General features: G+C 36.5%; 65 protein-coding genes (2 of these 65 only partly in view). 35 read left to right on the top strand and 30 right to left on the bottom strand.

Going from position 1 to position 56,049, the window contains the following annotated elements; translation table 11 throughout:
• Both AC57AW_RS17075 and AC57AW_RS17070 read left to right on the top strand, forming a co-directional pair.
• Positions 1–822: the 3' portion of an aldo/keto reductase gene (locus AC57AW_RS17075; protein ID WP_496352832.1), read on the top strand. The gene continues 180 nt to the left of window position 1, outside the view; only the last 822 of its 1,002 coding nucleotides appear in the window; its start codon lies beyond the left edge, outside the window; the stop codon is at positions 820–822.
• 95 nt (positions 823–917) lie between these two features.
• Positions 918–1,910 (top strand): MBL fold metallo-hydrolase, encoded by a 993-nt coding sequence (locus AC57AW_RS17070; RefSeq protein WP_496352831.1) that lies wholly within the window; start codon positions 918–920, stop codon positions 1,908–1,910.
• Between the two features lie 275 nt (positions 1,911–2,185).
• Here the strand turns inward: AC57AW_RS17070 and AC57AW_RS17065 are convergent, their stop codons facing one another.
• The 7 genes from AC57AW_RS17065 to AC57AW_RS17035 form a co-directional block, all read right to left on the bottom strand.
• Entirely contained in the window at positions 2,186–2,578 is a 393-nt protein-coding gene (locus AC57AW_RS17065; RefSeq protein WP_496352830.1) for a DoxX family protein, read from the bottom strand.
• Between the two features lie 31 nt (positions 2,579–2,609).
• The gene (locus AC57AW_RS17060; RefSeq protein ID WP_496352829.1) at positions 2,610–3,383 is read right to left on the bottom strand and encodes a DUF1223 domain-containing protein; all 774 of its coding nucleotides are present in this window, start codon (positions 3,381–3,383) and stop codon (positions 2,610–2,612) included.
• Between the two features lie 275 nt (positions 3,384–3,658).
• Positions 3,659–4,423: a LytR/AlgR family response regulator transcription factor gene (locus tag AC57AW_RS17055; protein WP_496352828.1), complete on the bottom strand. Its 765-nt coding sequence runs from the start codon at positions 4,421–4,423 to the stop codon at positions 3,659–3,661.
• Entirely contained in the window at positions 4,404–5,417 is a 1,014-nt protein-coding gene (locus AC57AW_RS17050; RefSeq protein ID WP_496352827.1) for a sensor histidine kinase, read from the bottom strand. The genes AC57AW_RS17055 and AC57AW_RS17050 overlap by 20 nt, the downstream gene beginning before the upstream one ends.
• Before the next feature lie 145 nt (positions 5,418–5,562).
• Entirely contained in the window at positions 5,563–6,006 is a 444-nt protein-coding gene (locus tag AC57AW_RS17045) for a hypothetical protein (protein ID WP_496352826.1), read from the bottom strand.
• Positions 6,003–6,983, bottom strand: a complete 981-nt coding sequence (locus tag AC57AW_RS17040) for a heme-binding domain-containing protein (protein WP_496352825.1) — start codon at positions 6,981–6,983, stop codon at positions 6,003–6,005. Before AC57AW_RS17040 ends, AC57AW_RS17045 begins: the two co-directional genes overlap by 4 nt.
• 173 nt (positions 6,984–7,156) lie before the next feature.
• Positions 7,157–7,903: an SDR family oxidoreductase gene (locus tag AC57AW_RS17035; protein ID WP_496352824.1), complete on the bottom strand. Its 747-nt coding sequence runs from the start codon at positions 7,901–7,903 to the stop codon at positions 7,157–7,159.
• A 100-nt stretch (positions 7,904–8,003) separates the two neighbouring features.
• Between AC57AW_RS17035 and AC57AW_RS17030 the strand changes: the two genes are divergently transcribed.
• Positions 8,004–8,339, top strand: coding sequence for a winged helix-turn-helix transcriptional regulator (locus AC57AW_RS17030; RefSeq protein ID WP_496352823.1), 336 nt, complete (start codon positions 8,004–8,006; stop codon positions 8,337–8,339).
• A 175-nt stretch (positions 8,340–8,514) separates the two neighbouring features.
• On the opposite strand, the gene AC57AW_RS17025 is transcribed toward AC57AW_RS17030, so the two are convergent.
• On the bottom strand, positions 8,515–9,801 hold the full coding sequence (locus AC57AW_RS17025; protein WP_496352822.1) for a hypothetical protein: 1,287 nt from the start codon (positions 9,799–9,801) through the stop codon (positions 8,515–8,517).
• 4 nt (positions 9,802–9,805) lie between these two features.
• On the bottom strand, positions 9,806–12,025 hold the full coding sequence (locus AC57AW_RS17020) for an NADP-dependent isocitrate dehydrogenase (protein WP_496352821.1): 2,220 nt from the start codon (positions 12,023–12,025) through the stop codon (positions 9,806–9,808).
• 168 nt (positions 12,026–12,193) lie between these two features.
• Between AC57AW_RS17020 and tpx the strand changes: the two genes are divergently transcribed.
• From tpx to AC57AW_RS16890, 26 genes are all read left to right on the top strand, one after another.
• A complete protein-coding gene (gene tpx, locus AC57AW_RS17015) occupies positions 12,194–12,694 on the top strand; it encodes a thiol peroxidase (RefSeq protein WP_318845274.1) in 501 nt (166 codons plus the stop codon).
• Between the two features lie 85 nt (positions 12,695–12,779).
• Positions 12,780–13,352, top strand: coding sequence for a Crp/Fnr family transcriptional regulator (locus AC57AW_RS17010; protein WP_496352820.1), 573 nt, complete (start codon positions 12,780–12,782; stop codon positions 13,350–13,352).
• Between the two features lie 67 nt (positions 13,353–13,419).
• Complete coding sequence (locus AC57AW_RS17005) at positions 13,420–14,109, top strand: alpha/beta hydrolase (protein WP_318845276.1); 690 nt, start codon at positions 13,420–13,422, stop codon at positions 14,107–14,109.
• Between the two features lie 85 nt (positions 14,110–14,194).
• The gene (locus AC57AW_RS17000; protein WP_318845277.1) at positions 14,195–14,542 is read left to right on the top strand and encodes a VOC family protein; all 348 of its coding nucleotides are present in this window, start codon (positions 14,195–14,197) and stop codon (positions 14,540–14,542) included.
• A gap of 11 nt (positions 14,543–14,553) precedes the next feature.
• Positions 14,554–14,958, top strand: a complete 405-nt coding sequence (locus tag AC57AW_RS16995; RefSeq protein WP_496352819.1) for a glyoxalase superfamily protein — start codon at positions 14,554–14,556, stop codon at positions 14,956–14,958.
• 35 nt (positions 14,959–14,993) lie between these two features.
• Entirely contained in the window at positions 14,994–15,827 is an 834-nt protein-coding gene (locus AC57AW_RS16990; RefSeq protein WP_496352818.1) for a helix-turn-helix domain-containing protein, read from the top strand.
• Between the two features lie 50 nt (positions 15,828–15,877).
• Positions 15,878–17,008 (top strand): FAD-dependent oxidoreductase, encoded by a 1,131-nt coding sequence (locus tag AC57AW_RS16985; RefSeq protein ID WP_496352817.1) that lies wholly within the window; start codon positions 15,878–15,880, stop codon positions 17,006–17,008.
• A gap of 78 nt (positions 17,009–17,086) precedes the next feature.
• Entirely contained in the window at positions 17,087–18,298 is a 1,212-nt protein-coding gene (locus AC57AW_RS16980) for a DUF763 domain-containing protein (protein WP_496352816.1), read from the top strand.
• A 254-nt stretch (positions 18,299–18,552) separates the two neighbouring features.
• On the top strand, positions 18,553–19,143 hold the full coding sequence (locus AC57AW_RS16975) for a Crp/Fnr family transcriptional regulator (protein ID WP_496352815.1): 591 nt from the start codon (positions 18,553–18,555) through the stop codon (positions 19,141–19,143).
• A gap of 76 nt (positions 19,144–19,219) precedes the next feature.
• A complete protein-coding gene (locus AC57AW_RS16970; protein WP_318845283.1) occupies positions 19,220–19,627 on the top strand; it encodes a VOC family protein in 408 nt (135 codons plus the stop codon).
• 97 nt (positions 19,628–19,724) lie between these two features.
• Positions 19,725–20,135, top strand: a complete 411-nt coding sequence (locus AC57AW_RS16965) for a VOC family protein (protein WP_496352814.1) — start codon at positions 19,725–19,727, stop codon at positions 20,133–20,135.
• 19 nt (positions 20,136–20,154) lie between these two features.
• Positions 20,155–20,616 carry a DinB family protein gene (locus AC57AW_RS16960; RefSeq protein WP_496352813.1) on the top strand — a complete coding sequence of 154 codons (462 nt, stop codon included), beginning with the start codon at positions 20,155–20,157 and terminating at the stop codon, positions 20,614–20,616.
• A 196-nt stretch (positions 20,617–20,812) separates the two neighbouring features.
• Complete coding sequence (locus tag AC57AW_RS16955; RefSeq protein ID WP_496352812.1) at positions 20,813–21,313, top strand: DinB family protein; 501 nt, start codon at positions 20,813–20,815, stop codon at positions 21,311–21,313.
• 2 nt (positions 21,314–21,315) lie between these two features.
• A complete protein-coding gene (locus AC57AW_RS16950; protein ID WP_496352811.1) occupies positions 21,316–22,092 on the top strand; it encodes an alpha/beta fold hydrolase in 777 nt (258 codons plus the stop codon).
• 155 nt (positions 22,093–22,247) lie between these two features.
• Positions 22,248–22,679, top strand: coding sequence for a VOC family protein (locus AC57AW_RS16945; RefSeq protein WP_318845288.1), 432 nt, complete (start codon positions 22,248–22,250; stop codon positions 22,677–22,679).
• 79 nt (positions 22,680–22,758) lie between these two features.
• A complete protein-coding gene (locus tag AC57AW_RS16940) occupies positions 22,759–23,172 on the top strand; it encodes an SRPBCC family protein (RefSeq protein ID WP_047385479.1) in 414 nt (137 codons plus the stop codon).
• A 35-nt stretch (positions 23,173–23,207) separates the two neighbouring features.
• Complete coding sequence (locus AC57AW_RS16935) at positions 23,208–23,447, top strand: helix-hairpin-helix domain-containing protein (RefSeq protein WP_318845290.1); 240 nt, start codon at positions 23,208–23,210, stop codon at positions 23,445–23,447.
• Positions 23,448–23,614: 167 nt separating this feature from the next.
• Entirely contained in the window at positions 23,615–24,481 is an 867-nt protein-coding gene (locus tag AC57AW_RS16930; RefSeq protein WP_496352810.1) for a VOC family protein, read from the top strand.
• A 47-nt stretch (positions 24,482–24,528) separates the two neighbouring features.
• Positions 24,529–25,362, top strand: coding sequence for an SDR family oxidoreductase (locus AC57AW_RS16925; protein WP_496352809.1), 834 nt, complete (start codon positions 24,529–24,531; stop codon positions 25,360–25,362).
• Positions 25,363–25,458: 96 nt separating this feature from the next.
• Positions 25,459–25,887, top strand: coding sequence for an SRPBCC domain-containing protein (locus AC57AW_RS16920; protein WP_318845293.1), 429 nt, complete (start codon positions 25,459–25,461; stop codon positions 25,885–25,887).
• A 69-nt stretch (positions 25,888–25,956) separates the two neighbouring features.
• Positions 25,957–26,415 carry an SRPBCC family protein gene (locus AC57AW_RS16915; RefSeq protein ID WP_496352808.1) on the top strand — a complete coding sequence of 153 codons (459 nt, stop codon included), beginning with the start codon at positions 25,957–25,959 and terminating at the stop codon, positions 26,413–26,415.
• Positions 26,416–26,499: 84 nt separating this feature from the next.
• Positions 26,500–26,958 carry a DoxX family protein gene (locus tag AC57AW_RS16910; protein ID WP_496352807.1) on the top strand — a complete coding sequence of 153 codons (459 nt, stop codon included), beginning with the start codon at positions 26,500–26,502 and terminating at the stop codon, positions 26,956–26,958.
• A gap of 175 nt (positions 26,959–27,133) precedes the next feature.
• Positions 27,134–29,137, top strand: coding sequence for a S9 family peptidase (locus AC57AW_RS16905; protein ID WP_496352806.1), 2,004 nt, complete (start codon positions 27,134–27,136; stop codon positions 29,135–29,137).
• Positions 29,138–29,623: 486 nt separating this feature from the next.
• Entirely contained in the window at positions 29,624–30,178 is a 555-nt protein-coding gene (locus AC57AW_RS16900) for an RNA polymerase sigma factor (RefSeq protein ID WP_228451546.1), read from the top strand.
• Positions 30,179–30,189: 11 nt separating this feature from the next.
• Positions 30,190–30,522 carry a hypothetical protein gene (locus AC57AW_RS16895; RefSeq protein ID WP_496352805.1) on the top strand — a complete coding sequence of 111 codons (333 nt, stop codon included), beginning with the start codon at positions 30,190–30,192 and terminating at the stop codon, positions 30,520–30,522.
• Between the two features lie 91 nt (positions 30,523–30,613).
• Positions 30,614–30,871, top strand: a complete 258-nt coding sequence (locus tag AC57AW_RS16890) for a hypothetical protein (protein ID WP_047385468.1) — start codon at positions 30,614–30,616, stop codon at positions 30,869–30,871.
• Positions 30,872–31,036: 165 nt separating this feature from the next.
• Here AC57AW_RS16890 and AC57AW_RS16885 read toward each other — a convergent pair whose 3' ends face one another.
• From AC57AW_RS16885 to AC57AW_RS16870, 4 genes are all read right to left on the bottom strand, one after another.
• The gene (locus AC57AW_RS16885; protein WP_496352804.1) at positions 31,037–31,918 is read right to left on the bottom strand and encodes an MBL fold metallo-hydrolase; all 882 of its coding nucleotides are present in this window, start codon (positions 31,916–31,918) and stop codon (positions 31,037–31,039) included.
• 84 nt (positions 31,919–32,002) lie between these two features.
• Positions 32,003–32,890 carry a helix-turn-helix domain-containing protein gene (locus tag AC57AW_RS16880; protein ID WP_496352803.1) on the bottom strand — a complete coding sequence of 296 codons (888 nt, stop codon included), beginning with the start codon at positions 32,888–32,890 and terminating at the stop codon, positions 32,003–32,005.
• Positions 32,891–32,920: 30 nt separating this feature from the next.
• Positions 32,921–34,000 carry an alpha/beta hydrolase gene (locus AC57AW_RS16875; RefSeq protein ID WP_496352802.1) on the bottom strand — a complete coding sequence of 360 codons (1,080 nt, stop codon included), beginning with the start codon at positions 33,998–34,000 and terminating at the stop codon, positions 32,921–32,923.
• Between the two features lie 36 nt (positions 34,001–34,036).
• A complete protein-coding gene (locus tag AC57AW_RS16870) occupies positions 34,037–35,011 on the bottom strand; it encodes a D-2-hydroxyacid dehydrogenase family protein (protein ID WP_496352801.1) in 975 nt (324 codons plus the stop codon).
• A gap of 358 nt (positions 35,012–35,369) precedes the next feature.
• Here AC57AW_RS16870 and AC57AW_RS16865 point away from each other — a divergent pair, with 358 nt between their 5' ends.
• Together AC57AW_RS16865 and gcvP are read left to right on the top strand one after the other, a co-directional pair.
• Entirely contained in the window at positions 35,370–36,017 is a 648-nt protein-coding gene (locus AC57AW_RS16865; RefSeq protein WP_318845301.1) for a J domain-containing protein, read from the top strand.
• A gap of 638 nt (positions 36,018–36,655) precedes the next feature.
• Positions 36,656–39,514 (top strand): aminomethyl-transferring glycine dehydrogenase, encoded by a 2,859-nt coding sequence (gene gcvP, locus AC57AW_RS16860; protein ID WP_496352800.1) that lies wholly within the window; start codon positions 36,656–36,658, stop codon positions 39,512–39,514.
• A gap of 143 nt (positions 39,515–39,657) precedes the next feature.
• Here the strand turns inward: gcvP and AC57AW_RS16855 are convergent, their stop codons facing one another.
• The 6 genes from AC57AW_RS16855 to AC57AW_RS16830 all read right to left on the bottom strand — a co-directional run bounded on the left by AC57AW_RS16855 (position 39,658) and on the right by AC57AW_RS16830 (position 43,496).
• Positions 39,658–40,170: a hypothetical protein gene (locus tag AC57AW_RS16855; RefSeq protein ID WP_318845303.1), complete on the bottom strand. Its 513-nt coding sequence runs from the start codon at positions 40,168–40,170 to the stop codon at positions 39,658–39,660.
• 160 nt (positions 40,171–40,330) lie between these two features.
• Positions 40,331–40,543: a hypothetical protein gene (locus AC57AW_RS16850; RefSeq protein ID WP_496352799.1), complete on the bottom strand. Its 213-nt coding sequence runs from the start codon at positions 40,541–40,543 to the stop codon at positions 40,331–40,333.
• On the bottom strand, positions 40,530–41,141 hold the full coding sequence (locus AC57AW_RS16845; RefSeq protein ID WP_496352798.1) for an REP-associated tyrosine transposase: 612 nt from the start codon (positions 41,139–41,141) through the stop codon (positions 40,530–40,532). The genes AC57AW_RS16850 and AC57AW_RS16845 overlap by 14 nt, the downstream gene beginning before the upstream one ends.
• Positions 41,142–41,604: 463 nt before the next feature.
• Entirely contained in the window at positions 41,605–42,027 is a 423-nt protein-coding gene (locus tag AC57AW_RS16840; RefSeq protein ID WP_496352797.1) for a hypothetical protein, read from the bottom strand.
• Between the two features lie 12 nt (positions 42,028–42,039).
• Positions 42,040–42,780, bottom strand: a complete 741-nt coding sequence (locus tag AC57AW_RS16835) for a YggS family pyridoxal phosphate-dependent enzyme (protein WP_496352796.1) — start codon at positions 42,778–42,780, stop codon at positions 42,040–42,042.
• The gene (locus AC57AW_RS16830) at positions 42,777–43,496 is read right to left on the bottom strand and encodes an AAA family ATPase (protein WP_496352795.1); all 720 of its coding nucleotides are present in this window, start codon (positions 43,494–43,496) and stop codon (positions 42,777–42,779) included. Before AC57AW_RS16830 ends, AC57AW_RS16835 begins: the two co-directional genes overlap by 4 nt.
• Positions 43,497–44,658: 1,162 nt before the next feature.
• Between AC57AW_RS16830 and AC57AW_RS16825 the strand changes: the two genes are divergently transcribed.
• On the top strand, positions 44,659–44,994 hold the full coding sequence (locus AC57AW_RS16825) for a DMT family transporter (protein ID WP_047385461.1): 336 nt from the start codon (positions 44,659–44,661) through the stop codon (positions 44,992–44,994).
• Here AC57AW_RS16825 and AC57AW_RS16820 read toward each other — a convergent pair.
• The 3 genes from AC57AW_RS16820 to AC57AW_RS16810 form a co-directional block, all read right to left on the bottom strand.
• Positions 44,991–45,647, bottom strand: coding sequence for a glycosyltransferase family 32 protein (locus tag AC57AW_RS16820; RefSeq protein WP_318845308.1), 657 nt, complete (start codon positions 45,645–45,647; stop codon positions 44,991–44,993). The genes AC57AW_RS16825 and AC57AW_RS16820 overlap by 4 nt on opposite strands.
• A 274-nt stretch (positions 45,648–45,921) precedes the next feature.
• Entirely contained in the window at positions 45,922–46,893 is a 972-nt protein-coding gene (locus AC57AW_RS16815) for a DUF6268 family outer membrane beta-barrel protein (protein WP_496352794.1), read from the bottom strand.
• 5 nt (positions 46,894–46,898) lie between these two features.
• Positions 46,899–47,327, bottom strand: coding sequence for a hypothetical protein (locus AC57AW_RS16810; RefSeq protein WP_318845310.1), 429 nt, complete (start codon positions 47,325–47,327; stop codon positions 46,899–46,901).
• Positions 47,328–47,518: 191 nt separating this feature from the next.
• Here AC57AW_RS16810 and AC57AW_RS16805 point away from each other — a divergent pair, with 191 nt between their 5' ends.
• Both AC57AW_RS16805 and AC57AW_RS16800 read left to right on the top strand, forming a co-directional pair.
• A complete protein-coding gene (locus AC57AW_RS16805) occupies positions 47,519–48,595 on the top strand; it encodes a sensor histidine kinase (protein WP_496352793.1) in 1,077 nt (358 codons plus the stop codon).
• Positions 48,595–49,317 carry a LytR/AlgR family response regulator transcription factor gene (locus AC57AW_RS16800; protein ID WP_496352792.1) on the top strand — a complete coding sequence of 241 codons (723 nt, stop codon included), beginning with the start codon at positions 48,595–48,597 and terminating at the stop codon, positions 49,315–49,317. The genes AC57AW_RS16805 and AC57AW_RS16800 overlap by 1 nt, the downstream gene beginning before the upstream one ends.
• Positions 49,318–49,582: 265 nt before the next feature.
• Here the strand turns inward: AC57AW_RS16800 and AC57AW_RS16795 are convergent, their stop codons facing one another.
• Positions 49,583–50,317 carry a DNA-formamidopyrimidine glycosylase family protein gene (locus AC57AW_RS16795; RefSeq protein ID WP_496352791.1) on the bottom strand — a complete coding sequence of 245 codons (735 nt, stop codon included), beginning with the start codon at positions 50,315–50,317 and terminating at the stop codon, positions 49,583–49,585.
• Between the two features lie 91 nt (positions 50,318–50,408).
• Positions 50,409–51,038, bottom strand: a complete 630-nt coding sequence (locus tag AC57AW_RS16790; RefSeq protein ID WP_496352790.1) for a class I SAM-dependent methyltransferase — start codon at positions 51,036–51,038, stop codon at positions 50,409–50,411.
• Between the two features lie 202 nt (positions 51,039–51,240).
• On the opposite strand from AC57AW_RS16790, the gene AC57AW_RS16785 reads away from it, so the two are divergent.
• On the top strand, positions 51,241–52,596 hold the full coding sequence (locus AC57AW_RS16785) for a deoxyguanosinetriphosphate triphosphohydrolase (RefSeq protein ID WP_318846245.1): 1,356 nt from the start codon (positions 51,241–51,243) through the stop codon (positions 52,594–52,596).
• Between the two features lie 3 nt (positions 52,597–52,599).
• On the opposite strand, the gene AC57AW_RS16780 is transcribed toward AC57AW_RS16785, so the two are convergent.
• From AC57AW_RS16780 to AC57AW_RS16755, 6 genes are all read right to left on the bottom strand, one after another.
• Positions 52,600–53,676 carry an NAD(P)H-dependent flavin oxidoreductase gene (locus AC57AW_RS16780; protein ID WP_496352789.1) on the bottom strand — a complete coding sequence of 359 codons (1,077 nt, stop codon included), beginning with the start codon at positions 53,674–53,676 and terminating at the stop codon, positions 52,600–52,602.
• A 30-nt stretch (positions 53,677–53,706) separates the two neighbouring features.
• Positions 53,707–54,159: a nuclear transport factor 2 family protein gene (locus AC57AW_RS16775; RefSeq protein WP_496352788.1), complete on the bottom strand. Its 453-nt coding sequence runs from the start codon at positions 54,157–54,159 to the stop codon at positions 53,707–53,709.
• Positions 54,156–54,890, bottom strand: a complete 735-nt coding sequence (locus tag AC57AW_RS16770; protein WP_496352787.1) for an SDR family NAD(P)-dependent oxidoreductase — start codon at positions 54,888–54,890, stop codon at positions 54,156–54,158. The genes AC57AW_RS16775 and AC57AW_RS16770 overlap by 4 nt, the downstream gene beginning before the upstream one ends.
• A 7-nt stretch (positions 54,891–54,897) precedes the next feature.
• Positions 54,898–55,116: a tautomerase family protein gene (locus tag AC57AW_RS16765; RefSeq protein ID WP_291896516.1), complete on the bottom strand. Its 219-nt coding sequence runs from the start codon at positions 55,114–55,116 to the stop codon at positions 54,898–54,900.
• A 39-nt stretch (positions 55,117–55,155) separates the two neighbouring features.
• On the bottom strand, positions 55,156–55,689 hold the full coding sequence (locus AC57AW_RS16760) for a YceI family protein (RefSeq protein WP_496352786.1): 534 nt from the start codon (positions 55,687–55,689) through the stop codon (positions 55,156–55,158).
• Between the two features lie 106 nt (positions 55,690–55,795).
• Positions 55,796–56,049, bottom strand: the 3' portion of a protein-coding gene (locus tag AC57AW_RS16755) for a Crp/Fnr family transcriptional regulator (protein WP_318845320.1). The gene runs 319 nt beyond the window's last position; the window shows 254 of its 573 coding nt (coding positions 320–573); its start codon lies off the right edge, out of view; the stop codon is at positions 55,796–55,798.

Genomic DNA, 56,049 nt, shown 5'->3' with positions numbered 1-56,049 from the left:
AACGAAAAACTAATCTCTAAGGTTTTAGTTCCGAACAGGGACAAGATTTTTATCGCAACCAAATTCGGATTCAGGTTTAAAGACGATAAGGCAAGCCACAGCGGAGCTCCGGGAACTTATTTTGACGGTTCTCCTGAATGGATCAGAAAGGCAGTAGATCTAAGTCTTCAAAGATTAAAAATAGATACTATTGATCTGTATTATGCTCACAGAGTGGATCCTAATATTCCGGTAGAGGAAACAGTAGGAGCAATGGCAGAGTTGGTAAAAGCAGGAAAAGTGAAATATATCGGATTATCTGAAGCTTCAACTGAGTCTATCAGAAAAGCTAATAAAATTCACCCAATCGCAGCTTTACAGTCAGAATATTCTATCCTTACGAAAGATATTGAAAAAGAAATTTTACCAACCATCAGAGAACTGGGGATTTCTTTAGTACCATATTCACCGTTGGCAAGAGGTCTTTTTACCAATATTTATGATGTACAGAACCTTGGTGATGATGACTTCAGAAAATCACTGCCGCGTTATCAGCAGGAATACCTTGAAAATAATACCAAGCTGGCCAACGAGATTAATGAATTTGCAGCTTCCAAAGGCGTAAAAGGAACCCAGCTTGCTCTGGCCTGGGTATTGAATCAGGGAGATGACATCATCCCGATTCCGGGTACCAAACGAATTAAATATCTGGAAGAAAATATTGCAGCTGTCAATATAGATCTATCCCAATCAGATCTAGATACCATTGATGCCATTCTGAAAAAATACCCGAATGTAGGGGAAAGATACACCGAAGGCTCAATGAAACTGGTGAACAACTAAAGACTATTATAAAAACTGAGTTCCTGCTATGATGGGAGCTCAGTTTTTTGTTATTATTCTCACCAAGGAATAGATAATATGAAAAAAACTAAATTATGAACAGAAGAGAACTATTAAAGAATGGTTTATTGGCAGGAACATTAAGCATGATTCCTTTTTCCAATGTACTGGCAGAGAGTCCAAAAATCACTGAACAACCAGGTGATGATCTTTCCGGTTTTAAAAAGCTGAAGCTTGGAGAACTGGAACTTTTTGTTCTTACAGACGGCTATATTCATGAAGAAAATCTCAATGCATTTGCTCCCAGAGGAACTGTTTCTGAGCTGAAATCAATTCTTAAGAATAATTTCAGACCGGAGAATTATATTGATATGGCCATGAATATTCTATTGGTGAAAACAAAGAATAAACTCATCCTGTTAGATACCGGAATGGGCATTTTTGCTGATGAAAGAACCGGATTCTTATTAAAAAGTCTCCAAAAAGCAGGCTTTTCACCAAAAGATATTACGGATGTTTTTATCTCTCATGCACATCCTGATCATATTGGCGGTGTTGTTGATAAAAAACAGAATCTGGTTTTTCCGAACGCCAATATTTTCATTTCAGAAACTGAACATGACTTTTGGATGAATGCTACTATTAAAGATTTTAATAACAGTGGTTTGAAAAAGCAGCCTGAATTACTCAATCAGATTATTCCTGCTGTTCAAAATATTCTAAAAACCATTCAGTCGAAACTTAAGTTTTATGATCTTAATAATCCACTCTATGACAATTTCGGTTTTCAGCTGGCTCCCGGTCATACTCCCGGTTTAACGGTGACAACTATTTCTTCAGGAAATGAAAAGCTGATCTACATTGCAGATTTGATTCATTCCGATGTAATTCTTTTCCAACATCCTGAATGGGGTTACTTCGGTGATACCGATCTGGATATTGCAACCGATTCAAGAAAAAAACTTCTTCAACAGCTGGCTGATACCAAAGCCAGAGCATTTGCTTATCATTTGCCATGGCCTGGCCTTGGCTTTACAAAAACAAAATCCGGAGCATTTGAATGGTTCCCGGAAAGTTTTATGAATTAGGTGGCAGGTAATAGGTAATAGGTAATAGGTGCAGGGATTAGGGGTGACAAATAGAAATTGAAAACAATAACCAATAGTAATAAGGTGCTTAGCATTCCCCTCCTTCGGAGGGGTGGCAAAAATTCAAAGAATTTTTGCCGGGTGGTTTTTCAAGATCAGAATCTATTATCCTGATTTAGCCAAAACTTATTAATCATCAATGTATGCAACAAATCCTCCCGGGCAACGAGAGGATCTGTTTTTTATACATAAGAAAAAATTAGAGTTTATAATCATTAAGCTTCTTCAAATATCAGTTCGGTAGAATACAGCTTTCTGAATATCAGATAAGTTATCGTAAGTACAGAGAAAGCAACTATTGCGTCTGTTGTAGATGAAAAACCCAATACCGCGATTTTTGAAAAGAAAGCAAAAAGGATATCGAAAAACATTCCTGCAAATACCCATTCTTTCAACCTCAGTAACCTGTTGGGAAGGAGAAGAACGAGAGCTCCTGAAATTTTAAAAACACCCAGTATGTAAATGAAATGAGGTGGATAGCCAAGCTGCTGTGTAATGTCCCATACAAGCGGGTTTTTTGTGAGTTCAAAGAAACCGCTGGCCCCGAACCATAATGACATAAAAATTGCTCCTGTCCAATAGATGATTTTTGTTGTTTTTGTTTTCATTGTAGTATTATTTTTAGTTATTATTTAAAAGTTATTTGAAAGCTGTTTTTGATGATCCAGATATTTCTCCTGTTTTTGCGTTTTGAATAAAAGCTATGACTTCCCAGTTTTCAGGAGAAAAATCATCCGGAAGTTTAAATGTTGTTGTTCCTTCCTGTTGCTTATTCAGTGAGATCTGATTTTGTTTGTGAACAATCTGCCAGTGATGCAGATGACGGCCTTCATTTTCACCTTTTCCTACCTGAGTGGAAGAATGTCTTTCAACCAGATTAATGAGAAGCATATTCTTAGGATCAGTGGTAGAAGTTTTATATTGTACATTGATCTCCTTCTGAGAAACATTTGCAGAGAGTTCTACATTTGTTTTTTTAGAATTAAACAAGGTTTCCTGGATTGCATTTTTGATAGAATGTTCATCAGACCCTACAAATTCCGTTTTTCCATTGACAACCAATTGAGGGGTATAAACCTGTGAATTCAAAATACGGCTGTATTGCTGTTGGCGCTGTGAGTTCTCAGCAGTACTGAACCGGTCTTTCCACCCAAGGCGATTCCAGTAATCAACGTGGTAGGAGAGTAGATAAACCGGTTCGTCCTTATATTCTTTCCCGATTTTGCCCATTAATTCATCTGCCGGAGGACAGCTGGAGCAGCCTTCTGAAGTGAAAAGTTCCAAAACGGCAAAACCGTTTTCCGTGGTTGTATTTTGTGCCGTCTTTTGTACTTTATCTTGATGAATAAATGCTGAAGTAGCAAATAATAATGCGGTGAAAGCGCTTACTGTGATTAAGTTTTTTAGTATCATGTCTTTTAATTTGATTCAAAAGTAGATACTCTGGAAAGGTGAAAGAATACAAAAATGGTTCAACCGGACAAATCAAAAGGTGAATCTGGAAATTGACCGGGGTAATGTTTTTAAGAAGTGAAGAAATAAGCTGGAGCCCGGAAGATCTCAAGGTTTTGGAGAATAATGATGTGCTCAGGCAAAATCAAATAAAGAACCCTGATCATCACAATCAGGGTTTTTTATTTAAAAAGTTCTAGATATTAGAATGGCTTCAGGTACTTCAAGCTTTCTTCCTATCTATCTTCCAGCCATGTAAAAAAGCTATGGGTCTTCTCTTTGTTAATAAGAAGTTTTTCCGGAGTTTCTACAGTAAGTTTCACCAATATTTTGCGCTGAAAATAATGTTCCATCTCCTTAATGGCTTTGAAGTTCACCAGATATTGCCTGTTAACCCTGAAGAATTGCTTATCAGAGACCTGTTCAGCAACCTGTCCCAAAGGCTGAGTAAGAGGAAATTGCTCTTTTCCAAATGTTACAAGATGGGTTATTTCATTATGGATATAAAAATAAGCAATGTCTTCCGTAAGAACTGTAGTGTATTTTTGATTTTTAAAAACCAGAAAACTACTCTTGCCAGTAGGAGCAGGCTGATTGATTTTTTGTATCAGCAACTCCAGATCAGGAAGATCATTCTTCTGAAAGAATTTTTTCAGTTCATCAACCTTTCTCAGAGCTTCAGCAATATCTTCTTTGGAAAACGGTTTTAAAACATAATCAACGCCTTTGCTCTTAAAAGCATCCAGCATATACTGATCAAAGGCCGTACAGAAAACAACAGGACAGGTAATGTCCACCGATTTAAAAATCTCAAATGAAAGCCCGTCCGAAAGCTGGATATCCATAAAAATAAGATCTGGTTTCACATCCTTCAAGCCTTCAATACTTGTTTCAATACTGTCATAAACACCCAGTATCTTTGAGTCTGGTTTTAAATCTGAAATTAAATTCTGAAGGGATTTTGCAGCCCTGAATTCGTCTTCAATAATGATGATATTCATGGATTAATGGTAGTTTTATTTGAAAGTTTTTTTCGTCTGAATTAATAGTAATTTCCTTTTCCAGCAAGTGTTTGTAACGCATTTTGATATTGTCAAGTCCAACTCCCAAGGAATCTTCAGTGTTCATCTTTCGCTGTATTGCATTTTCAATCACAATTTGAGCATCAGTGGTGTATATTTTAATGTGTAAAGGCTTACTTTGCGAAACAATATTGTGCTTGATGCAGTTCTCTACCAAAAGTTGAAGGGTAAAAGGAGGAATAAGGGTTTGGCCTGTTTCTTTTCCAAGCTCGTTGGTGAATTTAATTCCTTCACCAAAACGTGCTTTCTGAAGAAAAAGATAAGCGTCTACTATTTTCATTTCTTCCTGAACACTGATCAGATCCAGTTTTCTGCTTTCGAGTGTAAACCGATAAAAATCAGAAAGTTTCACAATGAAATCAACCGTTTCTTCGTCATGCGTTTCCGCCATTAATTTTAACGTATTCAGACTGTTAAAAAGAAAATGTGGGTTGATCTGTTGTTTCAATAATTCATACTGCGCTCCTAAATTGTCACTTTTTACCTTCTCCAGTTCAAGTTGTATCTGCTGGCCTGTATAATTATTCTGAAGCAAATTCAGGAACATATAGCACACCAGATTGATTAAGATTCCTCGTACTTCAATCATTAGCATAACCGGTCCGAAATTGATATGGGATAAAATAAGCTGTTGAATCCAGGCGAGTCCAAACATAATCACCATCCCGAAAGCCAGTACCACCATCAACCGTGAGTAGGAGATATGCTGTCTTCGTTTTGCGGTACGGTTCAGAATATAAATGTTGACATACCACATGATGACAGAAAATGCAGCTGTAATGGCTGAGTTGACTATCGCTTCTTTCCAGTTGAATTCATGAGAAGCAAGCTGAGGTACGGAAGATAAAATACCCAGAAAAATGGAGCTTATCCAGATAATGGCTTGTGAAATTTTTATTTTTTGCTGTTGCATGAAATCTGCTGATTTGAAAAAGTTAAATTAATGCTTTTTATTGAAAATATTATGATAAATAGTGAAACGGGAGTTTTATTTTCATTCCGTATTTATTGGTTTTTTGAGATTGAATAGTTACAAAAAGGAATCCTGAGTTTGCCTTTTACGGTCTGCTGACAGGGCGGTAACTCATAAAATATTGTATTCTTTCTTCTTTGTTGGGAGAAATGGTCTTTCCAAGGTCATTTTTAACATCATAAGAAATATTTCCCAGCTGATCGGCCTGAACTGTTTCTATACTTACCAATTCTCCGGTGATTGTTCCACCTATATATTGAGGATTGTCATGGTATTTCCAGGTAACCAGTTTCATCATTGAACCAGCTTCCGGTGTTTGGTTTTCCTTTGATAAAGATTCTAAAGCTTTTTCATTTCCGTATAAAGCGGACATTGTTTCTTTCTTAGGATTCAAAGAATTGGAGATGAATTTTAAAGGTCCCGGGTCAAAAACAACCCTTGAAAGTCCATTATCTTTCTCATTATTTTCTTTGCTGCAGGCGGTAAGAGCAACAAGGCTTACCAGTAAGATCAGTATTGTATTTTTCATTTTTTCTGTAGATTTTGAATTAATCTTTGGGTATTTACTTTCATGGGAACATCAAAAAGATAGCCTGTTTTCTCTGCTAATTGTCTATGGCAGGCAATGCATGATTCTTTGGCAAATGATGCCGTTTTTCCGGTAGGGTGAAGGTCATCTCCGGAGAATTTTGCAAATCCCCAGCCTTCAGTATCTTGATATTGCTTGGAATCTTTTACCATAAACTGAGCATTGATAAATTTTCCGGGTCTGATCTCTCCGTCAGGTAATTCCTGTTGTTTCCATACAGATTTCACCACAATACTTCCGTCTGGCCATGGATGAAAGTTTTCTGTTTCCACCGCTTTTACCGCAATATCATTTCCATAAATAACACGGATGGAATTGTCAAAAAGAGTACTCATACTGATGACTTTCCAGTTTTTAAAATCTGGAGTATACTGAACTCCATTGGGCGAAACCGGAAAATTTGCTGGAGTTGCAACAGATGTACTGGAAGCCGGATGAGGTTCATTTTTATGTTGTGCTGCGGGATTTACTGAAGATAATGAAAGGGTATATTTTTTAATGGTTTCAATATCCTTTTCTGTAATCTTGGCAGACGGATGAAGAAGCGTATATTCATGAAGAGGCATTTTCCCGCTCTGCATCATATTGAGAATAGCATACATTTTTCCCTGATGGTCAGCTGGAGAATATTTTTCCCACTCTGAGAAATTCAGGACTTCTCGGGCTCTCTTAATGTCTTTATTCACAGCCCAGGAAACAGGAGCAATTTTATCATACCAGCTTAGATTTTGCTGGTTGGAATGACAGTTGAAACATGAGTTTTCAAGAATACTGATGACTTCCCTTGGTGCTTCAATCTTTCCTGTAACCGGTTTTCCTTCCAATGGTCTGCTGAATAGCTGCAATCCTCCGAAGATTCCTAATATAGCCAGAAATACTATAGCAATGGAGTTTCTTTTTTTCTTTACGGTATCCATAATGAGTATTGTTTTATTTTCTGGATCAAAAGTAGACGGATAGCCTGTGCTGTGAAACGGAAAACAGGCCGAGCCGGACAAATCAAAAGGTGAATCCGGAATTTTGAGCCCCGAAAACAGACATAAAAAATCACGATAATTTCTGTTACCGGGATTTGCTGAAATCTTTTAATTTATAAAGTAATACCGCCATCTATCACAATTTCAGTGCCTGTGATGAAACCTGAAAGTTGCTCATCTGATAAATAAGTAATCAGTTTGGCGACTTCTTCAGCTTCTCCCATTTTTTTCAGCGGAATCTGATCTACAAGTTGATGGGTAATATTTTTCAAAGTTTCTTCATCAAGGCCGGCTTTGCTCATAATTTCAGTTTTTATAGGGCCAGGGCTTATCATATTCACTCTGATTTTTCTTGGTGCTAGTTCTGCAGCAGCCGTTTTCGCAATAGAGTTCAATGCAGCTTTGCTCGCCTGATAAACTGAACTGTTGGGTTTATAAGTAGAAGCCACTATTGAAGATAAAAAGATAACAGAAGCTCCATCGTTCAATAGAGGAGTGAATTTACTTAGCGTAAAATAAGCTCCCCTGAAATTAATATTCATCACCTGATCAAAATTTTCTACATCCATATTTTCAATAGAAGTCAGGCTTCCTGTAATTCCTGCATTGATAAACAGGATATCCACTTTTCCGAATTGTTTTTCTACTTTTTCTTTTAAAAGATCAATATCACTAAGATTTGCCTGGTCTGCGATGAATGGGATAGCACCAAGCTCCTGAGCCGCTTTTTCTACAGCTTCTTTTCGTCTGCCAGTGATAATGACCGTTGCACCTTCTGAAATAAGTTCTTTTGCTGCAGCGAATCCGATTCCGCTGTTTCCTCCTGTCACGATAGCCAGTTTGTTACTGAATTTTTTCATTGTAAAATTTTTGACAAAGTTATTTCAAAATGGTATACTTTTGTTACCAGTATTACAGAGTATACCAGTATCATTCATGATATCACTTAACTTTGCAATTATGGAAAGAGATCAAAACGAAGAACTTAGAGCCTTACAGGATACCCTTTATTTTATCGGAGGAAAATGGAGAATTCCTGTGATCAATTCGCTTTGTAATGGGAACAAACGCTTCAGGGAAATTGAACGGAGTATTCCCGGAATTACAACCAGAATGCTTTCAAAAGAACTGAAAGATATGGAACTGAACAAACTGTTAAAACGGAACGTTTATCCGGAGACTCCTGTTTTAATAGAATATGAACCCACAGAATACTGCCGGACTTTTGGAAACATCATTATGGAAATGATTAACTGGGGCAGGGAGCACAGGAGAGTGATTGTGGAGGATAGATAGGTAAGAGGGGCAGGTGATAGGTTGCAGGGATTAGGAATTAGGGATGCGTTAACCTTGACTAATGAATATGTGCTCAATTCCCCTCCTTTGGAGGGGGCTCAAAAATTCTTTGAATTTTTGACGGGGTGTTGGATCTGTATTAAAAAAGCCTTTCATATAAAGAAAGGCTTTTTATTTATTTGTTGATTATTTCAATTATTACATTGGCGGGTGGGTCCGTATAGTAATCGTTAATAATAAAAGAATTTGTTGAACTCAGAGAAACAATCTTGTTTCCATAATTAAATACTTTAAATGGATATCTTTGAGTATTGATTGAATTTACTTTTGCATAACTGCTCAGATTGTAAAGTTCAATACTTTTTTTATCAGTTCCAGCAATGATATTGCTGGCATCAAAATCGAAACTTGTCAATACTGAGTTTCCTCTCGGTAGGTTTCCTGTAAAAACTAAATTACTGTTATACATAGCACCTTCCATGGAGGTTAAGAATCCATTTCCTCCGGGTAAAGCCTCAAATATTTTAGCATTTAAAGGGTGGTCACCATGATAATTATCTTCAAATCTATTTATAAATGTACCATCTAAATTATAGTTGAAGCGAAGCAGATTAGTCGGGCTTACATTTGTTGTAATAAAAAAGAAACTTGAATTAGTATTCGGCACCTTCTTTATTCTTCCAAACTGATAGCTTCCATTTGTTGATATTAATTGTTTAGTAGCTCTGTCTATACATTTCAAAGAAATATTTGAAATATCTCCTGTTGTTCCATACAATTTATTATCAGCTAATACCACACTTGTAACATTACTTCCAAAGTTAATTTGGTCCTTAAGTGTTAAGTCACTTGTGTTGTAAATGTATACCCAACCGTCATTTCTAGGTACATATAGCTCCTTTTGTCCTGAAAAAGTACCAAGAAAAGGATATCCTAAAGTTGCTCCTGTAGAAATTTCCTTTATAATAGAACCAGAGATCACGTCATATTTCATAATGTTTCCATTGGCTCCAAATATGAACATACTTCCATTGTCCGAATCAAATAAGGCATCCGTCGGTCGGATATTAAGCAATTTAATATCCGGCCTTTTATATGTAACAACATTACTCTTTAGATTTTGCCCATTATTGGAATATCCAATAATTTGATAATCCAGATAAGGAGTATATGGGATATTGTTATCAACTTTTACAAATGTACTTCCACTCTCCTGATTCAAAGATTCGGGAGTTCCATTTTCAGAAGTTCTTCTTGAAAATTGAAAACTTTGATATTGATTCTTACCCGTTGTCGTCCATTCGAGTTTTAATGTGTTTTCATCAACCACTACAACTTCTTTCAGAACTATTTTTTCTTCTGGTGTTGTTGGTGGAGGCGTGATGATTTCATCAGAATCGCTTGAACATGAAATAATAAGGGTTACCAATAAAGATAAAAATCCAAAATTTTTGATATTCATATTCTTAAATTCCGTCAATGATTTCATTTAAAACAGTACTAGGTCTCATGGCTGCATACGTTTTATAAGTATCAGCTTTGTAGTATCCTTCAATATTTTGAGGTCTACCCTGAGCACCAATTAATTCTGCATTGATTACTTCTTCATTTTCCTGCATTGCCTGTGCAACTGGAGCAAATTGTTTAGCCAATTCAGCATCAGCAGTCTGGTTAGCTAATGCTTCAGCCCAGTACATTGCTAAATAGAAGTGAGAACCTCTGTTGTCAATCTGACCTATTTTTCTTGCAGGAGATTTATCTGTAGCTAAGAATTTAGCGTTAGCTTCATCCAATGCATCAGCTAACACCTGAGATTTTGTATTTCCCTGAGTCTGTGCCAAGTGCTCTAAAGAAGCCTGAAGTGCTAAGAATTCACCTAGAGAATCCCATCTTAAGTATCCTTCTTCTAAGAACTGCTCAATATGTTTAGGAGCAGAACCTCCGGCACCAGTTTCAAATAAACCGCCACCATTCATCAATGGAACAATAGAAAGCATTTTTGCAGAAGTTCCAAGTTCAAGAATTGGGAAAAGATCCGTTAAGTAATCTCTCAATACGTTTCCTGAAACAGAGATCGTATCTTTACCTTCTCTTGCTCTCTTAAGCGTTTCAGTCATCGCATCTTTTACATCAAGAATTCTGATGTCAAGACCTGTTGTATCGTGGTCAGCAAGATATTTTTCTACTTTTTTGATGATTTCTCTGTCATGAGCTCTTCCTTTGTCTAGCCAGAAAATAGCCGGAGTATCAGATAATCTTGATCTGTTTACTGCTAATTTTACCCAGTCCTGAATAGGAGCATCTTTAGTCTGACACATTCTGAAGATATCATCTTTTTCTACTTTCTGAGAAAGAAGAACGTTTCCAGCTTCATCCTGTACTTCTACAGTTCCTTCAGCAGACAATTGGAACGTTTTATCATGAGAACCATATTCTTCAGCTTTCTGAGCCATTAAACCTACGTTTGGAACAGATCCCATTGTGGTAGGGTCTAATTTCCCGTGCGCTTTCATATCATCAATTACAGACTGATAGAAACCAGCGTAAGAACGGTCTGGAATGATACAAACGGTATCTTCTTCGTTTCCTTCTTTGTTCCACATTTTACCTCCGCCTCTTACAAGAGCAGCCATAGATGCATCAACGATGATATCAGAAGGTACGTGGAAGTTAGTAATTCCTTTGTCAGAATTTACCATGGCTACTCTTGGTCCTTCAGCAAGAGCTTTTTCAATATCAGCTTTAATGTCAGCTTCCTGAGCATTTCCTTTGATTTTTTCGAAAAGATCAGCAAGACCGTTATTTGGATTGATGTCTAAAGATTTGAAAGTCTCAGCATATTTTGTAAATACTTCTTTGAAGAAAGTCTCAACGATTGCTCCAAAAATGATTGGATCAGAGATTTTCATCATGGTAGCTTTAAGGTGGGCAGAAAGAAGTATGTTTCTTTTCTTAGCCTCCTCAATTGCCTCCTGAACAAATACTTTTAATGCATTTAAATTCATTACAGAAGAATCAATAACTTCACCTGCCTGAAGACCTGCGAAATCTTTTAATACAGATTCTGAACCATCATTTCCTTTGAATACAATTCTGTATTTTGCAGCATTTTCTAAGGTAGTAGAATTTTCTGTACCGTAGAAATCACCATTATTCATATGAGCTACGTCAGTTTTGCTGTCAGATGCCCAGTTACCCATTCTGTGAGGGTTTGCTTTTGCATAGTTTTTAACAGCTTTTGGAGCACGTCTGTCAGAGTTTCCTTCTCTTAACACAGGGTTTACAGCGCTTCCTAATACTTTAGCATATTTAGCCTTGATTGCTTTTTCTTCGTCATTTTTAGGTTCTGCAGGATAGTTTGGAACAGCGAAACCTTTACCTTGTAGCTCTGCAATAGCTGCATCCAATTGCGGTACAGAAGCAGAAATATTAGGTAACTTAATGATATTAGCGTCAGGTTGAGTAGCCAATTGGCCTAGTTCTGATAAAGCATCACCAATTTTTTGGTCATCTTTTAAAAACTCAGGGAAGTTTGCTAAAATTCTTCCTGCCAAAGAAATATCCGGTACTGCGATTTCGATATTTGCTGATTTTGTGAAAGCCTTTACAATAGGTAAAAACGAGTGAGTAGCCAGCATTGGAGCTTCATCAGTAAGAGTGTAATAGATTTTTGATTTTTCTGACATTATACTGTTATTTTTTATTTGAAATTTTAAGTCCCACAAATTTAGTTAAAATTTAAATTTTGGGATGAATCCTTTATCGAGTTTTTTTACTTTAAGATTAATTTAACCTTAATAAGACCGTAGAAATTTTCTTTTTTGATTAAATTTGAAAAACTAAAAAATAAAATTATGTCCACGACAATCACTTTAAAAGGAAACGAAGTACACACAATAGGAGCTTTACCATCTGTAGGAACTACTGTAAAAGATTTTGCATTGGTAGATTCAGGATTAAATGTGAAAACACTTGAAACTTTTGAAGGAAAGAGAAAAGTGTTCAATATTTTCCCAAGTATTGATACTCCTACTTGCGCCGCTTCTTCCAGAAAATTCAATGAAGAGGCTTCAAAACTTGACAATACAGTAATCATCAATGTTTCAAAAGACCTTCCGTTTGCTTTAGGAAGATTCTGTGCAGCTGAAGGATTGAACAATGTAGAAACACTTTCAGATTTCAGAAGCAGTTTTGGAGATGATTATGAAGTGACAATCGCAGATTCACCTTTGAAAGGACTATTGAGCCGCGCAGTAATCGTTACAGACGAAAATAATCAAGTAGTATATACTGAGCAGGTTTCAGAAATTGCTGACGAACCTAATTACAATGCCGCTCTTGCAGCATTGAAATAATAAAAATAATTTTTGTAGAAAAGCCTTGTGAATGTAATTTTTGCAAGGCTTTTTTTGAATGTAAAACCTAATCAAACACCAAATGATGTCAGACAATTACAAGAAATATGGAGAACTTTTTCAGGTAGACTCGGAACATTTTGAAGAATTTTATGCACTCCTTCATGATACAGTACTTTTAAAATCTGATTTTTTTCTAAAACAGGGAGACAAATGCAAATACCTTGGCTTTATTAAAAAAGGAACAATCAGATGTTTTTATATCAATGATCAGGGTCGTGAAATCAATTTTGGGTTCTATTTTGAAAATGAATTTTTTACCGATTACGAAAGCATACTTTGCGATACCGTGTCCAATATGAACATCCAGGCTCTGGAAAACTGTGAGATTCTACTGCTGAGTAAAGACCATCTGCGGGCTTTATACAAAAAAGAAGCTTACTGGCAGCAATTCGGGCGTGTGATGAGTGAAAAGATTTATCTGGATGCTAAAAAAAGAATTGATGATCTGTTGTGCTATTCTCCGGAAAACAGATACCTTAATCTTGTAAAAAAACAACCTGCACTTTTCCAGAAAGTAGCCCAGAAACACATTGCCAGTTACCTTGGTGTAACAGAGCAGTCACTCAGCCGGATTAGAAGCCGGATTGTTAATTAACTTAAGTTAACGTCCACTGATATTTTAAACTTTAGCTTTACCATCATCAAATTTTAACACAATCATTATGGAACAAAAAGAATTAACCATTATTTTGGTACACGGAGCATGGGGAGACGGATCGCACTGGCAATACGTTATTCCTTCACTTACAAAAGCAGGGTATAAAGTAAGAAGCGTTCAGAATCCACTTACTTCATTGCAGGACGATATTAATAAGACTAAAGATCTTATTGATGCTCAAGACGGGAAAGTGCTTTTAGTAGGGCATTCTTATGGAGGTGCCGTTATTTCAGGAGCGGGACACCATGACAAAGTAGCAGGACTGGTTTATATTGCCGCCTTCGCACCGGATGCAGGAGACAGTCTGGGCTCTCTGTTGGGAAGACGTGAATCACCAGGTGGAGCTAGTATTTATCCGGATAATAAAGGTTTTTTATGGATCAAATACGATGAATTTAAATCTGCTTTCTGTCAGGATTTAGATGATGAAAAAGCATTGGTGATGTCGTTATCACAAAAACCTATTCATGGGCAATGTTTCGGGGATGTAGCGGGAGAACCTGCATGGAAAATTCGCCCAAGTTGGTATCAGATCTCGTTACAGGACCGTATGATCCCTGCAGAAACGGAAAAAGAAATGGCAGAGCGTCTTGAACCTAAAAAAATAATTTCTCTGGATGCAGGACACGCTTCATTGGCATCACATCCGGAAGAAGTTACTCAGTTGATCTTAGAAGCAGCAGCGGCTGTTTAAAAACAACATACAATACAATAATTGATTAGCCTTGTGAAATTTTATGTAATTTCACAAGGCTTTTTTAATGAAAAACTAGTACAAAATGGTAAAAAGAATCGTAGCCAATATTAAAACGGATGATCTTTCGCAGGCAGACCTTTTCTATCAGGAAATTCTGGAACTGAATGTTTTGATGGATCATGGCTGGATAAAGACTCTGGGAAATAATGAAGAGGCAAAAGTTCAGATTAGTTTTGCTGAACAGGGAGGAAATGATACTGAAGTTCCCGATCTTTCCATTGAAGTAGATAATGTAGATGAAATTTATGATAAAATGAAAAATGCAGGCTTTGAAATCACTTACGAGCTGACCAATGAAGAATGGGGAGTTCGCAGATTTTTTGTTAAAGATCCATTTCAAAAACTGATCAATATACTGTCTCACCAATAAACTATCTTATAATGAAAGCAGAACGGATAATTCCTATTTTAAGAATCTTCGATTATCAGAAAACAAAAGAATTCTATGTAGACTGGCTGGGGTTTGAGATCGTATGGGAACATTATTTTGATGAAAATACTCCCGTTTATATGGAAGTGAAAAGAGAAAATATTATTTTCCACTTAAGTGAACATCATGGTGACGGTACGCCCGGGACCAGAGTAGCTGTCTGGGGGGAAGGTGTTCCTGAATATCATAAAGAACTGATTGATAAAAAATACAAATACAACCGTCCGGGACTTGAAAAAACATTTTATGGCGCTGTATCTTTTACCGTAATTGATCCTTTCGGAAACAAAATTACATTTGAAGAAGAATATAATGAAGAGAAACACAAAGACCTTGAATTTTATTCACATGATTAATACTTTTCAAGTACTTTAACTATTATTAATGGATCATGCTTTCAAATATACACCAGGAATTTGAACCCTCTGAAGAACTTCAGGATGCCATAAAATGTTTTTGGTATAACAGAAGAGATTATGGAGAAACACCGTCCGGATTTACTGTGCTTCCAGATGGATATGCTGAAATTATTTTTCATTTCGGCAGCGGATGCAGTATTACCCAGGATGAGAATGTACAGTCTTTACCTTCTCCATTTATCATGGGTCTGCTCAATCAGCCCGCTCTTTTTTATGCTCAAAATCAATTGGAAATCATCAGTGTAAGATGTTTTCCATGGGCAGTTTTTGACTTATTGGGGCTTTCATCAGAAAAAACTGAAAACGGAGCTCATACATTTGAACATCCGGTTGCCCAGCTTCAATGTGTATTAAATGATCTCGTTACTGCAGGTAAAATAGAAGAAGCTATATCTCAGGTAGAACAATACTTTCTGAAATTACGGTCACAGATTACCCTTGATAGTCTGCTCTTCAAAGCAGGAGCTGCTATGAGAAAAGCGAATGGGACTATTCCTGTCAATCAGGTGGCTGATGCTGCTCATATGACGGTTCGCACATTAGAAAGAAAATTTAAACAATATTCCGGTCATACCGTTAAAGATGTATCCGGGGTGATGCGTTTTGAACAGATAAGAAACCGGTTATGGCTTTCTCCTGAAACTTCTCTTGCCGCTCTGGCTCAGGAGTTTGGTTATAGTGACCAGCCTCATTTAAGCAGAGACTTTAAAAAATATACTGGAATAACACCTGCCGCTTTTGCCCGCGAAATTAGAAAAAGAAAACAGATGGTAAACAATGATTTTGTCGCATTTGTACAAGCCTGATACCATAACATTCCTGAATTTTGTGACATAATAAAATACATCACAAAATTATGCTACTCAATCATAAAAAAATAGCCATTATTGGCGCAGGTCCGGTTGGTTTAACCATGGCAGTCTTATTACAGCAGAAAGGTATTGAAGTAAATGTTTATGAAAGAGATAAGAACGCACAGACAAGAGTTTGGGGCGGAACTTTAGATCTTCACCAGGAATCAGGACAGAAAGCAATGAAAAAGGCTGGATTGTTGGATAAATATTACGAAATAGCCTTACCTATGGGAATCAAAATCGCTGATGAACAAGGCAATATACTTTTTACGAAAGAAATTACTTCTGAAAATCAATATGATAATCCGGAAATCAACAGAAATCATTTAAGAGAAATGTTGCTGGCTAGCCTTTCAGATAATACGGTAATTTGGGATATGAACTTTACCGGAATGGAAGAAAATAACGGGAAATGGCAGCTTCATTTTAAGGATAAACCTGATGTTACTGCGGATTTGGTCATAGGCGCTAATGGCGGAATGTCTAAAGTAAGAAAATATGTAACAGACGCCGAAGTAGAAGATACAGGAACTTTTATCATTCAGGGAGATATTCCTCAACCTGAGAAAGCATGTCCCGAATTCTTTGAATGGTGCGACGGGAAAAGACCAATGACCGTTTTTGAAGGCAATTTATTGGTAGCCAATCCCTATAATAACGGAGCAATGACGTATGGAGTTATATTCAAAAAGCCTGAAGAATGGAAAGATGGCTGTACCTTGGACTTTAAGGATACAGAACAGGTTTGTCAGTTTCTTTCTGAAAGATTCTCTGCATGGAATGAGCTTTATCAACAGCTATTTAATTCAACTTCCTTTTTTGTAGGGCTGCCAACAAGAAAAATTCCATTAGACAAATCCTGGAAAAACAACCGTTCTTTGCCTGTAACACTTATTGGAGATGCCGCACATCTGATGCCGCCTTTTGCAGGGCAGGGAGTGAATAGCGGACTAATGGATGCTTTAATTTTATCAGAAAACCTGACAGAAGGAAAATATCAAAGCATAAATGAAGCTATTGACGCTTACGAACAAAAAATGTTTGTCTATGCCAAAGATGCACAGCAGGAATCCAGTAAAAATGAACTGGAAATGCGTGATCCCGTTTTCTCTTTTACAAGTCTTATCCAATAACTATGATAATAGAATTAATGATCCGGATCATTAAATAGTAAGGGGAATAAAACTTAACTTTACATTTTTAAAAATATAATGAAACGTTCAGGAACAGCAGATTTACCCCTTCACTACGGCAAAGTACCGCCATGGCTGTATGAGCGTATGTCTGTTCTGGGACTTTCTATTATCGAAGTCATTCTCATGGATTATGGGAAAGATGAGGTATTGCGCCGATTGGCAGATCCGTTCTGGTTTCAGAGTTTTGGAGCGGTGATGGGAATGGACTGGCATTCTTCAGGAATTACCACTTCCGTGATGGGAGCATTGAAACGTTCCATTAATCCGAATTCACAATCTCTGGGACTTTATATCTGCGGGGGGAAAGGAAAGTTTTCCCGGGAAACTCCGTCAGAGCTGATCAGAATTGCTGATAAAACGGGACTCAATGGAACAGACCTGGTAAGAGCCAGCAAGCTTTCTGCAAAAGTAGATAATACGGCAATTCAGGACGGCTATCAACTGTATCTGCACAATTTCATCCTTTCCGATACTGGAAACTGGAGCGTTATTCAGCAGGGAATGCATGAGTCGGATGGAACAGCAAGGCGGTATCACTGGCATTCTGAAAACATTACATCATTTGTAGAACAGCCTCATACAGGGATCAACGGAATTTCAAGAGGAAAGATTCTTAACCTTACAGATACTGAAGCTTCTGAGAACAGAAAAGGAATTTTAGATATTTCCCATACCGATTCTGCGGAAGTGATGAAGGATTTCGCAAGATTGATTCTTCCTGCCCATCATGACGTTCAGGCTTCTGATGTAGATCTGAAGCGTCTGGGAGCACTTTTATATGTTACTCAGGAACAGCAGCCACAAAATTTTGAAGATTTACTGTTGCTGGAAGGAGTAGGGCCAAGAACCATGCAGTCATTGGCTTTGGTAAGTGAAGTCATTCACGGAGCTCCCTCAAGATTTGCCGATCCGGCAAGGTTTTCCTTCGCGCATGGAGGAAAAGACGGACATCCTTTTCCTGTTCCTGTCAATACCTATGATGAAAGTATCAGCATCCTGAAAAAAGGAATAGAAAAGTCCAAATTAGGAAATTCTGATAAATTAAATTCCCTGAATAAACTTCATCAGATCGTAGTCAATGCCGAAAAAGATTTCACTCCGGATTTTGATATTCAGCAGGTGATTGAAGAAGAAAGACAAAACTCGTGGCGTTTTGGCGGAAAAACGGTATTCGGAGATGCCCAGAAACCCAACACTCCAAAATCGATACAGCTTTCCCTGTTTTAAAATATTTCTTTTAAAAACTTTACAATCACTATCATCGGCAAATACTCATTCCCATCCTCTGGAGGGGTGGCGAAAATTCAAAGAATTTTTGACGGGGTGGTTAAATGAGTGTTTAAAAGTTGTTAGTCCTAAAATACCTTTAATTTCAATGTGGTATATGCTTTTTTATAAAAGTATTATATTCTTTGTTTAATGTTTTTTGCTCTTAATTCAATTAAAAATTTTATTTTTAAAGTCTGAAAAAATAGACACCAATGACCAATAAAGCCTTAGAAATCTGCTACGACTTTCCCTTTTTTTTCCGTGAGGAACTGGATGAGATATTTCAGGCTCATGAGAAAACATCTTTCCAAAAAGGAGATTTCATTCTTGAGGAAGGAAAAACAGCCAATGAATATTATATTCTTGAAAGCGGATTGGCGCGTTCCTATGTTAATGATTTCAACGGAAATGAAGTAACCACTCACTTTTTCGTAGAAAATGAAGTCATTATTGAGGTTTTGTCAATGTTTCAGCGGGTTTCCTCTCAGGAAAATATCGTTTGTATTACAGATTGTGAATGCTGGAGGATGGATTATGATACCTTTCAGGAATTATTCCATAAAATTCCAAACCTTAGAGAATGGGGAAGATCATGGATGTCTCAGGAACTTTTTGCTTACAAACAGCGCTCCGTAGAAATGTTCACGCTTTCAGCAACCAAAAGATACCTTAATCTGCTGGAGCAGAAATCTAAAGTCATACAATTTGCACCATTGAAGCAGATAGCTTCCTATCTTGGAGTTACAGACACTTCTTTGAGCCGTATTCGCAAAGAAATAGTTTCCCATCCTAAGAAAAATTAAATCTTGCCCTATGACAAGTTGATTTTCATTGCACCTTGGTAATTTTGGATAACAGATTAACACTAAAATTACAAAAATGAAAGTCAATCAAATTTATGTGAACCTTCCGGTAAAAGATGTACAGAAAACAAAAGAATTCTGGACTAAGGTTGGTTTTTCGATTAATGAACAATTCTCTGATGATAAAGCAGCCTGTGTTGCTTTGAACGATACCATCTATGTTATGTTTCTGCAGGAAGATTATTTTATGACCTTCACTAATAAGCCTGTTGCCAAAGAAAATACCAGTCAGGTTCTTGTAGCCGTAGGTTTGGACAGCCGTGAAGATGTAGATAAAATAGTGAATACCGCTGTAGAAAACGGAGCGTGGCAGCATGAAGAACCTCAGGATTACGGATGGATGTATCAGAACTCTTTCTGGGATCTTGACGGACATGGCTGGAACATGACGTTTGCTGATATGTCGCAAATGCCGGCAGAATAGCTTACATCCCGATAAAAATTAAATCTTGTCTTATGGCAAGCATATTCTTACCATACCTTGGTAACTTTGAATACAATACACCACCAAAAATTACAAAATGAACATTAACGATATATACGTCAATTTACCCGTAAAAGACGTACAAAAAACCAGAGAATTCTGGACAGATCTTGGCTTTTCTATCAATGAACAGTTTTCAAATGATAAGGCAATATGCGTGGTAATGAAAGAAAATCATATTTATACCATGCTTCTCAAAGAAGATTTCTTTCAGACCTTTACGAACAGACCTTTTGCTAAAGGAGATACTACACAGGTACTTCTTGCCATTGGGGTAAACAGCCGCGAAGAAGTAGATCAGATGGTAAAAACAGCCATCGGAAACGGAGGTTCAAAATATGGTGAGCCCGTAGATTATGGATGGATGTATCAAAGCAGCTTTGCTGATATCAACGGCCATCAGTGGGAAGTGATGCATGGAGACGTATCTCAGATGCCTGCGGAATAACTTATTAAATACATACCCTATGGAAACACAATCAAACGATATAGAAATCATAAAAAATCAGGTAGCCAGTACTTATTATGTGATCACTTCAAATATCGATGGCATTTCCCATGAAGAATCTATGATTTTCCCCAATGGTGAAGCCAATTGTATGAACTGGATTCTTGGACATTTGATCTACATCAGAAATCCCTTACTGAATATTCTTGGAGAAGAATCCGTTTGGGACGGCGAAAAATTTTCATTTTACAATAGAGGTGAAATTGCTTTAGATCACAAAGATGAATTAATCAACTTCGAAGATTTAAAATCCTATCTGAAACAAACTCAGGACAGGCTGGAAGCAAAACTAGAGACACTTGACAGCTTTAAACCGGAAATGGTTAAAGATATTTCAACCCTAAGCCTTCATGAAATTTACCACAGCGGTCAGCTGGGCTATCTCCGTAGAATCTTAGGAAAACCGGGCGCCATAAAATAGATTCCTTGCTTGCTCGGAATGACAAATGAACTGTCGCAGTTTTCCATACTATTTTTAGAAGAGTACAATTTTATCGAAGATAAATCCTTGCGCCTTAAAAATGCACAGTTTGTAAAATACTTTGCGCCTTTGCGTTTCTCTTAACTCCTCAACCTTCTAATATAAAATTAAAATGGACACACCAAAATCAAAAAAAATGGAAATCATTATTCCGGCTTACAGAATGCACTCCCAAAGCTTTATGAATGTTTTGGAAGGCATTTCGGAAGAAGATGCATTGAAAAGAATTGAAAATAAAACCAACCATATTGTGTGGATGGCAGGGAATTGTGTCAATATGCGCTACGGCTTGGGCTGGGTGCTTGGAATACAGGAAGAAGACCCTTACAGTGACTTGTTTTTCCAGGGAAAAGCGCTGGATGAAAGCTTTAAATATCCCACTTTAACTGAACTAAAGGAAAACTTTCATGCAATTTCCGCTAAAGTATACCAAAGACTTTATGAAGTAACAGATGAAGAACTGGATGAGATATTTGAAATAGGAATGAATATTCCCTTTATTAAAGAAACAAAACTCAATTTTGTTGGAATGTGTATCGGCCGTGAAGACTATCTCTGCGGGCAGATAGGCTTGATGCGCAGAATTCTGAACTATCCCGGAATGAAGTATGATGTAGATGAAAATCTTAAATACTAACAATGAATCCGGTAGAAAAAGGCTATAAAAAAGTCAATGGCATTCAATTGTATTACGAGATCTATGGATCCGGAAAACCTCTCGTTCTTATTCATGGCGGAGGATCTTCCATTCTGTACGATTTTAAAGAAGTCATTGCCAGACTGGAGGACAAGTTCCAACTCATAGGAATCGATCTGCAAAATCACGGACGCAGTGAACACCGCGATATTCCTGAAACCTTTGAACAGGATGCCGATGATGTTGCCAGACTTTTAGCAGAATTAAACATCGGAAAAGCTTCCTTTTGGGGATTCAGTAATGGTGGAAGTACGGTGATGCAAATTGCCCATCGACATCCAAGAATAGTAGAAAAACTGGTCGTTGCCTCTGCATTTTATAAAAGAAACGGAATGATAGACGGCTTTTTTGAAGGAATGCAGGAAGCTACTTTTGAATCAATGCCCGAACCTTTCAAAATTAATTTTTTAAATCTCAATCCGGATTTTTCAAAACTGGAAAACCTTTTTGAGAAAGACTGCAAGAGGATGCAGACATTTGAAGACTGGGATGACGAGGTGCTGACTTCCATACAATCACCCACATTATTCATCAGTGGTGATCAGGATGTCATGAAACCGGAACATGCAGCAGCAATGTGGCGCCTGGTGAAAGGCTCCCGGTTAATGATACTTCCCGCAACGCATGGTATTTATATGATGCCTGACTTTGACGGAAGTATTGACATCAACTTAATAGACTTTACCGTCAGAGAAGTAGAAAAATTTATAATCCATTAAGAACTTTGGAAATAATGAATAGTGCTAAGTAAATCTTTCTGATTTACAATATGTTAAATGTAGTTGTACTTACTATTCATACTCAATTAATTAATCCTTAATGGAATAACAATAGAACCTTATATTTTATAATAATAACTTTAAAATTAAAAATCATGGCTAAATTAAATCCGTATCTGAATTTTGATGGAACAGCTGAAGAAGCGTTCGGTTTTTACAAAACTGTTTTCGGTGGTGAATTCGTTGGAGGAATTCATAAAATGGGAAATGCTCCCGGTACAGAAAACCTTTCAGAAGAAGAAAAAAACAGGGTAATGCACATTGCACTGCCTATTGGAGGTGACCTTTTAATGGCATCAGACATTGTACCTGGGTTTGGGCAGACTCTTACCGTGGGAAACAATAATTACGTTTCTGTTTTCCCGGATTCCAGAAATGAGGCCGACAGAATCTTTAAAGAGCTCTCTGATGGCGGAAACGTGGAAATGCCGATTGAAGATCAGTTTTGGGGAGACTATTTCGGATGCTTTCAGGATAAATATGGTGTTCATTGGATGGTGAACTATAATGATGAATACGCAAAATAATCCTATATTTAACTAATTATAAAAGAGGTGCCCATTTTTTTGGGCAGCTCTTTATTCAAACTATAAAAAAATTAGAACTATGGATCCAATTAAAATAGACATTACAATTTTAGCACCCGTTGAAAAAGTTTGGAATTATTTCAATGAGCCAAAGCATATCACAAAATGGAATTTCGCCCACGAAAGCTGGCAGTGTCCTAGTTCTGAAAATGATCTGAAAGTAGGAGGCAAATTCAAAAACAGAATGGAAGCTAAAGACAAAAGTTTCGGATTCGATTTTGAAGGAGTTTATGACGAAATTATTCCTCATGAGGTTATCAAATATCATATGGAGGACGGACGGAAAGTGGAAGTTGTTTTCGATAAAATAGATGAAAACACAACGAAAGTTATTGAAATTTTCGATCCGGAAAAACAAAATTCAGTGGAAATGCAGCGAGATGGCTGGTATGCTATTCTTAACAATTTCCACAAGTATGTTGAGAATCATTAACAATATTTTTTGTAGCCATGATCAATTTAGTTATCATGTCCAAGAGTTTAAATTCCATTTATGCTTTTAATTATGACTCTAAAGAAGAATTTCTTCATGGAGTTATTGCCATACCTGCAAGAAGAGCTTTAGAAAAAGAAAAAATAAATTCTTTGGAAATACTTTCAGATTATTCCGAGAAAGAAATTATGCAGCTGCATGGTTTCGGGAAAAATACGATGGTGAAACTGAAGAATTATATGAAAGAAAATCAGGTATGTTTTAAAGAAGCATAAAAAGTATAACTAAACCATTTTACGGTGTCATTGCAAACGAAGTAGAGTAATCTCTTTAAAAGCAAAGACATAAGATTTCTTTTGCTGTAAAATTAATCAGCAGAAGAATACACCATTCCTAAGAAAAAAGTAAAACATTATAAATCAATGCATTTAAATATAAAATTATGAACAACGATATTTTCCCATGTCTCTGGTATGACGGAGACGCCAAACAGTCTGCTGAATTTTATTGTAAAGTTTTTGGAGGCGAGATCACAGCAGATACGCCTGTGGTGATGAATATTGATTTGTTTGGACAAAGATTGATGCTTCTGAATGGCGGTCCTCAATTCAAAAAAAATGCTTCCATCTCTTTCATGGTGATCTGTGAAACGGAAGATGAGGTTCAAAAGTACTGGGATCAGCTGCTCGATGGCGGGATAGCTTTGATGGAACTGGGATCTTACTCATGGAGCAAAAAATATGGCTGGGTTCAGGATCAATATGGAGTAACATGGCAGTTGTTTTTGGGTGAAAAAGCAAGCGATCAGAAAATAATTCCTACTTTGATGTTTATCCATGGAAACAATGGAAAAGCAAAAGAAGCAATGGAACTCTATACCAAAACGTTCGCCAACTCAAGCATTGGAAACATATTGACCCATGGAGCAGGAAGTGAAGGACACGATATCCCGGAACCGGCTGAAAATGTTCAGCATGCTCATTTTGTGATAGACAATTACAGCTTATTCTGCATGGATAATTCTTATGATCATCAGTTTGATTTCAATGAAGGAATTTCGCTGGTGGTAATGACGGACGATCAGCTGCAGACGGATAACTACTGGAACACGCTTACAGCAGACGGAGGCAGAGAAAGTATGTGCGGCTGGCTGAAAGATAAATATGGGCTGAGCTGGCAGATTGTGCCTAAAAAACTCATTCAGTTAATGAATGATTCCGATAGGGAAAAAGCTTATAAAGTAGTTCAGGCTATGATGAAAATGCAGAAAATAATTATCCAGGATTTGGAAGATGCTTATCATTCTTAAATATTTTCGGCGTATTGTTTGATGTAATTTAGAGAAAAGATTTGCTTATGAAGACACAGAACAAATCAAAATCTAAGTCAAAAGTCCCTAAAGAAGGACTGTTTCCGGAAATTATCCGCAACGATTATCAGGGAAGCCGGAAGCTGAAGGGTAAAAAAGCCGTTATTAGTGGAGGAGACAGCGGAATAGGGCAGGCTGTAGCCGTTCATTTTGCCAGAGAAGGAGCAGACGTCGCCGTTATCTACAAAGAAAGCGATGATGATGCCAAAGAGACTCAAAAACTGGTTGAGAAAGAGGGACAGAAGTGCCTTTTGATAAAAGGTGATCTTACCCGGAAAACATTCAGAACCCAATGCGCAGACAAGATTAAAAAAGAGTGGAAGAAACTTGATATTCTTGTGAATAATGCAGGAATTCATACCTCCAAAAGCAGTCTGGAAAAAATCTCTGATGAGCAGATTCAGGAAACATTTGATACTAATATCATTTCCATGATTTCTTTCACCAGAAATTTTCTTCCGCTAATGGGAAAAGGAGGAAGAATCATCTGCACGACATCTGTCACAGCATACCGCGGAAGCGATCATTTAATTGATTATGCTGCTACAAAAGGAGCCGTGTTGTCTTTTATCCGTTCACTGGCAGATAACCTTGCCGGAAAAGAAATTCTGGTCAACGGAATTGCACCCGGACCTATATGGACTCCGCTTGTGAAAGTAGCTTTTGATGACCTTTCCAAATTTGGAAAAGACACTCCGCTGAAGCGTGCGGGACAGCCATCAGAAGTGGCTCCTGCCTATGTTTTTCTCGCGTCTAAAGATGCAAGCTATATCACGGGAGAAATCATTCACATCAATGGAGGTGATTTTGTCGGAGGATAGAAAAGAAATTAGAATTTAATATACTTACCTTCAAAATCTCAAACTCCAACCCAATCACCTGCAACCTATTAACCACCACCTAAAACCTTAAAATATATGGAACGATTATCATATGAAATAGAAATCAATGCCGAACCTGAAAAAGTATGGAGTGTCCTTTGGGGAGATATTACCTACAGACAATGGACAACGGCATTTACAGATGGTTCTTTCTATGAAGGAACGCTCGAAGAGAACAATATCATTAAATTTCTTGACCCCAAAAACAACGGAATGTACAGCAGGGTAGAAAAAGTGATTCCTAATGAAGAAATAAAATTTCTGCATCTGGGAGAAATTTATAATGGTATTGAAGTCCCTAAGGATTGGGGGGAAGCAACAGAAGCCTATTTTCTTGAGGAAAATGAAGAAGGAACGCTGCTGAAAACAGAAATTCAGACCCCTGCAGAATTTAAAGAATTTTTTGAAGAGAAATTTCCCAAAGCGATGAATATTGTTAAACATCTTTCAGAAAATCAGCTTTAAACATTTCTGGTTGAAATATACCGGATATTGAAAGTAATTCATAACCAAATCACTGTAAAAAATATAAAAATGGAAACCTTATCATATGAAACAGTAATTGATGCTCCTCTACAGAAAGTATGGGACATTCTCTGGAATCCTGAAACATATAGTGAATGGACCCAATTTTTTGGTGCAGGATCTATCATGAAATCCGATTGGAAGGTAGGTGGGAAAACCTATTTTTTGAATGCTCAGGGAGAAGGAATGGTTTCAACCATAGACAGCCTGGAGGAACCTAATCAGATTGTTTTTAAACATCTGGGAATGGTAGACAAAAATGGAGTAGAAGACACCCAAAGCAAAGAAGTCATGGAATGGAACGGAAGTTTTGAAAAATACTTTTTAATTGACTTTGGAGGAAAAACAAAACTTCATGCCGAAGTTCAGGTTGAAAAACAATGGGAAGATCACATGAATACAGGCTTTACAAAAGGGCTGATGGTCGTGAAAAGCCTCGCAGAAGGAGTAAGCCTTGATTCAGTGTGATGAAGTTCAAAATTAAAAATTTAGAGTTTAGAATTTCTATCCTAATCCCTGCTACCTGCAACCTAACATCTACCACCTAAAAAAATGAAACTACTCGTCATACTTTTCACAACATTTATTCTGGCTTTGCTGGGAACTTTTTTAGTTCAGGGAAAGCCGGATTTTATATTTTCAGGAAACCTGGGAATGGCTATATTTATTATATTTACAGGCTTTGCCCATTTTAAATTCCAAAAAGGGATGGCCATGATGATTCCGGAGTTTATCCCTGCCAGAATGTTTTGGGTATACTTTACAGGAGTCTTGGAAATTGCTGCGGGAGTTGGGCTTATGATTTCGGCAGTTCGTGAGACTACTGCGGTGTTACTCATCATTTTTTATGTATTGGTTTTTATTGCCAATATTAACTCTTCCAGGAAAAGGATTAATATTTTTAAAGCAGATTACACGGGTCCGGGAATGAAATACCTTTATAGGCAAAGGATTCCCATGCAGATTATTTTAATAGTCTGGACCTGGTATTTCGGAATATACTTACACTAAATAAAAGAGACAGTCATTGAGGCTGTCTTTTTCATATAATTGATATTTTTTAAACTAATTGATAAAATAATGTAACATTTTAGGGGTATAGAGTGTCTTATTGTATAAATGCATTTATTTTTTATTGTTTTGAAAATAAGTGCTTTCTATAACTTTAACCTTAAAAACAGAAGTTATGAATCTAAATCACAAAATTTTCGGTACAGCTATTATTGTACTATCCACTATGATGATCAACGCACAAAGTTCTACGGCCAAACTGCCGGGAGATCCTACCTTACCATCTTCCAAGGCTAATCTTGAGAAACTTATTTCTTATGATAAAGGAAGCTTTAAATACAAAGTTGAAGATTACTTTGCAAGACCAAAAGCTTCCGGATTTAAAATCTCTCCTGACGGGAAATATCTTTCCTATAAAGAAAAAGATCAGGATAAAAAAAATCATGTATACGTTAAAGACCTGAGTACAGGAAAGATCACTAAGGCCATCGTTGAAAAAGATGATCTGATCAAAGGTTATGGCTGGCTGAACAAAAAACGTCTTTTCTATACGCAGGATAGAGGAGGAAATGAAAATATTCACCTTTATGCTACCGATACAGATGGAAGCAATCAAAAGGATTTAACGCCATTTGACGGTGTAAAAGTACAAGCTATTATTCCTGTAAAAGATACTGATTTCGTTGTGGTTACCATGAATAAAAACAACAAACAGATCTTTGAACCTTTTAAAATCAATTTCGTTACAGGGGAAATGACTCAGCTGTACGAAAATAAAGATGTCAACAGCCCTATCGACGACTATCTTTTTGATAAAGACGGGAATCTGAGAGGGTATAGCGTTCTTGAAAACGGATTGACAACAAAAACCTATTATAAAGATCTGCAGACAGGAAAATTCAACCTGATCAAATCTGCAGACTGGTCTGATACCTTTAGTATTATAGAGTTTAATGAAAATTCTAAAAATAAAGACGAAGCGTATGTAGTAACGAATCTTGATAGTGATAAAGCGAGAATTGTACTCTACGATCTGAAAAAAAATGCTGTGATTAAAGAAATTTATTCCAATCCTGTATATGATGTAAGTTCAATAAGCACGGCGGGTAAAAATAGAAATTATGAGCTTGATTTTATTAGCTATGAAGGGACAAAAGGAGAAACAGTTCCGGTAAGTAAATTTTATAAAGAAATACATGATAAATTAAAATCTCAGTTTGGAGAAAAGGAATTTGGAATTGCTTCTTCTGATGATAATAATGATAAACTTCTGGTGGTTGTAGGAAGTGATAAGCTCTACGGAACTTATTATGAATATGATACCAAAACCAAACAAACCAAGCTTCTTTACAACCTGATGCCTCAGCTGAAAGAAGAAGATATGGCTGAAATGAGACCTATCGAATTTAAAAGCAGAGACGGAATGACCATTCATGGATATATCACATTGCCTAAAGCAGCGTTGGATGGTAAAAAAGTTCCAATGATTGTGAATCCTCACGGTGGCCCGCAGGGAATCAGAGACAGCTGGGGATTCAATCCGGAAGCACAGTTGTTTGCAAGTAGAGGATATGCCACACTTCAGGTCAACTTCAGAATTTCCGGAGGCTATGGAAAATCATTCCAGAAAGCAGGTTACAAACAGATCGGAAGAAAGGCCATGGATGATGTGGAAGACGGAGTAAAATATGCTATCAGTCAGGGATGGGTAGATAAAGATAAAGTTGCCATTTATGGAGGAAGCCATGGTGGATATGCTACACTAATGGGCTTGATTAAAACTCCTGACCTGTATACTTGCGGGGTAGATTATGTAGGAGTATCCAACATCTTTACCTTCTTTGATTCGTTCCCGGAATACTGGAAACCTTATAAAGAAATGGTAAAACAAATCTGGTATGACCTGGATAATCCTGAAGAAGCTAAAATTGCTAAGGAAGTTTCTCCGGTGTATCAGATTGATAAGATCAAAAAGCCATTGTTTGTGGTTCAGGGAGCTAATGACCCAAGGGTAAACATCAATGAATCTGATCAGATCGTAAAAGCTATGCGTGCCAAAGGTTTTGAAGTTCCTTACCTGGTAAAATACGATGAAGGACATGGATTTGGAAAAGAACCGAATAGAATTGAGCTTTACAAATCAATGTTAGGATTCTTTGCGGAAAATTTTAATAAGTAACTAATAATTTTATAATATGGAAACGGAAGGCTGATGTCTTCCGTTTCTTTTTTGTTATTATGCCTAGATGAGTGTTTAGATTCCTACGGAATGACAAACTGTATGGATAAACTATCATTACAATTGTGTCATTCCGTAGGAATCTCAAATGAAGTTAGAAATTGAGAATGGATAAAAAGGTCATTATCATTCATTACTTGTCCTCCTAGCCCCGATAGCAGCGGTTACCCCGGAGCATGGGTAGGAGAGTCGGAGGGTGAGGTTGTAGGGGAGTTTGGCGTGAGGAGTATGAGCGGATAGCGGGAATAAGCTCCCGTAAAAATAAATAATGAGTAATAAGCAATGAGTAATTTGTAATAATTGAGAAGATAAAAATGTTGATGGATAAAAGAAAAATTGAATTGTAAGAAAAATATTTTAAATTTATTAAAGTAAAACCAAAAGGCTGGCCGTCATAGCAATATGGAGGTTGTCGAAAAAATAACAATGCCACAGAAGGAGAAAGAAAGCATCATCTCACAAACCGTTTCCAACTACGGAGGGAAGCTGATGTCCTATATTCGTCCGAAAGTGAAAAACACGGAGGATGCGGAAGATATTCTGCAGGAGGTGTGGTATCAGTTCAGTAGCCTTACGAATATTTCGGAGATCGTAAATGTTGGTGGGTGGCTGTATAGGGTAACGGCAAATAAAATTACAGACCGTTACCGCAAAAAGAAAACAGAAAATCTTGAAGATTTCGTATATGAGGATGAAGATGGTACTTTTTCTATCAAGGATATCTTATTGATGGATGACAGCGCCGGTCCTGAGGTGAAAATGTTTCAGGATGAGATCTGGAAAAAACTGTTTGAAGCACTAGACGAACTTCCCGAAAAACAAAGACTGGTCTACGTAGAAAATGAACTAAACGACAAAACACTCCAGGAGATTGCTGATGAACAGGGAGAAAATATTAAAACCATCATCAGTAGAAAAAACTATGCTGTGAAGCATTTGAGAAACAGATTGAGAAAATTGTACGAAGATTTAAAAAGTTAGAAAAAGAAATTATGAATTATAAACACAAAAAGGGTTGGATTTTTTTATTGTTATGCCCGCCGTTAATTTTAGTCGCTGTTACATGGATTGTAATGCTGCTTTGGAATTGCCTTCTCCCGGAGATTTTAGGAGTAAAAGCCATTACCTTCTGGCAGGCCATGGGAATCTTGATCCTAAGTAAAATTCTTTTCGGTGGTTTCCATTTCGGTAAAGGAATGAAAGACTTTAAGGAAAGGAAAATGAGAGAGAAAATGGAAGGCTGGTCCCCTGAAGAAAGAGAGAAATTCAAAGAAGTTTGGAGAAATAAATGTTCAGGCGGATTCTTCAACAGAAACAACGAATAATTTGAAAATTTTAAAGAAGTAGTAAAGTAAAATTAAAATTCATTCGTCTCTATAAAAAACAAGAAGTAGTAAAATTTAAAATTTTGAAAAAATGAAAAATTCAGCATTAAAAGGAGCTCTGGGAGCATTAGCCGTTGTAGGTGTAGCCTTAATCGCTAAAAAAGCAATACAAAGAAAAAGATTTATCAAAGGTATTTTTGATGAGTACGGAATCAAGGAAAAATCACCTTTCGGACTGGCAGATAAGATCAGAGAAATGAATGATGAAGACTATCAGGAACTGAAAGGGAAATTTAAAAAAGAATTCCATTCAAGATGCTGCAAAAAGGATAATACCTGCGAAGCATAATACGTAAGACTAAATTAAAATTGTTAAAATTTCGGCGCGGGAAGCTCTGCTTCCCGCGCCGGAATTTTAACATAAGACTTATTGTCAGAAAGGAAATATAATAATTTTACCAGACAGCAGGAAAAAACTCATACTACTATTGTTTGAAAGGATTTTGGTTATTATTTATAGCAAATACCGCTCAATGGAGTCCATCAAAATCTCTTTGGCATTATGGGCCAGATTCTGATAAGGATAAAATCCGTATATAGAATCAAAATTGATGTTTTTTACCTGTTCTTTAATTCTCTTTATTTCCTTTAAAGGTAAAGGAATTCTATTGGGATAGCTGTACATGACGGCAAAATGCTTCATGCTGGGGGAAAGATAAAAAGTGTCACCGCAAAGCACTGTTCCTTTTTCAGACATTGTGGTATGCAGCAGGATGGTGCTGCCTGCAAAATGACCGCCAATATTGATCAGGCACATCCCATCCCATAATGGTAATTCGTTTTCTTCCCACAGCAAAATGTTGTTTCCTTTTTCACTAATGTATGGCTCGTCATTTTTATGAATGTAAACAGGACATCGGAAAAGGTCTGCCCAATCGTTCATATTGCTGTAATAATGAGGATGTGAAAAGGCGATGGCCTTTAAGCCTCCTTTTGACCGGATAAAATCAATGACATTTTTGTCCAGCAGAGGAATACAGTCCCAAAGAATATTGCCGTGTTCCGAAATAAGCAGAAAAGCTCTTTGTCCGATTGCAAATTTGGGGGTAATGCAGATTTCATAAAGCTTGTCATTGAGTTGTTTAATCTCTGTGGCATATGTTTTTAAGAGGATGTCGTGGGAAGTCCATTCCTGCCCGGCTGCCGGTACGTACTGTCGTTCCTCCATGCATATGGCACATAGATGATCTATATAACCGAGAGGGAATTGTGTGCCGCAGGCTGTGCATATTTTTTTTGTCTGTACCATATTATTACTTGTGAGATTAATGAGTGGAGACAGTATTGCTGTTGTTATCACTATGCTCGTGTTTTTTAAAAATAGTAATCTGTCCATTCCTTTTGTCTTTATTTTTACAAGGATAAAGTTGAACAGAAATGAAGAGATAAGAAATGGATAATCTGCTGTATTTATTGGACTTTAAAGAAACTCTGTTTTTGCTTTTTTAAAATCGGTAGGGGTAAGTGATACATTTACGGTGAAAAATCGGGTGAAATAGGCATAGTCGTTAAACCCCAGGTGGTAAGCGACTTCTTTAACGGAGAGTTCAGAATAGATCAGCATTCGTTTTGCTTCGAGGATAAGCCTTTCTTTAATCAGGTCCTGTGCTGTTTTACTGCTTATAAGCTTGCAGTAATTGGAGAGTGTTTTGGTACTGACTTGTAATTTTTCTGCGTAGAAACCTGCATTATGATGCTCTGTTAAATATGCTTCCAGTAATTCCTGAAACTGTCTGAATTTCACAAAACGATGGTCCGAAATATCGTTAATAGCACATTGGTTTTTCTTAATCTGATATACTTTCAGCAGAAACGACTTAAGTAAATTGAGCAGAATAGGAGGTGTAAAGGCATTGTGATGGGATGCTTCCTTACTCATTATCTCAAAAAAATCATTAATAGTCTGCTGTTCTTCGGTATTCAGATGAATCACAGGAAGAACATCTATATCATCAAAAACACCGTATTGCAATAAAAACTTGGAATGAACATTGTCGTTTACAAAAAAATGATCATTGAATTTTATCACACCACCGCTGGCTGGGGTTTCTTTATAAATTCTGTGAACGTTTTTCGGATGTAAAAGGAAGAGACAGGAACCGCAAAACTGATAATCTTTAAAATCAATAGTATGCAGGCCTTTGCCATCCTTTACCCAAATAACCTCGTAATACGTATGGCGGTGATTGTCGATCCTATTGATCTGTCTGACTCTATCTTTATAATAGGATATATAAAAGTTGCTGATAGGATTGTTCTTAAAGCTTTGCTTTTCGTTATATATCGTTATGCTTTTTTTTGCCTTCATTCACTGTGCTTTTAGGACCTTTTAAAGCATTTATTTTTTTAGATGCAGAGGTCTTATTTCGTTTACGAAAGTTAATAACATTTTTCCAGGTTCTTCTGCAGGAATAAGATGTGCTGAATGTTCAAACCAGATATTTTTTTTCATCGGGGCTTTCAGTTCTTTCATCCAATTGATTACAGGTAAAGTGGGGGTAGTATAATCATGCCTTCCCAAAAACATAAAGACAGGAATGGGAAAACTTTTAACCTTGGAAAAATCGAAATTCAAAAACTCATCCATTACCTTTTCAAGCGTAAATAAGCTGCCGGCCCCGATAGCTTCTGCATCATTCATTGTATATTCCGGATAAAGTAAAGGCGCATTAAAATAGTAGAAGCTATTATTTCTATAAGCACTTAATCCACCGTAATATTGCGGCCATTTTCTTGCAATGATAATACGCGATCTTGTAACGGGCTGATTTCCTGGATATGGATAGATAGACTGCAATTCTTTCAGAGCGACTGTATTGTTGTTTTCGCGGGCAGTTTTCAATCCATATTCATAGCTGAGTTTTTCATTCTCTGGCATAGTAATAATCTGCCCGATACCAATATAGGCATGGTATAATTGTGGTGCTTTAACTGAGGCTTTTAAACCGATAATTGTTCCCCAGCTATGACCCGCCAGAAACACTTTTTGCTGTTTGTATTTTTTAGTGATCAATCGGGAAATTTCCAAGGCATCATCAACAAATGTATCAATATGCATAGTTTTACCTAATGCTAAAGTATCATTGGCCAGATAGGTTTTTCCGGCTCCGCGCTGGTCATAGTTGACCACAGTGAAGTATTCTTCCAAAGCCCTTTGATACGTCCAGCTTACAGCACTGAGGGGAGATGCAGGACCGCCATGTATAAAAATAATGATGGGGTTGTTTCTGTCTTTTCCTCTCACATTAACCCATTGTTTTATACCTCCGATGTCTGCGAAAAAACTTTCCTGAATACCGTTGGGTGTAACAATGCTATCCATATCGGCAATAATTCTTCTGGCTTCTTTGTAATCATCCTGACTTTGGGCTGAAGAATACATGCTGATGAACAAAAAAAGAAAAATAAATCTTATCATGACTATTAAGTTTTTAGCTGGTATTGTAGCGGAATGCTATCTGTTGTTATTCAAAACCTGTGGATTGGCAATATGACTGGGATTTCCGTTGATATAATTAATCACATTTTCAAATGCTTTTGAGAAATAGAGTTCATACCCATTTTGCTCTACATATCCCAAATGGGGGGTACATATTACATTATTGTATTGTAGCAGTTTGAAATCTTTATCATAAATTGGCTCTTCTTCATACACATCTATGCCTGCCAGAATGTTTTGTCCTTGTGCTAAAACATGCTCTAAAGCACCTTTTTCAATCAGTTCTGCACGGGCTGTATTGATCAGGACAGCATTATCTTTCATTAAAGACAAGTCGGTTTCTTTTACAATCTCCAAAGTATCTTTGGTGAGGCGAAGATGTAAAGTAATGATGTCTGCTGTTGTAAAGAAATCCTCTTTGGTGTCAGCTTTTTCAAATCCATCTGCCACTGCTTTTTGTCTGGAAGCCTCGCTTCCCCATACCAGAACGCTGGCTCCAAATGCCTTTGCGTATTGGGCGATCCGCTGGCCAATTTTTCCATAACCCCAGATGCCTATGGTTTTACCATACACTGTAGAACCTATATTTGTTTGCCAGCTGCCGTTTTTCATCCCTTCAATAGCTTGTGGTATTTTACGTACGGTATTCATTAATAATGCCCAGGTAAGCTCTGCGGGGGCAATGGGAGAACCTATACCCTCGGCTACGGCAACATGATGCTCTGTGCATGCAGCCAAATCCAGATGGCTGGATATTTTACCTGTCTGACTAATGAGTCTGAGGTTGGGCAGTTGATTTAAAAGTCTGTCTGTAATGGCTGTACGCTCTCGGGTAAGTACAAGAATTTCAGCATCAGAAATGGACGCGGCCAGTTTTTCTGCATTTTTTTCTGTGTTGTGTACAATTTGAACATCTTGATCTTTTAAGATTTCAAAACATTTTAAGGATTCGATGACGTGCTGATAGTCGTCTAGAATGACAATTTTCATTACTTAAGATATTGTTGTTAAGATTCAAAAACTATTCCACAGTTTGTATTCTATAAAATAGCTGAAAGGTGAGGTCATTTTAAAAGGTTGAGTTGCCTTTTCGGCTTTTTATGCAAAGCTAAATGATAAAAACAAGCAAATAAATGGACACAATCTACCAATAATTGGATTTTACGGAAACTTAAATCTTGTTGCGAAATGGGTGGGAAATCTATTGCTGGAGATCTGTAACTTTATCTGCTTTATCTGAAATTTCTAATACCAGTTTTTTGTGTTTTCTACCAGCTTTTTACCAGCTAAATTTTTGTAATAAATATCAGACACAAAGAAAAATAAATCCTTATTTTTGTATTTCTCAATGAAAGACTACTACTATTTTCTCGGTATATCACAGGATGCTTCGGAAGAAGACGTCAAAAAAGCCTATAGAAAACTGTCTTTAAAATATCATCCCGATAAAAATGACAATGACGATTTTTTTGCTGACCGTTTCCGCGAAATTTTGGAAGCTTATGAGACTTTGAGTGATCCTGTCAGAAGACGTGCTTATGATCAGAATTTAGAAAATCATCAGAAAAGTTTCAGGTATAATATTCCACCTGCGATCAAAACTTTTACAGCGAATAAAATTCATGCAAAAAAAGGGGAGGAGATTATCATCAATTGGCAGACGAGTAATGCCGATGTGGTGAAAGTATTGCCTTTCGGGTTAGAAAAGCCGTATGGAGAGAGGATCTTTAAGATCACAGAATTTAAAGACGGGAAATTCCAGCTTCTGCTTCATGCAACGAATTCTCTTTTGCACAAAACCGTTGTTCAGGGAATTACCATTACGGAAGTTTTTGAAAATGATACTGAGAAATTCAAAAATTCAGTAGAAGAAATGTTTAAGCCACAACCCAGAACGGTGATGAACAGGTATGGACAGCCTAAAATTATAATGCTGTTTTGGGGAATTATAGTACTGGCAATTGCCCTATACTTTTTGATAAAAACGTTAGCCTAACCTAAGCCATTTTCTTTCTTCCCGGACATTTTTTGCATCTTTTACCTTTCTTGAACTTTTTACAACACGATTTCTTTTCACAGAACATCTCTTCGTTATTGAATGAGTAAGGTGCCAAAGGCGGAACTTTAAATGGGACAATCATATTCATGCTGCAAATATATTAATTTAGAATAAATATAATTAATAAAATTTCATAAAATTCTTTAAACCTGATCTATAGCAGATATTGCCTGCTTTCTGATAGATTATCAGACGTAAAATCGATGTCCGGATCGTTCTTAATTTCTCCTTCAATTGGGTTTAAGTTTACATTTTGAATAAAACTAATGATAGTAGAATGTTTTAAAGATAAGTTTAACCGGTAAGACAGAAACTAGTGAATAATTCACATTGTTTTAAACAAGATGACAGTATTTTATTGAATGTAAATTGATTGTTTTATTACATATTATGTATGGAATAAAGGTAGTGTTTGTTGGAACTGGTATAAACCTTGTTAAAAGTTTATTAAAAACAAATTGTGATAAAAATCACAAATAATTTTGTGATTTATCACCTCCGATATACTCTTGTACAATCATTCAAAAAATTGTAATTTTACACATCTTTTTACAAACAAAATCTAATAAATAAAAATGAATACAGAACAGTTTGTGAGCCGTCACATTTCCCTTAATGAAGCCGATAAACAGGCGATGTTGGAGAAACTTGGCGTTTCTAGTATTGAAGAGTTAATTTCTCAGACCATTCCATCTTCTATCCGTTTAGAGAAAGATCTTGAGATCTCGGAACCACTTTCTGAATACGAAATGTTGAACCACTCAAAAGAATTGGCATCTAAAAATACAGATTATACGAGTTATATCGGTTTTGGATACCATAACACTCTTTTGCCTTCAGCAATCCAGAGAAATATTTTTGAAAATCCTAGCTGGTATACAGCCTATACTCCGTATCAGGCAGAAATTGCACAGGGAAGGCTTGAAGCTCTTCTTAATTTCCAGACTGTAGTATGTGATCTTACAGGTTTTGCATTAGCTAATGCATCTTTGCTGGATGAATCTACTGCTGCTGCTGAAGCAATGCACATGTTCTTTAACAACAGAACGAAAGACCAGAAAAAAGCAGGAGCTAATAAATTCTTTATTTCTGACCTTGTTTTTCCTCAAACAGTTTCTGTTCTAAAAACAAAAGCTGAAGGACTGGAAATAGAAGTTGTAGTAGGAGATCATAAAACGCACCAGTTTGATGGTTCTTATTATGGTGTTTTATTACAATATCCTGGTAAAAACGGAATCGTTCTTGATTACACAGAAGATATCGTAGAATACAAAAAGATTGATCTTCAGGTAGCTGTTGCTTGTGATCCGATGGCTTTGGTTAAACTAAAGTCTCCGGCAGAAATGGGAGCTGACTGTGCAGTAGGAACTACACAGAGATTTGGTATTCCATTAGGATACGGAGGTCCTCACGCAGCTTTCTTTGCTTGTAGAGAAGACTATAAAAGAGATATTCCGGGAAGAATCATCGGGGTTTCTCAGGATATGTACGGAAAACGTGCATTAAGAATGGCATTGCAGACAAGAGAGCAGCACATCAAAAGAGAAAAAGCTACTTCAAACATTTGTACAGCTCAGGTTCTTTTGGCAGTAATGGCGGGAATGTATGCTGTTTATCACGGTCCAAAAGGATTAAACTATATCGCAGATCAGATCCACTTTAAAGCAAATGCTTTGAAAAATGGTCTTAAAGCATTAGGATATCAGACTGTAGAAGAGCCTATCTTCGATACAGTGAAAATAACAATGTCTGAAGAAGAGAAAGCAAAACTGGTAAGACTGATGTTAGATCACAGACTTAACCTTAACTACTTCACAGAAGGTGTGGTAAGTGTTGCGATCAACGAAAGTACAACATTAGAGAAATTAAACGATTTGATGGCTTCTTTCGCTCAGTTTAAAGACAAGCAGACTTTCAAATTAGAAATAAAAGAAGGATACAGCATTCCTGACGAAAACTTAAGAAAAGACGAAATTCTTACGGAATCAGTATTCAACAAATACCATACGGAAACAGAATTGATGCGTTACATCAAGCGTCTTGAGAGAAAAGATTTATCATTGACTCATTCAATGATTTCTTTAGGATCTTGTACGATGAAACTGAACGCAGCAACTCAAATGTTACCGCTTTCTTGGGAAAACTGGGGTGCAGTTCACCCATTTGTACCTGTAAATCAGGCTGAAGGTTACCAGGAAATGATTCGTGAATTGGAGAAAGACTTAGCAGAAATTACAGGTTTTGCAGGAACTTCTCTTCAGCCGAACTCTGGAGCTCAGGGAGAATATGCAGGATTAATGGTAATCAGAGAGTACCATATCTCAAGAGGAGACCACCACAGAAATGTAGTATTGATCCCTCAGTCTGCACACGGAACAAACCCGGCTTCTGCAGCAATGGCAGGAATGAAAATCGTAGTGGTGAAAAACCTTGAAAACGGGGAAATCGACTTCGAAGATCTTAAAGCTAAAACAGAACTTCATTCAGCAAATTTATCTGCTGTAATGATCACTTACCCTTCAACTTACGGATTCTTTGATGCTAATATTAAAGAAATTACCAACCTTATCCACGAGCACGGAGGACAAGTATATATGGACGGTGCAAATATGAACGCTCAGGTAGGATTTACAAGTCCTGGAAACATCGGAGCTGACGTTTGCCACCTTAACCTTCACAAAACTTTTGCCATTCCTCACGGAGGTGGAGGTCCTGGAGTAGGTCCAATCTGTGTTGCTAAACACTTGGTACCTTTCCTTCCTTCTAACGCGAATATCAGAATCGGTTCTAAAGAAGCAATTGAAGGTATTTCTGCTGCACCTTATGGTTCAGGATTGATCCTTAATATTTCTTATTCTTACATCAAGATGCTGGGAACTGAAGGTCTTAAAAAGGCTACAGGTCACGCTATCATGAATGCTAACTACCTGAAAGAAATTTTAGCAGAGCATTTTCCAATCTTATATTCTAACGAAAATGGAAGAGTAGCTCACGAATGTATCGTAGATTTCCGTCAGTTCAAATCTTTAGGAATTGAAGTGGCAGATGTGGCGAAGAGATTGATGGACTATGGTTTCCATGCTCCTACCGTTTCTTTCCCGGTTGCAGGTACTTTGATGATTGAGCCAACAGAATCTGAAAGCAAGTCTGAAATTGACCGTTTCGCTGAAGCATTGATCTCTATCAAAAAAGAAATCGATGAGATTGCTAACGGAGAAGCAGATGCTGCTAACAACGTATTGAAAAACGCTCCTCACACAGAACAATTGGTAATCTCTGATTCTTGGGATAAGCCATACAGCAGAGAAAAGGCAGCTTATCCATTAGAGTGGGTAAGAGACCACAAATTCTTCGCTACTGTAGCAAGAGTAGATGAAGCTTACGGAGACAGAAACTTGGTATGTACTTGTGAGCCGATTGAAGCTTATATGTAATCTCAGTTTTTTAACTATAAAAAATCCCTTTCAGTAATGAGAGGGATTTTTATTTATAGTCATTGCGAGCAAAGCGAAGCAATCTCACTGTTGTTTCTGTGAATTTTTTTGTTCAGAATTTATAATCGAAGTTCTTTTTACCATTAGCTCCATTTTGCTGTAAAAGCAACAATCGCAAAATAAATGGCAAGCATGATCACATTAGTAATGAGATTGACCAGAAAAAATGGTTTTATTAATTTCCAGCCACTCAGTTTCGTTTTCAGTGAAAGCCAGTAAAAAGGAAATTCAATAACCAGAGTAGCTCCAAAACTGTATAGAAACCCAATAAAAAAACCTCCCAGTTCATATTGTCCTACCCTTGATTTCATACCCCAGAAGTCCGGATATCCGTTAATGAAAGAGAAATGAGGCGCAATGAAGTAATATCCTGCAAACATAGAAATATAGTTGGCCGCAATAATGAGCCATTTTCTGTTCTGTAGATTGAATTTTTCTAAAAGAAGTTTACTTTCAAATGTTCCGATTATAAAATTGATCCAGATCAGGTGTAAAAAGCTAAACCAAATCATTGGAGAGCCTGCATTGGCTAAAAGAAAATTTGGAATCAGCAGGAGGGCTAGCAGAAGGTAGTTTTGGTTATTGGTTTTGATCATATATGCAAATGGAAGAATTTTAAAATGTAAAACGTTTCATTTTTGAAATGTTTGACTTTATTACATTTTTGTAAAAGTAAGCAAATTCTATTGAAATATTTGGGAAATAGGCTGCATGGTTAGAACTGAGTACATATTATTACAAATGATAAAGGTCTTATTATTCTAGTAGTTTATATTTCTCCGCATAATCTTCTTTTGCCTTAAAGTGTCCAGTTTTTTGATCATAAAGAAAAATATATTCTACAGGAATTTTTTTGAAAGGATTATCAATAGAATAATTAATCTCCTTTCCATCTATTGTTGTGTTGTCATACCAGAATCCACAAGCTACGCAAAGTCTCCTGACTTTGAGTAAATTATTCGTTATCATAATTGTTATATTTCGAAAATTCAGAACTTCTATTTGTGTTAATCACTGGGTTTTCTGCAATTTCAATTGAATCGATTATTCCTGCGCCATCAGAGTAATTAGTTGCTGAAGAATAAATGTAGTGATTTGCCTTTGAAACAATCCCGGCACGAACTGGGTTCAGGTGTATGTAGTTTAATTTATCCCATAGGAATTTTAAGCTGAAAATTTCCTCAGCATGATTTCCGTATTGCCAAACTTGAAAATTCTTATTTCTTGAATGAGTTTCAGTAGCTTTGGTCAATCGTTCTAAAATCCAATCTTTTCGGCTTTCCGGTTCTGTCTGTATTTTTTCTAATATTTTTTTCGCTGTAAATTTTTTAAAATCTCTGATTAGATCTGAAAGTTTTCCATCCTTTGACTGTACAATAAAATGTAAATGGTTACTCATGATGACATAGCCATACAGAGTCATTCCTTTGTTTTTAATGCAGAATTCTAAACATTCTATAATAGTATCTCGATATGTTTTTCGGGTAAAAATATCTATCCATTCAATAATGGTACAAGTTAAAAAGTGAGGTCTGTTCTGATCTCTTATAATATATCCTTCTTTCATATTTGGTTTTTATCAAAGATAATTAATAGAAGTATATATATTGTTTAGATTTTTATTTGCCTCAAAGTCATGAGACTTTGCGGAGCTTGGTAAAAAAAATCTTGAAAACAAAATCACCTCCCAAAGCTGAGAGGTGTTCAATTGTTTTCTGTCATATTCCTTTACCTTCTTTTAAAGCTATAGGCAAGCAAAATAGCTACGCCCATAGTGACGCAGGTTATAATTGAAATAGTTTCAATGGAGATTCCACTTTTCATCTGTGTGTTTTCTTTTTCACATGAAAAAAAGAATAATACTGCTATAAATAGACAGCCCGATAGTAATTTTTTTGTCATACATGTATTTGTTTGGTTCTTAAAGTTTTACAGCAAAAAGTATACCGGATTTGTAGACTAAAAAAGCCTTTGTTTAAAGGGCTTTGAACATATTGATTGGCTGGCAATAAATGATTTAACGTAAAAAATTAAGACAAATAGTTAATCTTATGGATGATTTTTTTTATCAATCCCCGGTTTCCAAAATAGCAAATTAAATAATTGATCAAAAGTGCTGAAATAGGAAACAGATTAACGAAGAAACTTTTAAAATTAGCCATGGTAATAATGAAAAAAATAAGTAAAAAGAGGTTTAACTTCCATAGCTTTACTTCGTAAGTCAGCGTTTTATTGTTTTCATTATAAGTGAATTTCCCATTATCAATTAAAGATAAATAATGCCAATTAGATCTTTCTGTGAAAAGATCTTCACTGAAAGAAACAAACTCCGGTCCGTAAAGAATATTCTGAACATTTTTTTCTTTTAATAGATCGCGTACTGCATAAATAACCTGATCAGATGTTTTATCATTGATGATTTCTCTTTCAAAAGTATAAGTAAATGGGAACATATAATTTTAAGCTTAGTTATTTGTTTTTCCTTCATCCCAATAATAATTGTCCGGATAGATTCTCGCTCCAAAAATAGCGGTTCCTACCCGTACAATGGTAGCTCCTTCTTCAATGGCTGTTTCTAAATCTCCGCTCATTCCCATGGAGAGTTCTTTCATTTCCACATTCGGGATATGCTCATGAATGATTTCCTGCTGAAGGTTTTTCAGAATTTTAAAACAAGCTCTTACTTTCTCGGTTTCTGCGCTGAACAGGCCAATAGTCATCAAGCCTTTTATTTTTAATGTAGAGAAGTCGGAAACTTTTCGGGTAAGTTCAATTGCCTTGTTGGGATCAACGCCGAATTTACTTTCTTCATTAGAGGTATTCACCTGAATTAAAACATCCATCGTTTTGTTTTCGGTCAAAAGTCTTTGGTGGAGTTTTTCGGCCAGTTCCAGACGATCCAGAGACTGAACGCAGGTAACGTCATATTTCAGAATATCTTTGATTTTATTGGTCTGAAGATGTCCTATAAAATGATTGTCATGAGGTATATTTTTTAAATCATCGTACTTCTCCTTCAATTCCTGTACCTTGTTTTCCGCAATTAAGGTTTGTCCATGTTCCAAAGCAGCTTTGATTCGATCTGCGGAAACTGTTTTGGTGGCCAGTAGTAATTTAACTTCATCAATATTTCTTCCGGATTGTTCACAGGCAGTTTTTATCCGGTTATTGATGATGGTGAGATTGTGGAGGATGTCTTCTTTCATGATGGGATGGTTTCTTTGGCTTCCAGTTTTTTTATTAACGCAGCTTTTACCGCAGTTAAAGCATAATCCTTAGCTTCAGCAAAAGAAACAGAGTACTTTCTTTCAACCGTTCTCATGTTTTCAGGGAATTGACCTAACAATTGGTCGTAGTAGGTATTCAGGACTTCAGAGGAAGGCATTTCGTAATTGATCTTCAGCTGAAAACGTCTTAGTAGAGCCGTATCAATAATTTCAGGATGATTGGTAGCACAAAGTAAAAGTGAATGTTCAGGATAATAATCAATCAATTGAATCAAGGTATTCACAAGTCTTCTCATTTCTCCTACATCCTTATCATCACTGCCCCTCGCTTTTCCAATTTGATCCAGCTCATCAAGAAAAAGTACGGATCTTTCCCTTGCAGCCTTATCAAAGATCATTTTAATATTCTGGGAAGTTTCGCCAATACGTGATGAAACAATGTTACTCAGATTAAGGATCATAATATTTTTTCCTAAAGCATTCGCAACAGCCTTTGCAGTCATTGTTTTTCCACATCCAGAACTTCCCTGTAGCAAAATCTTATTATTAACCGGAAGACCATATTCCTGCAGTTCTTTAATATAGTTGTGTTCCTTGATAAGCTGTACAAGATGATCCTTGTTGTGTTTATCGAGAAATACTTCATTAAGGTTTACTTGTTCTTTATCCTGGATAATAAGATTGTACAGACTCATGATGATAATAAAATGATTATTGAATAAACAAAGATAAAGCTTTATTAAATGCCGGAAGAAATCCTGAATAATAATAAGCAGCTAGGCCAGCATGGGGCGAAAAACGATTGGTTGTGAATGAAAAAAAATCTGTAAATAGCTTTGGAGTTTTGCGGTCCAAAACAATTTAATCTCCTAGTTAATAGATATTTAAAACAAAAAGAAAAGCCGGACTTACGAACGGCTTTCTCATTTGGATATTAAAATTTGTTATGAAACTAAGATCTTGCTGTTTATGTTTTTGGGCCCTTTTACCCGATGAGTAAAAGAGCAATCCGATCTCTCAGACTAAAAACATAAAACAATATAATTAGTATAGATTTTCTATAAGCTTGCTTTATTTTAAATTAGTTTCTTTCTCTTCTTACTGTCATGAAATATGAAGTGATTACTACTAAACCTGTTACGATACCGATATAAGTTACCATTTTGTATTATTTTTAATTATTTGACTTTTTTTTATCAATCTTTCAATTGCAATATTACTACTTTCAAATCATGTGCCAAAGTAAATACTTATGATGTATATCAGTGTATTACGGTGGTTGGTGTTCATTTATTGGTTAATTTTTGTTTACATTAAATTAATGCATTATTGAGAATTTATTAATACTTTTATTATTCTATCTGTAAAATTATGTGAAAATGTTAACCGTTTATCGACTTCTATATTGGAGTTGATAAAACAAATAATAAATAATGCGCAGCATAATATTGTTTTAAACCACTTTTTTTGAATGTAAATTTTTCACGCGAAAAGGATTTTCATGTTAAGAAAATTTATTTTTAGCATCGTTTTTCATTCGGAATTTTTGTCATCTGTCACATTTCATGACATGGAGAAATATTGTTTTTGTGTCAGAAAAGAGAAAAAAGATTGCATAGTGGCATACTTTTTCAAACCATTCAAATCTTGAATGCAATTAAATATAAGGCACTTAAGATGACTTAAGTGCCTGTGGGAAGTGTAATCACATGATTAGTCGTTTAAAAACTGAGAGTTTTCACAGTGTAACAAACACGGCGAAATATTTGCTTTCTTTGGAAAAACAGAGAATTCTATTGCTATTCCTTTTTGGAAGTACCGAAGTGCTTTTGTTACTTTTGTACAAAGAATAAATTTATGGGACGCAGTTATATTTTTCTTGCTTTAGCTATTGTATTTGAGATCATCGCTACGAGTTTTCTGAAAAAGTCTGAGGAATTCTCCAAACTATGGCCATCCGTAGTGACCGTCATAGGATATGCCTGTGCTTTTTATTTTCTAAGTCTCACCCTTCGTCAGATTCCTGTAGGAATTACCTATGCAATCTGGTCCGGAGTGGGAATTGTCTTTATAACAATGATTGGGGTTATTGCTTTTAAGCAGATTCCGGACTTGCCAGCTATTATTGGTATTGCTCTGATTGTAATAGGAGTGATTATTATTAATGTATTTTCAAAAATGGGAACGCATTAAAAAATAATCTCCTGATGCTTTTGCATCTGTTTCCAATGTTGAGACCTTTTTTTGTATAAGAAAAACTTTCCCAGTTTATATTTGAATTTTAAATAGCCCCGGAATTCAATTCCCTCAAACAAGGTAAAAGGTATCGCTGGATTTTCTTTCAAAGATTCTCTGATCCCATTACTGAACACGGTAGGACCTGTTGTAGCATGTATATTATGTGGATAGCGGTGATTGTTTATATTATCAATCATCAATTCTAATGTTTTCTTTAGAAAAGGATGATTTTTATTGAAAATAAGCGCCCATTGAACATACAGATTTTCGTGCCTTTCTACGCTGATCACAGCTTCATCATCTTCCTTGATAAGTTTTTCAAACGGTTTTATAATGCTGCTGTCGATATCCAGATATATTCCGCCTTTTTTATATAAAACAGCATATCTGAAGAAATCTGCTTTTGAAGCTCCTATAGTCAGTTTACGATAGCTTTCAATATATTCAGGAGGAAATTCTTCGGTGATAAATTTCTCTATATCCTGGTCATCATAGAAAAAATAGCGGTATCCCGGGTTTTTTCTTTTCATATTCCAGACATGATATCGTGTAATCAAAGGAAGTTTTTTGGTTATAAAAGTCTGAAATATTTGTTTAGGTACTGCCATTTTCTATTTTTAGTATGTTCTTATTAAAATCCTGAAATCATTTTTCATCAACTATGTTCGTACACTAATGAGATTTTTCATAAGAGAGATAATCTCTGAATGTGAAACAGCTTATGTTTAGCTGAAGTTTTGATTGTATTTTGTGAAAATGGTTAAATGCCGGAGATGAAAAATTTTAATTTTCTTTTAATCTCCTGATCTGGGATTATTGAAAATAAGTTCAGATATTGTAAAAATCAAAATTAAGCACAGGCTGAGAAAAGCTTTGTTGATTTTACTTTGTTCTTTTTCTTTCAAAAGGATTATAAGAAATTCCGGCATTAAAATAGAGTGAAGGTTTATAAGTTCCTTTCCATAGATAATCATTGAAGGAATCCTGTTTATTGAAAGCCCTTGAGTTTATATTTGCTCTGAACCCGGTTTTAAAAGTTCCTATGAAGTTTCCACCCAGATTATGCTCATAGATCACACCAGAATTGATGGCAACCTGCCGGAATTCGTACGTATTATTATTGCGGTAAGTATAAAATGATGTATTATCCATTTCCGTTCCCAGAGAAAGCCTTCCGTTGGAAGAAATATCTTTCCTTACCAATACTTTTCTCGGAAGTAGAACATCCAATACCCATCCGTTATTGAATCTGTTTTCATAAGCAAAAATAGGCAGCACTGGAATCTGCGTACTGGGATCGATAATCCCCGCCAACCCAATGGACATTTTTGTTTTCGGAGTGGCTTTTAAAACTAATGAAGCGGTTACCAAACCTCTGATACGTTCAAAATGCTGATCACTTCCATCTGCAGAAATGCTGGCGGAATAAATGGCTGTCTTTTTGAATAATCTCGAAAAATAACTCAGATTGACCGATTCTGAATGATAATGGAAATCTTTCTCGGTTTCAGTTCCGGGGATGACAGGATTCTCGTTTGTGATTGAAGTGTAGCGATAGTTCAGTGTAGTACTCAAAAGCCAGTTCCTCTTTTTGATAAAGTAAATATTGGCATCTGCTTTCATCTGCTGAAAACTTTTTACCTTATTGTCCGGAAGATCCTGCCCCTGAAGCTGTGAAGAGAATGAGGAAGGAGTGACAAAGGTGTATTCAACATTAAAGTTACGTGCCTGCGGAATTTTATCAGCAAAAAAAGCACGTACTTTCAATGGAATACTGTCTTTTTTCTGGGCGTAAGTAATGTTTTTTAAAGGGAGTATTGCCAGTGGGACAAGTACTCTTCTTAATGCTTTCATGGTGTTTATTTTAAGGTTTGAATTACAGATTGAAAAAAATTGAAGGTGAAAATTTTGTCATAGAAGATATCCAGACTGTTTTCAATGACTGCATCCGTATAGCTGCCTGTATCCGGAATATGGGTTTCCTCTACAAAAACAAACCAGAGTTCTGAGAGCCCATATCTTCTTCTAAACTCTTCAGAAGCATTACTGTCAGGCACAGGAGAGTGGTTCAGATCACAAAACAGAATTCCTTTTTTATCACCATGATCTTCTACAATATTAATAGGATGGTGGAGATAGCTGAGAATTTTCATTTTTGGTTCAAAACATTCTACAAAATGATGTAAATCAATGAGCTGTATTACTTTTTCTTCCTGTTGAGATTCTGTCATAAAGAAGCATTCTAATGATATTTCCTGAGTCAGTTCATGAAAAGCTGTTAATTCCATAAGTGTTATTTTACAGGACAAAGGAATAGAGAAAAGCAGAGCGTGAATTTGTTTTTATACAAAATGGCAGGTATTTTATACAAAATCCCGGAGTTCTATAATTGGTATAATAAAATGCAGGTTTTGTATAATAAAATAGTTGTAATTTCCGTTATTGTCTATTTTTGTTAATGATAAAATGAGCCTATCGTATGAAATACAGTCCGCAGAAATTTGAAGAAACCTTTGTAATGGATTTTTTGGTGGAAGCGAAGTACGGACTCCGAAGGCATCTGCTGTTTCTGATCTTCTTTTTCTTTATGCTGTATAGCGCGAGATTCTGGCACTGGTATTCCGGAATCTATCAATACTATGTTTTATTCTTTGTCTATACCGTTCTTATTGCAATGGTTTACATTAATATATATGTATTGGTCCCACGGTTTTTCTTTAAAACAAAATACCTTACTTATCTTGTATTGCTTGTTCTGATGGGAGTGATGGGACTCAATTTCATTGGGTATAGTTTCAAATATTTTTTTGGAGAATTCAGAACGCAATATATTCCGAAGGATAACGAAAAAGGAGGAATCTATGAAGGTGTGCTGATGTGTATTCCGATTATTCTCACAACCACAACCGTAAAACTTTTACAAAAATGGATCAGTGATAATAAAAGGATCAGCGAGCTGAGCAACCTTACCCTGAATATGGAGTTGAATGAACTGAGAAACCAGATCAATCCCCATTTTCTCTTTAATATGCTGAATAATGTAAAAGCACTCATCAGAACAGATCCTGCAAAAGCTTCTGTTGTTATTGTAAAGCTTTCTGAATTTCTCAGATATCAGCTATATGAAAACAGTGAAGAAAAAACACTGTTGACTTCAGAAATTGATTTTCTGTCCAACTTTTTAAACCTCGAAAAGATAAGACGGGATAATTTCTCATTTGATATTCAGACCGATGTTGATAAAAGAATGCTCAACAGTACGTTTATCCCGCCAAACCTGTTTACCACTTTTGTTGAAAATGCCGTCAAACATAGCATAGATATTAGTGGGGGAGAGTCATATGTGAAGATAAAAATCAGTATCGAGAATAAGCAGCTTCATTTTATGTGTGTCAACTCCAGAAATGCAGGTTATATTGTTTCGGACAAAAAAAGCAGCGGACTTGGACTAGCCAACATCACCAGAAGGCTTGAACTTCTCTATAGTGATACCTTCAATCTGCAGATAGAATCAGGTGAAAAAGAATATTGTGTAAATTTAAAAATTCCCGTGTGATGAATTGTATTATAGTTGATGATGAACCCCTGGCAAGATCGGAAATGAGATCGCTGATCGCTGAAATTTCCAATATTGATATCCTTGGTGAATTTTCCAATGCACCGTCTGCCCTTGATTTTGTTAAAGATAATGATGTAGACCTTATTTTCCTGGATATTGAAATGCCCATGGTGACAGGTCTTGAGTTTGCAGAAATGCTTCCCAAAAAATCACTGATTATCTTTACAACAGCCTATTCTCAATATGCACTAAAAAGTTACGAACTGGAAGCGGTAGATTACCTGCTGAAGCCTATTGATCCCCAGAGACTGGAAAAGGCTGTTGAGAAAGCAATACTCTATACCGAACTTTTGTCTAAAGACACCGTGAAAAATACAGTAGAATCTAATACTGCAGACTTTTTATTCATCAAAGCAGAGCGAAGATTCTATAAAATCAGTTTTTCAGATATTAAATTCATAGAAGGGCTTAAGGATTATGTGGTCATTCATACAAAGCAGCAAAAGCTTATTACGGCAATGAATTTAAAAACCATTCATCAGAAAATATCTGGCGAAACCTTCATCAGAGTAAGCAAATCATACGTTGTCAATATGAATTATATTGATTCATTTGATAATCATAATATCTACATCGAAGACTCAGAAATTCCCCTTGGTGAAGTCTACAGATCTGATTTTTTCACAAAATTTGCCGGAGGACTCCTGAATTCAGACTGATATAAAATGAGTAATGAATAATAAGTAATGAGTAATAGTACTTTGTAGGATTTGCGATGTAAAAAACACACATCTTTATCTGTGAAAGTCTGTGTAATCTGTGGGAAAAAAATATCAAAAGTTTCGTTCTGAATAAAATGAAGTGTAGTGAAGAGTCTCATGTTTTTAACCATCAGTAAGATTCTACCTTCGTCAGAATGACAAAAATCAAATGGTGCAGGACGGGCTCTCAACGGCTTTAGCCAAAACTTAAAATAGTATTGATCTAATAAAGCTTCTGATCTTTTTCGCAATAGAAGCTCCTCCTTTTGCCAACACCTGTTTGTTTTTTAATTAATTTCTGTCCACAAACCGGACATAGAGATTTGGTATGAACAAGCCAGTGTTTTTTCAATACAAATTCTCTTTTCCATTTCAGAAAATCAAAACTGTAATTCCTGGCTTCAGCAATAAGCTCTTTTCTTTTTTTGGCGGGAAGATTCCCCAGTAAACTTTCCGGCTGTACTCCAACTCTGAAAAGCACTTCATTTTTAATAATATTGCCGACACCAGAGAAAATATCCTGATTCATCAATGCATCACACACCATCATTTTTGGATTTGATTTCAGTTTTTCCTCTGCTTTTTTAGGATTCCACTGATCGCTCATTATATCAGCTTCCCAATCAATTGTGGAGAGAAATTCAAGGTCTACAGATTTTACAGAACAGGTGTAAAAATAGATGCTTCCGGTAGAGAAAAATAGTGCTAAACGTAAACTCTTATCCGGTTTGGTCTGTTCATCAATGCTGTAAGAACCAAACATTAATAAATGAATCCGGATCGCTGCTTTTTCAAAAACGAGATAAGTTTGTTTTCCAAAAGTTCGGATTTCCAGAAGGGATTGGCCAATAAAACTTTCTTTCTCGAATTTGGCATTTCCTGAAACTTCTGTCACTTGCTGACCTGCAAATGGCTGCAGGCTTTCTTTCATTAATAGGATGGATGGACCTTCAGGCATACGTTTGTTTTGAGATAAAGATTCAAATAATATTCCATAACCAAATAAAATCCTGAGTTTTATCCCAAAACAAACCAGTTTTAAAATATCTTTAGACCTGCTTTTGTCCAACAAAACGGATCACAGAACCAGTTCCATTGTGAAACAACCCTTCTTTAAGTTCAATCTCTGTTTCTGTTAATTCTAAGATGTGATAATCCGGAAAGTCTGCCTTAATTTCTTCAACAGAGAATAAAGATTCAATATCTTTTGGACCGCCTACCTTTTCATTCTTTGCGATATATTCAAGATGATTTTTACTGAAAGCTTCGAAAATAATGAAACCGCCTTTACGCAGATATAGATTCAGCATTTGATGGATGGAAGATTTAATATCTCCCGGAAAATGGGCGTAGATAAGAGCAATGGCATAAAACTGTTGTTCCTGATAATTCAGCGTTGAAAGTTCTCCAACCTGATAATCAATCGTAGTTCCCAGCTGTTTTGCAAGCTGTAATGCTTTGTTTCTTCCATTGGCACTGATGTCGAATGCTGAAACCTGCCATCCCTGAGTTGCCGCAAAAACAGCATTTCGGCCTTCACCTTCTGCAGGGAAAAGGATCTTGCCTGGTTTTATTTTACTAAGTTGTTCTCTCAGGTAGTTGTTGGGTTCTGTTCCATAAGCAAACTCTTCGCTGCTATACCTTTCGTCCCATCTGTTGAGCCATGTTTTGTCGGTCATTGTAAAAGAATTTTAAAATTTGGATAAAGAATTTATAAGTATTCTTCAGTTGTATTAGTCTCATCAAATGTAGAATATTTCTTCAAGCTTTACTATCCTTAAAAAACGTTTGCTATAATAGATTTTTTGAATGACAGATCTGTTTAATAAAAATCTAAATACTGTTCCGTACAATTAAAATTTGGAGTAATTTTGAAAAATGATGAATTTAAACCAGATTTTCACCAATCAACGTACAGGAAACAATCCACAGACTAAAGCTTCACGAACTGATTTTCAAAGGGATTTCGATAGAATTATCTTCTCTTCTGCTTTCAGAAGATTGCAGAATAAAACGCAGGTTTTTCCTCTTCCCGGAAGTGTTTTTGTACACAACAGGCTGACACATTCTCTGGAAGTATCATCTGTAGGAAGAAGTTTAGGAAGTATCATTGGTGAATTCATTGCTGAAGATTTTAAAAGTGAACTTACTGAAGATTCAAAGAATTTTTATCTCTATAATTTAGGAAACGTAATTGCAGCTGCATGTTTGTGTCATGATGTAGGAAATCCTGCCTTTGGACATTCCGGGGAAGATGCCATTGCAAGCTATTTTGAAAGAAATGAAAAAGACCTGAAATCAAAATTCAATGAAAAGGAATGGGCAGATCTGGTCAATTTTGAAGGAAATGCCAATGCGATCAGAGTGCTGGCACAGCAGCAGCAGGGGAAAGATGCTGGAGGTATTCAGCTTACTTTTTCAACACTGGCAAGTATTGCTAAATATCCATGCGAGGCTGTTGCCAAGAAAAAAGGAATCATTCACAGGAAGAAATTCGGGTTTTTCCAGAATGAAAAAGATATATTTCTTGAAATTGCCAAAGGAACCCAGCTTATTTCTGAAAGCGAAGAGCCTCATATTTTTAAAAGACACCCTTTTGTATGGCTGGTAGAAGCGGCGGACGACATCTGCTACAACATTATCGATATGGAAGATGCCCACAGATTGGGAATTGTTTCAACCGCAGACTGCAAAAACTTATTTTTTGAACTGGTAAAATCTGAGACAGATGATGTTCAGAGAATTGAGAGAAAATTAAGTTCTATCTCCAATGAAAACGAACAGATTTCTTACTTAAGAGCAAAAGTAATTAATGCTTTAATCAACAAGTCCCTTGAGATGTATAAATACAACTTTGAAACGATTCTTGAAGGAAATTTAGGTAATGGCCTGCTTGATATGTATAAGGATGAAAACAAAGCTTTACAGGATATTGCAAGTTTCTCAGTGGAAAAAATCTACAACCATAAAGCCGTGGTGGAGATTGAAAATGCCGGGTATAACGTAATGTATGAATTGCTGGATCATTTTATCCCTTCTATTCTGAAGCCTGAAGAAGAAAGAAAATCTTACGATAAAAAGGCGTTGAAATTACTCCCAAAACAATTTGTCTACGAAAACGGAACAGACTACCAGAAAGTCCTCGGAATCATAGACTTTGTTTCAGGAATGACCGATAATTACGCTACCGATTTGTATAGAAAAATTAAAGGAATAGACATTGGAATGACCGTGTAAATTCTATTTATTCAATAATTCAGAAGCCTCTTCTATTAATGACTGCATTAAAGTGGAGGCTTTTTTATGCTTTAAAAGCGGAGCAATCTGACCTGCCCAGAAGAAAACCAAATCATTCTTTTGCTGTTCCAAAGCCGCTTTTCTCAACGCACCCATAAAATGAGTCTGTAGAGGAAATGGTAATGTTTTGTCGGTGGCTGCCAATACATCTCGTGATATTTTTGTGGTAATTCCACGTCCTAATCTTCCAGTATACGCTCTGGTAAGAGTGGTAGATTGTGCAGCATCGGAAAATAAAAACTCTTTGTGGATCGGTAACGCTCCGGATTCTTCCGTGGCCAGAAATGCTGTTCCGATTTGTACTGCTTCCGCTCCCAGTTGGAAAGCTCCGGCAATTCCACGGCCGTTGGCAATTCCTCCCGCAGCAACTACAGGGATTTTTACCTTGTCTTTAATCAATTGAATCAGTGCAAAAGTGCCTGTTGTAGAAAGTTCAGCCTGATCAAGAAACGAAGGCCGGTGGCCGCCACTTTCGAAGCCGGAAGCTACAATGACGTCCACTCCGGTTTTTTCCAGAGCAACAGCTTCATTTATGGTTGTTGCATTTCCCAAAACAATAGTTCCCTGCTGATGAAGATCTTCAATGATATTTTCGTCCATCAATCCAAACATAAAGCTGAAGACTTTAGGTTTAATATCAAAAATAACATCCAGCTGATTCTGAAATCTCGATTCAAAAGAGGATGGAGGTGAAGGAATAGCTGTATCTAAAAGATCAAAATAAGGTTTAAAAGTTTCAATAGCTTTTTGATATTGTGCTTTTGTATGCTCTTCATCAATAATATCGTGATCTTTTACCCAGAGATTGAGATTGTAGGGTTTATCCGTTTTCGTTTGTATTTCTTTGTGAATGTCATAGATTTCCTGTGGTGACAAAGTATATGCTCCGAATCCGCCTAATCCGCCAAGATTGCTCACCGTTGTTGTCAGTTCAACCGTAGAAAGACCTCCGCCAAAAGGACCTTGCAGAATAGGGTATTCAATACCCAGTAATTCCGTAATTCTATTTTTATTCCACATGATGTTGTTGATTTTTAATTAAAATTTGAATTAAAGATGCACGTTGGTCAGTGTTTTGTTAACGATAAGCCATTCTCCGTCTATGTTATTGAAAGTTATGAAATTATAATAATTAAAATCATACATTCTTACATTTAATTTCGCTGTAGCAATGGAATTAATGACGTCAATTGAAATAATTACGGCTTTAAAATCTTTTCCGGATTTTTCCGGACTGACACGGCTTCCAACTCCTTCAATATATTGATTTGCTGTTTTGAAATACGGAACACCATCTACGTCTCCAAAAAGCAATGCGCCTTTATAGAACGCTTTCTTAAGAAGGTCTGTATTTCCTTCATAAATGCCTTTGAAATAATAATTTTCAATGACGTTTCTTATTTCAGTTTCTGATGTCGGGTTGGTTTTCATATCCTTTTTATTTTGTGCATGGCTGTTCAATGGAAAACTGAACAGCCATGCAAAGATTAATAATAGTTTCATGATAAAGAATGTCCGGCACCCATTCCCCCGTCAACATTGATGATGGCTCCGGAAATTAATTTATTTTTAGCAATCGCATGAATCATCTGAGCTATTTCTTCCGGCTCCCCGATACGGTTGATGAGGTGCATTGCGGCATTGTTATCAAGACCTGCACCATGCATTGGCGTTCTGATCAATCCCGGAGCAACGGTATTTACCCTGATATTCTCTTTTCCAAACTCTGCAGCCAGTTGCAACGTCAGTGCATGAATAGCTCCTTTGCTCGAAATAGGTGCTGTAGAAGGAGACTGTGCAATGGCATGATACACCAATGGTGTTCCTACATTGATCACCACACCATCTTTCTGTTTGATCATTTGAGGGATCACAGCCTGTGTTGTAAAGAATGTTCCTTTTAAATTCGTTGTTAAAAAACGGTCAAGATAGTCTTCAGTAACTTCAAGGAAAGGTTTGTTCTCGTAAATGCCTGCATTGTTGACAAGAACGTCTATTGATCCAAATCTTTCAAGTGCTGTTTTTACCAAAGCATCTCCCGTTGCTTTCTCTGCTACATTTCCGGCAACCATGGCCAGATTTTCACCGGCTCCCAATTCATTGTAAACTTCCTCTAGTTTGGATGTAGTTTGTGAATTGATGATGACATTATCACCTCTGTCTAAGAAATAACGGGCTGTTTCCAATCCTATTCCTGAAGAGGCTCCTGTTACGATTACGGTTTGCTTTTTCATTTCTGATTTATTTTTTTTCTGTTGAAAATCCCTGTTCTTTTAATACTGAAACCTGTTCTCCGGCATATCCCCAGTTATCATCTTCAATTTCATTGATGACAATATGAGTCAAATGAGGATCTTTATTTAAAACCGAAGTTACAGCTTCACTTATTTTTCTGATTAATTGTTGTTTCGTTTCGCGGGTAAGATCTTCGCGAAGCACATCTACTTTTATGAATGGCATGATGGTAAATTTTTAAGGTTAATTGATCTTTGAGTTCCGTTAGTTTGCCTCTGCAACAAGATGAATATTTAAATCAAAATTGTTGTAGATCAGCGTGTCACCAAGGTTGGTGAAGAAATTAGAAGATCTGAATTTGATATTGAATTTCGTTCTGTCAACTACAATTTTAGCATCTAAAACAGCTGTATTGTCTGTTGTTACAATGTTTAGACTCGTGTTGATGGAATGGGTAATACCTTTTATGGTAAGATCTCCGGTTACGTAATACAGATTCTGATCGCCTGGTTCAGCATGAGTGATTTCGAAAGTAGCTTCAGGAAACTGATCAGAATTGAAGAAGTCGTCAGAAGTCAGGTGGCCTGCAAACTGAGCATTGGTTTCAGCATCTTCAATATCAAGGATTTTGATAGCGCGGGTATCAATGATAAATTTTCCAGAGACAGATTTTCCGTCTTCAAATGTGAAGCTTCCTTCTTTTACACCGATTGTTCCGTTGTGAGCTCCGGTTACTTTTCTTCCGATCCAGTCGATCGTACTGTTTTCGCTATTGACTTTGAAATTTTTTGTGTCCATTTTTATTGGGTTTAATTAATGACACAAAGTTCAGCCGATTGGAAGAAAAAGTTACGTGATGTACCTCACAAAATAGAAGAGAGGGTAAACGGTTGTAAGATGTTGATTATTGATGAAGTCTGCTCAGGGTTTCTCTGGTGACTCCAAGGTAAGACGCAATCAGGTGTTTCGGAACCAGATTGTACAGTTGGGGATACATTGATAAAAGCTCCTCATACCGGAATTTAGCATCATTATTCATGAAAGAAAGCAGGCGTTTCTGTGCAGCTACATAGCCTTTGTTGGTTCTCCATCTGAAAAAATGTTCAACCTCATGAATTTCGTTGCAGATTTTTTCCCTGTCTTCGTTAGAAATAGAAA

Source organism: Chryseobacterium sp. BGA-UO-ETr-SB22, assembly GCF_059567885.1.
The sequence above is the reverse complement of the archived record's forward strand: the minus strand, read 5'-3'. Positions and strand labels throughout refer to the sequence as shown.

Bases quoted from the DNA above. Each gene is read 5' to 3' on its own strand.
- AC57AW_RS16800 (WP_496352792.1), top strand. From the start codon at position 48,595: ATGAATTGTATTATAGTTGATGATGAACCCCTGGCAAGATCGGAAATG.
- AC57AW_RS16910 (WP_496352807.1), top strand. From the start codon at position 26,500: ATGAAACTACTCGTCATACTTTTCACAACATTTATTCTGGCTTTGCTG.
- AC57AW_RS16840 (WP_496352797.1), bottom strand. From the start codon at position 42,027: ATGTTCCCATTTACTTATACTTTTGAAAGAGAAATCATCAATGATAAA.
- AC57AW_RS16845 (WP_496352798.1), bottom strand. From the start codon at position 41,141: ATGAAAGAAGGATATATTATAAGAGATCAGAACAGACCTCACTTTTTA.
- AC57AW_RS16785 (WP_318846245.1), top strand. From the start codon at position 51,241: ATGAATTTAAACCAGATTTTCACCAATCAACGTACAGGAAACAATCCA.
- AC57AW_RS16905 (WP_496352806.1), top strand. From the start codon at position 27,134: ATGAATCTAAATCACAAAATTTTCGGTACAGCTATTATTGTACTATCC.
- AC57AW_RS17040 (WP_496352825.1), bottom strand. From the start codon at position 6,983: ATGGATACCGTAAAGAAAAAAAGAAACTCCATTGCTATAGTATTTCTG.
- AC57AW_RS16980 (WP_496352816.1), top strand. From the start codon at position 17,087: ATGAAACGTTCAGGAACAGCAGATTTACCCCTTCACTACGGCAAAGTA.
- AC57AW_RS16850 (WP_496352799.1), bottom strand. From the start codon at position 40,543: ATGATAACGAATAATTTACTCAAAGTCAGGAGACTTTGCGTAGCTTGT.
- AC57AW_RS16805 (WP_496352793.1), top strand. From the start codon at position 47,519: ATGAAATACAGTCCGCAGAAATTTGAAGAAACCTTTGTAATGGATTTT.
- AC57AW_RS17070 (WP_496352831.1), top strand. From the start codon at position 918: ATGAACAGAAGAGAACTATTAAAGAATGGTTTATTGGCAGGAACATTA.
- AC57AW_RS17060 (WP_496352829.1), bottom strand. From the start codon at position 3,383: ATGATACTAAAAAACTTAATCACAGTAAGCGCTTTCACCGCATTATTA.
- AC57AW_RS16895 (WP_496352805.1), top strand. From the start codon at position 30,190: ATGAATTATAAACACAAAAAGGGTTGGATTTTTTTATTGTTATGCCCG.
- AC57AW_RS16900 (WP_228451546.1), top strand. From the start codon at position 29,624: ATGCCACAGAAGGAGAAAGAAAGCATCATCTCACAAACCGTTTCCAAC.
- AC57AW_RS16795 (WP_496352791.1), bottom strand. From the start codon at position 50,317: ATGCCTGAAGGTCCATCCATCCTATTAATGAAAGAAAGCCTGCAGCCA.
- AC57AW_RS17030 (WP_496352823.1), top strand. From the start codon at position 8,004: ATGGAAAGAGATCAAAACGAAGAACTTAGAGCCTTACAGGATACCCTT.
- AC57AW_RS17020 (WP_496352821.1), bottom strand. From the start codon at position 12,025: ATGTCAGAAAAATCAAAAATCTATTACACTCTTACTGATGAAGCTCCA.
- AC57AW_RS16930 (WP_496352810.1), top strand. From the start codon at position 23,615: ATGAACAACGATATTTTCCCATGTCTCTGGTATGACGGAGACGCCAAA.
- AC57AW_RS16790 (WP_496352790.1), bottom strand. From the start codon at position 51,038: ATGACCGACAAAACATGGCTCAACAGATGGGACGAAAGGTATAGCAGC.
- gcvP (WP_496352800.1), top strand. From the start codon at position 36,656: ATGAATACAGAACAGTTTGTGAGCCGTCACATTTCCCTTAATGAAGCC.
- AC57AW_RS16865 (WP_318845301.1), top strand. From the start codon at position 35,370: ATGAAAGACTACTACTATTTTCTCGGTATATCACAGGATGCTTCGGAA.
- AC57AW_RS16950 (WP_496352811.1), top strand. From the start codon at position 21,316: ATGAATCCGGTAGAAAAAGGCTATAAAAAAGTCAATGGCATTCAATTG.
- AC57AW_RS17025 (WP_496352822.1), bottom strand. From the start codon at position 9,801: ATGAATATCAAAAATTTTGGATTTTTATCTTTATTGGTAACCCTTATT.
- AC57AW_RS16975 (WP_496352815.1), top strand. From the start codon at position 18,553: ATGACCAATAAAGCCTTAGAAATCTGCTACGACTTTCCCTTTTTTTTC.
- AC57AW_RS16765 (WP_291896516.1), bottom strand. From the start codon at position 55,116: ATGCCATTCATAAAAGTAGATGTGCTTCGCGAAGATCTTACCCGCGAA.
- AC57AW_RS16945 (WP_318845288.1), top strand. From the start codon at position 22,248: ATGGCTAAATTAAATCCGTATCTGAATTTTGATGGAACAGCTGAAGAA.
- AC57AW_RS16870 (WP_496352801.1), bottom strand. From the start codon at position 35,011: ATGAAAATTGTCATTCTAGACGACTATCAGCACGTCATCGAATCCTTA.
- AC57AW_RS17010 (WP_496352820.1), top strand. From the start codon at position 12,780: ATGTCAGACAATTACAAGAAATATGGAGAACTTTTTCAGGTAGACTCG.
- AC57AW_RS16815 (WP_496352794.1), bottom strand. From the start codon at position 46,893: ATGAAAGCATTAAGAAGAGTACTTGTCCCACTGGCAATACTCCCTTTA.
- AC57AW_RS16985 (WP_496352817.1), top strand. From the start codon at position 15,878: ATGCTACTCAATCATAAAAAAATAGCCATTATTGGCGCAGGTCCGGTT.
- AC57AW_RS16890 (WP_047385468.1), top strand. From the start codon at position 30,614: ATGAAAAATTCAGCATTAAAAGGAGCTCTGGGAGCATTAGCCGTTGTA.
- AC57AW_RS16780 (WP_496352789.1), bottom strand. From the start codon at position 53,676: ATGTGGAATAAAAATAGAATTACGGAATTACTGGGTATTGAATACCCT.
- AC57AW_RS17005 (WP_318845276.1), top strand. From the start codon at position 13,420: ATGGAACAAAAAGAATTAACCATTATTTTGGTACACGGAGCATGGGGA.
- AC57AW_RS17065 (WP_496352830.1), bottom strand. From the start codon at position 2,578: ATGAAAACAAAAACAACAAAAATCATCTATTGGACAGGAGCAATTTTT.
- AC57AW_RS17055 (WP_496352828.1), bottom strand. From the start codon at position 4,423: ATGAATATCATCATTATTGAAGACGAATTCAGGGCTGCAAAATCCCTT.
- AC57AW_RS16935 (WP_318845290.1), top strand. From the start codon at position 23,208: ATGTCCAAGAGTTTAAATTCCATTTATGCTTTTAATTATGACTCTAAA.
- AC57AW_RS17045 (WP_496352826.1), bottom strand. From the start codon at position 6,006: ATGAAAAATACAATACTGATCTTACTGGTAAGCCTTGTTGCTCTTACC.
- AC57AW_RS16915 (WP_496352808.1), top strand. From the start codon at position 25,957: ATGGAAACCTTATCATATGAAACAGTAATTGATGCTCCTCTACAGAAA.
- AC57AW_RS16825 (WP_047385461.1), top strand. From the start codon at position 44,659: ATGGGACGCAGTTATATTTTTCTTGCTTTAGCTATTGTATTTGAGATC.
- AC57AW_RS16925 (WP_496352809.1), top strand. From the start codon at position 24,529: ATGAAGACACAGAACAAATCAAAATCTAAGTCAAAAGTCCCTAAAGAA.
- AC57AW_RS17000 (WP_318845277.1), top strand. From the start codon at position 14,195: ATGGTAAAAAGAATCGTAGCCAATATTAAAACGGATGATCTTTCGCAG.
- AC57AW_RS16990 (WP_496352818.1), top strand. From the start codon at position 14,994: ATGCTTTCAAATATACACCAGGAATTTGAACCCTCTGAAGAACTTCAG.
- AC57AW_RS16855 (WP_318845303.1), bottom strand. From the start codon at position 40,170: ATGATCAAAACCAATAACCAAAACTACCTTCTGCTAGCCCTCCTGCTG.
- AC57AW_RS17050 (WP_496352827.1), bottom strand. From the start codon at position 5,417: ATGCAACAGCAAAAAATAAAAATTTCACAAGCCATTATCTGGATAAGC.
- AC57AW_RS16885 (WP_496352804.1), bottom strand. From the start codon at position 31,918: ATGGACAGATTACTATTTTTAAAAAACACGAGCATAGTGATAACAACA.
- AC57AW_RS17035 (WP_496352824.1), bottom strand. From the start codon at position 7,903: ATGAAAAAATTCAGTAACAAACTGGCTATCGTGACAGGAGGAAACAGC.
- AC57AW_RS16965 (WP_496352814.1), top strand. From the start codon at position 19,725: ATGAACATTAACGATATATACGTCAATTTACCCGTAAAAGACGTACAA.
- AC57AW_RS16970 (WP_318845283.1), top strand. From the start codon at position 19,220: ATGAAAGTCAATCAAATTTATGTGAACCTTCCGGTAAAAGATGTACAG.
- AC57AW_RS16810 (WP_318845310.1), bottom strand. From the start codon at position 47,327: ATGGAATTAACAGCTTTTCATGAACTGACTCAGGAAATATCATTAGAA.
- AC57AW_RS16995 (WP_496352819.1), top strand. From the start codon at position 14,554: ATGAAAGCAGAACGGATAATTCCTATTTTAAGAATCTTCGATTATCAG.
- AC57AW_RS16880 (WP_496352803.1), bottom strand. From the start codon at position 32,890: ATGAAGGCAAAAAAAAGCATAACGATATATAACGAAAAGCAAAGCTTT.
- AC57AW_RS16770 (WP_496352787.1), bottom strand. From the start codon at position 54,890: ATGAAAAAGCAAACCGTAATCGTAACAGGAGCCTCTTCAGGAATAGGA.
- AC57AW_RS16830 (WP_496352795.1), bottom strand. From the start codon at position 43,496: ATGAGTCTGTACAATCTTATTATCCAGGATAAAGAACAAGTAAACCTT.
- AC57AW_RS16875 (WP_496352802.1), bottom strand. From the start codon at position 34,000: ATGATAAGATTTATTTTTCTTTTTTTGTTCATCAGCATGTATTCTTCA.
- AC57AW_RS16940 (WP_047385479.1), top strand. From the start codon at position 22,759: ATGGATCCAATTAAAATAGACATTACAATTTTAGCACCCGTTGAAAAA.
- AC57AW_RS16775 (WP_496352788.1), bottom strand. From the start codon at position 54,159: ATGAAACTATTATTAATCTTTGCATGGCTGTTCAGTTTTCCATTGAAC.
- AC57AW_RS16760 (WP_496352786.1), bottom strand. From the start codon at position 55,689: ATGGACACAAAAAATTTCAAAGTCAATAGCGAAAACAGTACGATCGAC.
- AC57AW_RS16960 (WP_496352813.1), top strand. From the start codon at position 20,155: ATGGAAACACAATCAAACGATATAGAAATCATAAAAAATCAGGTAGCC.
- AC57AW_RS16835 (WP_496352796.1), bottom strand. From the start codon at position 42,780: ATGAAAGAAGACATCCTCCACAATCTCACCATCATCAATAACCGGATA.
- AC57AW_RS16955 (WP_496352812.1), top strand. From the start codon at position 20,813: ATGGAAATCATTATTCCGGCTTACAGAATGCACTCCCAAAGCTTTATG.
- tpx (WP_318845274.1), top strand. From the start codon at position 12,194: ATGTCCACGACAATCACTTTAAAAGGAAACGAAGTACACACAATAGGA.
- AC57AW_RS16920 (WP_318845293.1), top strand. From the start codon at position 25,459: ATGGAACGATTATCATATGAAATAGAAATCAATGCCGAACCTGAAAAA.
- AC57AW_RS16820 (WP_318845308.1), bottom strand. From the start codon at position 45,647: ATGGCAGTACCTAAACAAATATTTCAGACTTTTATAACCAAAAAACTT.